Annotated in this window: 41 protein-coding genes and 3 pseudogenes; 14 read left to right on the top strand and 30 right to left on the bottom strand. The window is 72.3% G+C overall.

Going from position 1 to position 47756, the window contains the following annotated elements:
- The 16 genes and pseudogenes from ACFY2B_RS40215 to ACFY2B_RS40290 all read right to left on the bottom strand — a co-directional run.
- Positions 1-141 (bottom strand): annotated as a pseudogene (locus ACFY2B_RS40215) (4-hydroxy-3-methylbut-2-en-1-yl diphosphate synthase); the annotation flags it as partial.
- 5 nt (positions 142-146) lie between these two features.
- Positions 147-1169 carry an adenosyl-hopene transferase HpnH gene (hpnH, locus tag ACFY2B_RS40220; RefSeq protein ID WP_376533890.1) on the bottom strand — a complete coding sequence of 341 codons (1023 nt, stop codon included), beginning with the start codon at positions 1167-1169 and terminating at the stop codon, positions 147-149.
- Positions 1170-1174: 5 nt separating this feature from the next.
- On the bottom strand, positions 1175-1810 hold the full coding sequence (locus ACFY2B_RS40225; RefSeq protein ID WP_390768018.1) for a 1-hydroxy-2-methyl-2-butenyl 4-diphosphate reductase: 636 nt from the start codon (positions 1808-1810) through the stop codon (positions 1175-1177).
- Complete coding sequence (gene shc, locus ACFY2B_RS40230) at positions 1810-3831, bottom strand: squalene--hopene cyclase (protein ID WP_390768019.1); 2022 nt, start codon at positions 3829-3831, stop codon at positions 1810-1812. Before shc ends, ACFY2B_RS40225 begins: the two co-directional genes overlap by 1 nt.
- 116 nt (positions 3832-3947) lie before the next feature.
- Positions 3948-5081, bottom strand: a complete 1134-nt coding sequence (locus ACFY2B_RS40235; RefSeq protein ID WP_390768020.1) for a polyprenyl synthetase family protein — start codon at positions 5079-5081, stop codon at positions 3948-3950.
- Positions 5081-6508, bottom strand: coding sequence for a hydroxysqualene dehydroxylase HpnE (hpnE, locus tag ACFY2B_RS40240; protein ID WP_390768021.1), 1428 nt, complete (start codon positions 6506-6508; stop codon positions 5081-5083). Before hpnE ends, ACFY2B_RS40235 begins: the two co-directional genes overlap by 1 nt.
- The gene (locus tag ACFY2B_RS40245) at positions 6505-6648 is read right to left on the bottom strand and encodes a DUF6380 family protein (RefSeq protein ID WP_390768022.1); all 144 of its coding nucleotides are present in this window, start codon (positions 6646-6648) and stop codon (positions 6505-6507) included. Before ACFY2B_RS40245 ends, hpnE begins: the two co-directional genes overlap by 4 nt.
- Entirely contained in the window at positions 6648-7598 is a 951-nt protein-coding gene (hpnD, locus tag ACFY2B_RS40250; RefSeq protein WP_390768023.1) for a presqualene diphosphate synthase HpnD, read from the bottom strand. The genes ACFY2B_RS40245 and hpnD overlap by 1 nt, the downstream gene beginning before the upstream one ends.
- Entirely contained in the window at positions 7595-8497 is a 903-nt protein-coding gene (hpnC, locus tag ACFY2B_RS40255; protein WP_390768024.1) for a squalene synthase HpnC, read from the bottom strand. The genes hpnD and hpnC overlap by 4 nt, the downstream gene beginning before the upstream one ends.
- Positions 8498-8856: 359 nt before the next feature.
- Complete coding sequence (locus ACFY2B_RS40260; RefSeq protein WP_390768025.1) at positions 8857-9645, bottom strand: ABC transporter ATP-binding protein; 789 nt, start codon at positions 9643-9645, stop codon at positions 8857-8859.
- The gene (locus ACFY2B_RS40265; RefSeq protein WP_376533907.1) at positions 9638-10567 is read right to left on the bottom strand and encodes an ABC transporter permease; all 930 of its coding nucleotides are present in this window, start codon (positions 10565-10567) and stop codon (positions 9638-9640) included. Before ACFY2B_RS40265 ends, ACFY2B_RS40260 begins: the two co-directional genes overlap by 8 nt.
- A 74-nt stretch (positions 10568-10641) precedes the next feature.
- Positions 10642-11514 (bottom strand): glycosyltransferase family 2 protein, encoded by an 873-nt coding sequence (locus tag ACFY2B_RS40270; RefSeq protein WP_390768059.1) that lies wholly within the window; start codon positions 11512-11514, stop codon positions 10642-10644.
- A gap of 23 nt (positions 11515-11537) precedes the next feature.
- Entirely contained in the window at positions 11538-12317 is a 780-nt protein-coding gene (locus tag ACFY2B_RS40275; protein WP_390768026.1) for a CDP-alcohol phosphatidyltransferase family protein, read from the bottom strand.
- Positions 12295-13356: an iron-containing alcohol dehydrogenase family protein gene (locus tag ACFY2B_RS40280; RefSeq protein WP_390768027.1), complete on the bottom strand. Its 1062-nt coding sequence runs from the start codon at positions 13354-13356 to the stop codon at positions 12295-12297. The genes ACFY2B_RS40275 and ACFY2B_RS40280 overlap by 23 nt, the downstream gene beginning before the upstream one ends.
- Positions 13344-14105 carry a sugar phosphate nucleotidyltransferase gene (locus ACFY2B_RS40285; RefSeq protein ID WP_390768028.1) on the bottom strand — a complete coding sequence of 254 codons (762 nt, stop codon included), beginning with the start codon at positions 14103-14105 and terminating at the stop codon, positions 13344-13346. Before ACFY2B_RS40285 ends, ACFY2B_RS40280 begins: the two co-directional genes overlap by 13 nt.
- Positions 14102-15922 carry a DUF5941 domain-containing protein gene (locus ACFY2B_RS40290; protein WP_390768029.1) on the bottom strand — a complete coding sequence of 607 codons (1821 nt, stop codon included), beginning with the start codon at positions 15920-15922 and terminating at the stop codon, positions 14102-14104. The genes ACFY2B_RS40285 and ACFY2B_RS40290 overlap by 4 nt, the downstream gene beginning before the upstream one ends.
- A 396-nt stretch (positions 15923-16318) precedes the next feature.
- Between ACFY2B_RS40290 and ACFY2B_RS40295 the strand changes: the two are divergent.
- Both ACFY2B_RS40295 and idi read left to right on the top strand, forming a co-directional pair.
- Positions 16319-16959 (top strand): annotated as a pseudogene (locus tag ACFY2B_RS40295) (cation diffusion facilitator family transporter); the annotation flags it as partial.
- Positions 16960-17207: 248 nt separating this feature from the next.
- Entirely contained in the window at positions 17208-17801 is a 594-nt protein-coding gene (idi, locus tag ACFY2B_RS40300) for an isopentenyl-diphosphate Delta-isomerase (protein ID WP_390768030.1), read from the top strand.
- Between the two features lie 6 nt (positions 17802-17807).
- On the opposite strand, the gene ACFY2B_RS40305 is transcribed toward idi, so the two are convergent.
- Positions 17808-18302, bottom strand: coding sequence for an ATP-binding protein (locus tag ACFY2B_RS40305; RefSeq protein WP_390768060.1), 495 nt, complete (start codon positions 18300-18302; stop codon positions 17808-17810).
- 223 nt (positions 18303-18525) lie between these two features.
- Between ACFY2B_RS40305 and ACFY2B_RS40310 the strand changes: the two genes are divergently transcribed.
- Entirely contained in the window at positions 18526-19281 is a 756-nt protein-coding gene (locus ACFY2B_RS40310; RefSeq protein WP_390768031.1) for an enoyl-CoA hydratase/isomerase family protein, read from the top strand.
- On the opposite strand, the gene ACFY2B_RS40315 is transcribed toward ACFY2B_RS40310, so the two are convergent.
- Together ACFY2B_RS40315 and ACFY2B_RS40320 are read right to left on the bottom strand one after the other, a co-directional pair.
- Entirely contained in the window at positions 19259-19903 is a 645-nt protein-coding gene (locus ACFY2B_RS40315) for a DJ-1/PfpI family protein (RefSeq protein WP_390768032.1), read from the bottom strand. The two genes, ACFY2B_RS40310 and ACFY2B_RS40315, sit on opposite strands and share 23 nt — an antisense overlap.
- A 228-nt stretch (positions 19904-20131) precedes the next feature.
- Positions 20132-21091 carry a GlxA family transcriptional regulator gene (locus ACFY2B_RS40320; protein WP_390768033.1) on the bottom strand — a complete coding sequence of 320 codons (960 nt, stop codon included), beginning with the start codon at positions 21089-21091 and terminating at the stop codon, positions 20132-20134.
- Between the two features lie 169 nt (positions 21092-21260).
- Here ACFY2B_RS40320 and ACFY2B_RS40325 point away from each other — a divergent pair, with 169 nt between their 5' ends.
- Positions 21261-23669, top strand: coding sequence for a Tex family protein (locus tag ACFY2B_RS40325; protein ID WP_390768034.1), 2409 nt, complete (start codon positions 21261-21263; stop codon positions 23667-23669).
- A 322-nt stretch (positions 23670-23991) separates the two neighbouring features.
- Here ACFY2B_RS40325 and ACFY2B_RS40330 read toward each other — a convergent pair whose 3' ends face one another.
- Positions 23992-25632: an ABC-F family ATP-binding cassette domain-containing protein gene (locus tag ACFY2B_RS40330; protein ID WP_390768035.1), complete on the bottom strand. Its 1641-nt coding sequence runs from the start codon at positions 25630-25632 to the stop codon at positions 23992-23994.
- A 291-nt stretch (positions 25633-25923) separates the two neighbouring features.
- On the opposite strand from ACFY2B_RS40330, the gene ACFY2B_RS40335 reads away from it, so the two are divergent.
- Positions 25924-26838, top strand: a complete 915-nt coding sequence (locus ACFY2B_RS40335; RefSeq protein ID WP_390768061.1) for an NAD(P)/FAD-dependent oxidoreductase — start codon at positions 25924-25926, stop codon at positions 26836-26838.
- A gap of 153 nt (positions 26839-26991) precedes the next feature.
- Here ACFY2B_RS40335 and ACFY2B_RS40340 read toward each other — a convergent pair whose 3' ends face one another.
- On the bottom strand, positions 26992-28950 hold the full coding sequence (locus ACFY2B_RS40340; RefSeq protein ID WP_390768036.1) for a Xaa-Pro dipeptidyl-peptidase: 1959 nt from the start codon (positions 28948-28950) through the stop codon (positions 26992-26994).
- Between the two features lie 198 nt (positions 28951-29148).
- Between ACFY2B_RS40340 and ACFY2B_RS40345 the strand changes: the two genes are divergently transcribed.
- Positions 29149-30636: a M1 family metallopeptidase gene (locus ACFY2B_RS40345; protein ID WP_390768037.1), complete on the top strand. Its 1488-nt coding sequence runs from the start codon at positions 29149-29151 to the stop codon at positions 30634-30636.
- 203 nt (positions 30637-30839) lie between these two features.
- Entirely contained in the window at positions 30840-31592 is a 753-nt protein-coding gene (locus tag ACFY2B_RS40350) for a MerR family transcriptional regulator (protein ID WP_390768038.1), read from the top strand.
- A gap of 45 nt (positions 31593-31637) precedes the next feature.
- On the opposite strand, the gene ACFY2B_RS40355 is transcribed toward ACFY2B_RS40350, so the two are convergent.
- The 4 genes from ACFY2B_RS40355 to mmpA form a co-directional block, all read right to left on the bottom strand.
- Positions 31638-33833: a 3-hydroxyacyl-CoA dehydrogenase NAD-binding domain-containing protein gene (locus ACFY2B_RS40355; RefSeq protein WP_390768039.1), complete on the bottom strand. Its 2196-nt coding sequence runs from the start codon at positions 33831-33833 to the stop codon at positions 31638-31640.
- Positions 33834-33875: 42 nt separating this feature from the next.
- Positions 33876-35090 carry an acetyl-CoA C-acetyltransferase gene (locus ACFY2B_RS40360; RefSeq protein WP_390768040.1) on the bottom strand — a complete coding sequence of 405 codons (1215 nt, stop codon included), beginning with the start codon at positions 35088-35090 and terminating at the stop codon, positions 33876-33878.
- 128 nt (positions 35091-35218) lie between these two features.
- A complete protein-coding gene (locus tag ACFY2B_RS40365; RefSeq protein ID WP_390768041.1) occupies positions 35219-36373 on the bottom strand; it encodes a CaiB/BaiF CoA transferase family protein in 1155 nt (384 codons plus the stop codon).
- 294 nt (positions 36374-36667) lie between these two features.
- Positions 36668-36814, bottom strand: a complete 147-nt coding sequence (gene mmpA / locus ACFY2B_RS40370; RefSeq protein ID WP_390768042.1) for a morphogenic membrane protein MmpA — start codon at positions 36812-36814, stop codon at positions 36668-36670.
- Between the two features lie 265 nt (positions 36815-37079).
- Here mmpA and ACFY2B_RS40375 point away from each other — a divergent pair, with 265 nt between their 5' ends.
- Positions 37080-37268: a hypothetical protein gene (locus ACFY2B_RS40375; RefSeq protein ID WP_390768043.1), complete on the top strand. Its 189-nt coding sequence runs from the start codon at positions 37080-37082 to the stop codon at positions 37266-37268.
- On the opposite strand, the gene ACFY2B_RS40380 is transcribed toward ACFY2B_RS40375, so the two are convergent.
- The 3 genes from ACFY2B_RS40380 to ACFY2B_RS40390 all read right to left on the bottom strand — a co-directional run bounded on the left by ACFY2B_RS40380 (position 37217) and on the right by ACFY2B_RS40390 (position 39475).
- Positions 37217-37939, bottom strand: a complete 723-nt coding sequence (locus ACFY2B_RS40380) for an endonuclease V (RefSeq protein WP_390768044.1) — start codon at positions 37937-37939, stop codon at positions 37217-37219. The two genes, ACFY2B_RS40375 and ACFY2B_RS40380, sit on opposite strands and share 52 nt — an antisense overlap.
- A gap of 31 nt (positions 37940-37970) precedes the next feature.
- Entirely contained in the window at positions 37971-38297 is a 327-nt protein-coding gene (locus tag ACFY2B_RS40385; RefSeq protein WP_390768045.1) for a plasmid stabilization protein, read from the bottom strand.
- A 74-nt stretch (positions 38298-38371) separates the two neighbouring features.
- Positions 38372-39475: a WD40/YVTN/BNR-like repeat-containing protein gene (locus ACFY2B_RS40390; RefSeq protein WP_390768046.1), complete on the bottom strand. Its 1104-nt coding sequence runs from the start codon at positions 39473-39475 to the stop codon at positions 38372-38374.
- Positions 39476-39690: 215 nt separating this feature from the next.
- Here ACFY2B_RS40390 and ACFY2B_RS40395 point away from each other — a divergent pair, with 215 nt between their 5' ends.
- The 4 genes and pseudogenes from ACFY2B_RS40395 (at position 39691) to ACFY2B_RS40410 (ending at position 43928) form a co-directional block, all read left to right on the top strand.
- The gene (locus ACFY2B_RS40395) at positions 39691-40104 is read left to right on the top strand and encodes an SsgA family sporulation/cell division regulator (RefSeq protein WP_390768062.1); all 414 of its coding nucleotides are present in this window, start codon (positions 39691-39693) and stop codon (positions 40102-40104) included.
- A 287-nt stretch (positions 40105-40391) separates the two neighbouring features.
- Positions 40392-42014, top strand: a complete 1623-nt coding sequence (locus ACFY2B_RS40400) for an ABC-F family ATP-binding cassette domain-containing protein (RefSeq protein ID WP_390768047.1) — start codon at positions 40392-40394, stop codon at positions 42012-42014.
- 153 nt (positions 42015-42167) lie between these two features.
- Positions 42168-42706, top strand: a pseudogene (locus ACFY2B_RS40405) (hypothetical protein).
- A gap of 247 nt (positions 42707-42953) precedes the next feature.
- On the top strand, positions 42954-43928 hold the full coding sequence (locus ACFY2B_RS40410; protein WP_390768048.1) for an acyl-ACP desaturase: 975 nt from the start codon (positions 42954-42956) through the stop codon (positions 43926-43928).
- Positions 43929-44125: 197 nt separating this feature from the next.
- Here ACFY2B_RS40410 and ACFY2B_RS40415 read toward each other — a convergent pair whose 3' ends face one another.
- Complete coding sequence (locus ACFY2B_RS40415) at positions 44126-44617, bottom strand: peptidylprolyl isomerase (RefSeq protein ID WP_390768049.1); 492 nt, start codon at positions 44615-44617, stop codon at positions 44126-44128.
- Positions 44618-44823: 206 nt separating this feature from the next.
- Positions 44824-45069 (bottom strand): WhiB family transcriptional regulator, encoded by a 246-nt coding sequence (locus ACFY2B_RS40420; protein WP_390768050.1) that lies wholly within the window; start codon positions 45067-45069, stop codon positions 44824-44826.
- 265 nt (positions 45070-45334) lie between these two features.
- On the opposite strand from ACFY2B_RS40420, the gene ACFY2B_RS40425 reads away from it, so the two are divergent.
- Entirely contained in the window at positions 45335-46126 is a 792-nt protein-coding gene (locus ACFY2B_RS40425; protein ID WP_390768063.1) for a VOC family protein, read from the top strand.
- A 464-nt stretch (positions 46127-46590) separates the two neighbouring features.
- Positions 46591-47604 (top strand): helix-turn-helix domain-containing protein, encoded by a 1014-nt coding sequence (locus tag ACFY2B_RS40430; protein WP_390768051.1) that lies wholly within the window; start codon positions 46591-46593, stop codon positions 47602-47604.
- Positions 47605-47756 lie beyond the last annotated feature (152 nt).

The raw sequence follows: 47756 nt of genomic DNA on the forward strand, positions 1-47756 counted from the left end.
ACGCGTCGTCGTCATCGACTGGACCGAAACCGGCGCGTCCCCACCCACCGCCACCGAACCGACATGGATCTGCCGCGACACGCGGCGCTCGGCGATCGGCCGGGGCGGGATCTCGGGGACACCGAGGGAAATTGCGGTCATACGTGTCACTCCCGGTTCCCGGAGACCGTCTCGCGCATGGCGCGCAGCGACTCCTTGAGCGATCCCATGGTCGCGAGCACGGCGGTGGGCTCGTAGCCGCAGTGCGCCATGCAGTTGGCGCAGCGCGGGTCCTTGCCGCGGCCGTACTTGTCCCAGTCGGTCTTCTCGATCAGTTCGCGGTACGTCGGCACATACCCGTCGCTCATCAGGTAGCAGGGACGCTGCCAGCCGAAGAGCGAGTAGTTCGGGATCGCCCACGCGGTGCACGGGAAGTCGACCTTGCCCTCCAGGAAGTCCAGGAAGAGCGGGGAGTGGTTGAGCCGCCAGCGCCGCCGGTTGCCGCCCGAGAACGCCTTCTTGAACAGTTCGCGGGTCTGCTCGACGCCGAGGAAGTGCTCCTGGTCGGGGGCCTTCTCGTAGGCGTAGGCGGGCGAGATCATCATCTCGTCGACCTGGAGGTCGTCGTTCAGGAAGTTGAGCACCTCGACGATCGTCTGCGGGGTGTCCGTGTTGAAGAAGGTCGAGTTGGTGGTGACCCGGAAACCGCGTCGCTTGGCCTCCTTGATCGCCGCCACGGCCTCGTCGAACACGCCTTCCTTGGCAACGGACTCGTCGTGCCGCTCGCGCAGCCCGTCGATGTGCACGGCGAAGGCGAAGTAGGGCGAGGGCGTGAACTTGTCCATCTTCTTGCGCAGCAGCATGGCGTTGGTGCACAGGAAGACGAATTTCCGCTTGGCCACCAACTGCCGCACGATCTCGTCGATCTGCGGGTGCATGAGGGGCTCGCCGCCGGCGATCGACACCATCGGCGCGCCGGACTCCAGCACCGCGCCGACGGCCTGGGCCACCGGCATGCGCTGCTTGAGCACCCCGGCCGGGTGCTGGATCTTGCCGCAGCCCTCGCACTTGAGGTTGCAGGCGAACAACGGTTCCAGCTCGACGATGAGCGGGAACTTGTCGCGCTTGCGGAATTTCTGTTCAGCCAGGTATGTAGCGACCTTGATGGACTGACGCAGTGGCATGGCCATCTGGCTCACCTCCGAGGGAGCAGCAAAGAACGGTGCCATTCAAAAAATGCAGGAAGGACAGAGCGAAGAACACGGAAAGCGGATATTCCACCGCGCACCGTGCCGATCCGGACGAGTTCATGTTCTGGAGCGTCCACGACCACCCGGACCGCGGCAACGGGTCGCTCGCCCGTCCGCACGGCGCTCAGGAGCGTGGCGGCCGACTCCATGTCGACCGCGATCGCGCCGGTGTCGAGGAGATCCGACCGCTCGTTGCCCCGGACCACGTGGTCGGAGCCGGTGAGCGGGCCGGTGTGGACCGTGCGTCCGGGCACGGTCCGGGTGAGTTCCTTGACGAGCAGGTCGGTCCCCGCGCAGGGGACGTCGCCCCGCGGGTCCCGGGTCTCCTCGGCGACCACCAGGTCGCCGGGGTGCATACCGGGGGCGAGACCCGCGCAGAAGCCGGTGGCCACCACGGCGGCCCCGGCGAGCGCCGGTTCGGCGAGGGCCCGGGCGACGGAGCGTTCCGCCGCCCTCGGCCCCATCCCGGTCCGCAGGACCGTGACCGGCCCGTCGGCCCCGCCACGCTCGCCCGCGCGCAGGGCGAAGTGCTCGATGCCGAGCGCGCAGGCGATCAGCAGCGGGGCGGGCTGGGTACTCATCAGCCCCCCTCTCCGGCGGCGCGGGGCGCTCCGACACCCCGGTCGGTGAAGGGCTCGCCGTGCACGTACCGGCCGAGCGCGGTGAGCGGGAACACCTGCCGGTAGAGGTGGTAGTTGATGGAGAAGTCCCAGGGGAAGCCGGTGCCCGTGAAGTACGGCTCGTCCCAGGAGCCGTCCTCACGCTGGGTCTCGGCCAGCCACTGGACGCCACGCTCGACGGCCTTGGACTCCTTCTCCCCGGCCGCCAGCAGCGCCATCAGCGCCCACCCGGTCTGTGAGGCGGTCGAGGCGCCGCGCCCGCTCCAGTCCTTGTCGTCGTCGTAGGAGCGCAGGTCCTCGCCCCAGCCGCCGTCGTCGTTCTGGGTCGACTCCAGCCAGGAGACGGCGCGCCGGATCGCCGGGTGCGAGGTGGGCAGCCCGGCCGCGACCAGCGCGGGCACCGCGGATCCGGTGCCGTAGACGTAGTTGACGCCCCACCGTCCGAACCACGAGCCGTCCGTTTCCTGTGCGGCCAGCAGCCAGTCGACGCCGCGCCGGGTGCGCGGGTCGTCGGCCAGGCCCTCGACCGCGAGCATCTCGACGACGTGCGCGGTGACGTCGGCCGACGGCGGGTCGATGACCTCGCCGAAGTCGCAGAACGGCAGCCGGTTGGGGAACGGGCTGGTGTTGTCGGCGTCGAACGCGCCCCACGCCCCGTTCTTCGACTGCATGCCGAACAGCCAGCGCACCCCGCGTCCGATGGCCTTCTCGACCCGGTCCGGGTCGTGGTGCCTGACCCGGCGCAGGGCGAGCAGCACCTCGGCGGTGTCGTCGGTGTCGGGGTAGTTGTCGTTGTGGAACTCGAACGCCCAGCCGCTCGGCGGGAGTCCGGGCCGCTTGACCGACCAGTCGCCGGGCCGCACGATCTCCTCGCCGAGCATCCAGTCGGCGGCCTTGACGAGCCGCGGGTGCTCGGCGGGCAGGCCCGCGTCGGCGAGGGCGATCACGGCCAGGCAGGTGTCCCACACCGGGGACTGGCATGCCTCGATCATGCGGGAGCCGTCCTCGCGCCACACGGCGTACCGGTCCAGCGATTCCAGGCCCGCCCGCATCACCGGGTGGTCGAGGTCGTAGCCCAGCAGGTGCAGGGCGATGACCGAGTAGACGGCCGGCGGCTGGATGCCGCCGAAGCAGCCGTCGTTCTCCTGTCGCTCGATGATCCAGCGGGCCGCGGTGTTCATCGCGGCGCCGCGCAGCCGGCGCACGGCGATCGCGCGGTAGCCGCGCACCACCTTGTCCAGCCGCTGGAACAGGCCGTCCCAGCTCAGCGCCGGAGCGAGCGGCTGCGGCGGATTGGGGCGCGCCGGATCGGTGTGCAGCTCGTCCAGCGCGAACGGCGCGGGACGCACCGGGCGCTTCGCCGAGACGATGGTGAGCGGCACGATGGTCTGCCGCGCCCAGGACCCGAAGTTGTAGATGTTCAGCGGGAACCACTTCGGGAAATACATCAGCTCGGGCGGGAGTTCCGGCAGGTCCTCCCACTTCCACCAGCCGAACAGGGCCAGCCAGATCCGCGTGAAGACGCGGGCGGCGGCGATCCCGCCCCGCTCGCGCACCCAGGCGGACGCCTTGGCCATGTGCGGTTCGTCGGGCGCGTCGCCGGCCAGCCGGAGGGCGACGTACGCCTCGATGGTGGTCGAGAGCTCCCCGGGGCCGCCGTAGAAGGTGGCCCAGGAGCCGTCCGCGCGCTGTTCGCCGCGGATGTAGAGAGCCGCGCCGCGGGTCGTCGCCTCGTCGCGGATGCCCAGGAACTGGCGCAGAAGCAGATCCTCGGCGTCCATGGTGACGTTCGTTTCGAGGTCGCCCTTCCACCAGCCCTCGGCGTCCTGCTGCGTGAGCAGGAAGTCGGTGGCGCGCTGTACGGCGCGTGTGGCGGCGTTTTTTACCCCGTCCGCCGCGGGGGTTGTGAGCTGGACTTCGCTGGCCGAGGCAGCGCGGGGCGGCAGAGTGGCCCCGGTACTTCCGTCGGTCGTCGCTGTCATGGCTTCCCCTTCTTGCAGTCGTGCAAGTCGTGCTGCTGTGGGTCCGCCGTCGGCCGATGTCTGTCATCCCTCGACACCGGCCGGCGACTACGCGAGGGTCATTCGACTGATAGTGATCATCTCTTTCGGACTACTACGAAGTCGGCGAGCGCCGTGAACCGGGCCCGAACCTGCTCGGGCATGTCGATGGCGTTCAGGGCTTCGATGGCGATGGTGTACTGGCGGCGCGCCTCTTCGGCGGTCCACTCACGGCCGCCCGCTTCCTCGATGAGGGCCGCACGAGCCGCGAACTCCTCCTCGGAGAAGTTCGCGAAGTCGCTGCTCTTGGCGTCGGCGGCGAGCATCTCGCCGAGCCGCTCCGAGGCGGAGCCGCCCGCCGCGAGCGCGGCCACGACCGGCAGGGATTTCTTGCGCTGGCGCAGGTCGCTCCAGGTCTGCTTGCCGGTGGCCTCCGGGTCGCCCCAGATGCCGAGCAGGTCGTCGACGGCCTGGAAGGCCAGGCCGAGGTGGTAGCCGTACTTCTCCAGCGTGTCGGCGGTGCGGTCGTCCGCGCCGCCGAGCACCGCGCCGATGGAGGAGGCGCAGGCGAGCAGGGCTCCGGTCTTGTTTCCCTCCATCTCCAGGCACTCCGCGACGCTGACGCGGTCGCGGTGCTCGTAGGAGATGTCCTGTGCCTGACCGTCGATCAGGGCCCGGGTGGCGGTGGTCAGCCGGCGGGTGGCACGGCCCGCCTCGACCGTGGCCAGTTCCAGCAGGATCTCGTTGGCGAGGGCGAACAGGGCGTCGCCGACCAGGATGGCCTGGGCGGGGCCGTGCACCTTCCAGACGGTGTCGCGGTGCCGGCGCTGTTCGTCGCCGTCCATCAGGTCGTCGTGCAGCAACGAGAAGTTGTGGACCAGTTCGACGGCGACCGCACCGGGGATACCGGTCTCCGGCGCACCGCCGGTGACCTCGGCGGACAGCACGGCGAGCGCGGGGCGCACGGCCTTGCCGCCGTCCGAGTCGGCGGGGTTGCCCAGGGCATCGATCCAGCCGAAGTGATAGGCGGCCACGGTGTCCATGGGCGGGGCCAGGCGGTCGACGGCCGCCCGCAGTACCGGTGTGGCCAGGGTCCGGCCACGCTCCAGGAGCGCGGTCACGTCGACCGCGGTCGCTTGAGCGGCCGTCGCGGCCTCGGGCACAGTGGGCACGGTCTCTCCTCTTCTTGCAGTACGGGGGGTGCGGGGGCCTGCCGCATGCCGATCGGGCATCAGGCCGCCTCCTCGAACGCGAAGAGGTGACTCGGGCGGGGCCTGCCCAGGGCGCTGAGCGCCGCGTCCGCGGCACTCACACCGCTGCGGACCGCACTCTCCATGGTCGCGGGCCACCCGGTGGCGGTCCACGCTCCGGCCAGCCAGAGGCCGGGGGCATTGGTGCGGGCGCCGGGCCGCAGCCGTCCGACGCCCGGGGTGGGGGCGAACGTCGCCGTGCGCTCCCGGGTCACGAAGAAGTCCTTCACTTCCGCCTGGCGCGCGCCGGGGAGCAGCCGCTCCAGTTCGGGCAGGTAGCGCTCGCGCAGCACGGCCACGGGGGTGTCGATCTCGTCCTGCACGGCCGACTGGGACACGGCCAGATACTGGCCGGTGCGCAGCCCGGAGGCGTGGGTGCGGTCGAAGACCCACTGCACCGGGGTGCCCAGGGCCGCGAAGAACGGCCTGTTCAGCACCGTACGGTCGTAGATCACATGGACGTTGAGGATGGGCGCTGTGCCGATCCGCAGCAGCCGGTCGGGGTCGTCGAGGGCGCCGGGCGGGAGCAGACCGTGGGCCTCGCGCTGAGGCACGGCGAGCACGACCGCGTCGGAACGCAGCGTCTCACCGGGAACCTGAACGCTCCATCCGCCGTTCTCATCAGTGGAGACGGAGGTGACACGTGTACGGATCTCGGTACGGACACCCGCAGAGTCGAGCGCCTTGCGGGCCAGACGGTCGTGCAGTTCACCCAGGGGCACATGAGCCCAGCCGATATCGGCGGCGCCCGGGTCGGACAGCAGACCGGTCTTGAACACCATCGCGGCGAGCCCCAGCGAGGCGTCGCCCGCGACCGCGTTGAGGGTGGCGACCCCGACCAGGTCCCAGAGGGCCTCGACGGCGCGCGCCGACTGGCCATGAGCGGCCAGCCAGCCGCCGAAGTCCTGTGTGTCCAGGGTCGGATCGGCGAGGTCGAGTCCCTTGAGCGCGAGCGCGGCACGCCCCACCTTGGCCCGCTCGGCGAGTGACAGGTGCGGATACGAGGCCAGGCTCCGGCCCAGGTGCAGGGGTACGGGCAGCGGATCGCGCCGCAGTCTGCCGAGTCGCCGTCCCTCGGGTCTGGCGAGGTCGAGGACGGGTACGTCGAGGCGGTTCTGCACCGGCGCCAGCTCCGTTCCCCCGATCCGGTCGAGGAACCAGCGGTAGGCGGTGCAGCAGCGCAGGTACACGTGCTGGCCGTTGTCCACGGTCAGGTCGCCGCGTTGGAAGGAGAAGGCGAGGCCGCCCAGTCTGGGCCTGCTCTCCAGGAGCGTGACGCGGACGCCTGCGTCGGCGAGCGCGAGCGCGGCCGTGACACCGGCGAGACCGCCGCCGACCACGACGGCGCTGCGTCCGGTGTGCCCCGGGATGTCCGCCTGTGGCCCCTCGGACCGCTTGCCGTCGGTCATCGTGCGTCCTCCCGTGCCCGCCCGCCACGCCGGTGGCACGGCACGCGGCAGGTCATCTCAGTCAGGGACGCCGCGCCGCACCGGAGGGTTGCTCGTTCCCCGGCGGAGTCGCCGGGGTCTTCCTGTCCTCTCGCGTCCATCAGGCACGCCTCCTGACGGTCTGCCGGGCCACGTGCCGGGCGTCGAGTCCGGACAGCCCGCGCACGGCGACGTACGCCTTCTCGTGCCCGGGCAGCGAGACCCGGCCGCGCAGCACGGCCTCGGGCTCGCGCTCGATGCGGTCGAGCAGCCGGCGGTAGATCCCGGCCATGGCGGCGACGCACGCGCCGCTGCGCCGGTCGAGCATGGGCAGCAGCTGGTAGCCCTCGGCGAAAAGGGCCCGGGCCCGCCGCACCTCGAAGTGCACGAGACCCGCGAAGTCGGAACCCTCCGGCGGCGTCGGTCCGTTGAACCCGGCCGAGCAGCCGAACTTGGCGAGGTCGTCGGCCGGCAGATAGGTACGGCCGCCCTCGGCGTCCTCCCGGACGTCCCGGAGGATGTTGGTCAGCTGCAGGGCGAGGCCCAGCGTGTCGGCGTACTCGGAGGCGCGCTCGGCGCCGCGGGCCCCCGGTTCCGTGCCGAACACGCCGAGCGAGAGCCGGCCGATGGCCCCGGCCACGCAGCGGCAGTACACCTTCAGGTCGTCCCAGGTCTCGTACGCCTCACCGCGGACGTCCATCTGCACGCCGTCGATGAGTTCGTCCAGGCCCCCGAGCGGAATCGGGAACACCCGCGCGGCATGGGCGAGGGCAACGGCGACCGGGTCGGTGTCGTCCTCGGCGACCGCACCCGCACGGACCCGGGCGAGCAGCGCCCGGGTCTCGTCGAGCCGCGTGGCCTTGACGTCGTCCGCCAGCCCACCGTCGCCGATGTCGTCGACACGCCGGGACAAGGCGTACAGCGCCGACATCGCGCGCCGCTTGGGCGTCGGCAGCAGCCTGATGCCGTACGCGAAGTTACGGGCCTGCTGCCCGGTCACGGCCTCGCAGTAGCTATAGGCGGCGAGTACCGGTGCGGACACGTTCACTTCCGACTCCACAGCCCGGATCACCCCTCTCCTCGCAGAGTCACGCCCACCTCGCGCAGCAACTGGACCTTGCCGGGCTTGGGCGGGCCGGGAAGTACGTCGTATTCGGCAGCGGCGATCGCCCGGATCGCCGCCCTCCCCCCCGCCACGAATCCCGCGAGCAGCAGCTTCAACCTGCCGTGGACGCTACCCACCAGGGGGGCGCCTTCATTCAGGAGGTCGCGGGCGCGTTGAGCTTCGTACGCAACCAGGGCGCGCGCTGATGCGCCCGTGGTTTTCGCGGCGAGATCCGCCTCCTGGACACGAAAACGCTTCATGTCCTCGGCCGGCAGATAGATCCGGTCGCGGCCGAGGTCCTCGGCCACGTCCTGGAGGTGTTCGACGATCTGCAGCGCGGTGCAGATCGAGTCGGAGAGACGGATCCGCTCGGGGGTCGAGGTGCCGGTGACGGCGAGGACGAGGCGGCCGACGGGGTTGGCGGACAGTTCGCAGTACGCGAGGAGGTCGTCGTAGGTCTCGTACCGCTTGACGAGCTGGTCCTGGCGGTTGGCCGCGATCAGGCCGAGGAAGGGTTCGGGGGTCAGGGAGCGGCGGCGCACCGTGGGCTGGAGGCGCAGCAGCAGCGGGTGGCGTGGGGTGGCGTCGAAGACGCGGCGCAGATCGGCCTCGAAGGCGTCGAGGAGCACGAGCCGGTCCTCCGCGTCCGCGGGCGGCACACCGAGCAGCCGCGCGTCGGCACCGCCCGGGGCGAGGTCTCCGTCGCCGATGTCGTCGACGAGGCGGGCGAAGCCGTAGACCGCCATCAGGTCGTCGCGCCAGGGTCTGGGCAGGAAGAACGGAGCCACGGGGAAGTTCTCGCCCGCGGCCTTGTCGAGCGTGCCGCGCTCCGGGCTTCCCAGGCGCGCCGTGTCGATTCCCGTCACCGGGCACTGCCCGCGGCGGGGACGGCACATGCTGCGCTGAGCTGGGGAGTTTCCGTAGCCATTGCCGTCACATCTCCCGTTCTACACTGCCAAACCAATACACACTATTTCGGACACGCCGCCCAGCCGCCCGCGACGGCGCCCGGCGGAGGGTGTCGCGCATTATCGCCCCACTTGCCACTTTCCGGGACCGATACAGTTTACGTTGTACAACGCAGCGAGGTCCGTGGGGGTGTCCTGCACATCACAACAACACACCGATTGCCTCCAAGATTCCTTGACGGACCCCGAGTTGACGTTTCTTTTGCACACGAAGGGCCCCGCCGGAAAGGTTCCGGCGGGGCCCCGGGCGTGTCGGGCTACTTGCCCGTGAACTTCTCGTACTCCTTGAGCACCTCGTCGGTCGGTCCGTCCATCCGCAGTTCACCGCGCTCCAGCCACAGGACCCGGTCGCAGGTGTCCCGGATGGACTTGTTGTTGTGGCTGACCAGAAACACGGTGCCGGCTTCCTTGCGCAGCGCCCGGATGCGGTCCTCGGAGCGCCGCTGGAACTTGCGGTCACCGGTGGCCAGCGCCTCGTCGATCATGAGGACGTCGTGGTCCTTGGCCGCGGCGATGGAGAACCGCAGCCGGGCCGCCATGCCGGAGGAGTAGGTGCGCATGGGCAGGGTGATGAAGTCGCCCTTCTCGTTGATGCCGGAGAAGTCGACGATGTCCTGGTAGCGCTCCCTGACCTCCTCGCGCGACATGCCCATGGCCAGACCGCCCAGGATGACGTTGCGCTCGCCGGTGAGGTCGTTCATCAGGGCCGCGTTCACCCCGAGCAGCGAGGGCTGGCCGTTGGTGTAGACCTTGCCGCTCTCGGCGGGCAGCAGCCCTGCGATGGCCCGCAGCAGGGTGGACTTGCCGGACCCGTTGGAGCCGATCAGACCGACGGCCTCGCCCCGGTGGGCGATGAACGACACGCCGCGCACGGCGTGCACCTTGCGCACGCCCCGTGCCGCGTCGTCGGAGCCCCGCCCGAGGATGCGGCTGAGGGCGGCGGTGGCGCTGCCCCTGCCGGTACGGGCGCCGTTGACGCGGTAGACGATGTGCAGGTCCTCCGCGATGACGGTCGGGACGGGCTGTCCGGTGTTCTGCTCAGCCACGGCCGTACCTCTCCTCCGCCTTCCAGAAGTACACGAACCCCCCGGCGAAGGCGGCCACGGCCCAGAAGAGGGCGATGCCCCAGACGTGCGGCGGCAGGTTCGCGGAGCCGTAGCCGTCGATGAGCGCGAAGCGCATCAGGTCCATGTAGACCGCGGCCGGGTTGACCTGGAGCACGCGCACGATCCACTCGGGACGGCCTTCGAGCATCTTGTTGATCGAGAACATGACGCCGGAGGTGTACATCCAGGTCCGCAGCACGAACGGCATCAGCTGGGCCAGGTCCGGCGTCCCGGCTCCCAGGCGGGCGATGACCAGCGCGAGCCCGGTGTTGAAGAGGAACTGCAGCGCGAGCGCCGGCACGATCAGCAGCCAGGACAGACCGGGATAGCTGCCGAAGCCGACCGCCACCACGAACAGCACGATCATCGAGAAGAGCAGCTGCTGGAGCTGCTGGAGCGCGAAGGAGATCGGCAGCGAGGCCCGCGGGAAGTGCAGGGCCCGCACCAGACCCAGGTTGCCGGAGATCGCGCGCACGCCCGACATGATCGAACTCTGCGTGAAGGTGAACACGAACACACCGGTCACCAGGAACGGGATGTACACGTCGTGCGACATGCCCCGGCTGGCGTGGAGGATCAGGCCGAAGATGAAGTAGTAGACGGCCGCGTTCAGCAGCGGGGTGGCCACCTGCCACACCTGGCCGAGTTTGGCCTGGCTGTACTGGGCCGTCAGTTTCGCCTGGGAGAAGGCGAGGATGAAGTGCCGCCGCCCCCAGAGCTGCCGGACGTACTCACCGAGCGAAGGCCGGGCGCCGCTCACGGTCAGCCCGTACTTGACGGCGAGCTGCCCCGGCGTCAGTCCCTCGTCGGACGACCGGGCCGCGGTCGTCGCGATCCCGCCGTCGTGCGCTGTCTCACTCACGCGTGGAAACTTTCCTCTTCGAATGCGTCATCGAGTTCGTCCAGGCGCCGCGCGGCCCCCTTGGACCGAGCTTGTCAGATCACCGGGGGCCGGCCCAGTCGGGTCAGCCGCCACACCGTACGCCACTTCATGGGCCGGCGCGGCCCGCACGCGGTGGCCCAGCCCTCCCGGAACCCGCCGAACCAGGCTTGCAGGGCCGAGCGGGAGGGGCGGCGCAGCAGGGTGAGCAGCAGCCAGACCCCCAGGTACACCGGGACCAGGAGCGCGGGGAGGTTGCGGCGGGCCAGCCAGACCCGGTTGCGGGCGACCATGCGGTGGTACACCGCGTGCCGGGAGGGGGCGGTCGTCGGGTGGTACAGCACCATGTCGGAGCGGTAGTCGATCATCCAGCCCGCGTCCAGGGCGCGCCAGGCCAGGTCGGTCTCCTCGTGGGCGTAGAAGAACGCGTCCGGCAGGCCGCCGACCTCGGCGAAGACCCTGGTGCGGACGGCGTTGGCACCGCCGAGGAAGGTGGTGACCCGGGAGGAGCGCATCGGGTCGGCGGCGCGCAGCCGCGGCACGTGCCGGCGCTGGGTCTCGCCGGTCTCCGGATCGGCGATGCGGAAGCTGACGATGCCGAGCCGCGGGTCCGCGGCGAAGGCCGTGCGGCACAGCTCGGCGGTGTCGTGGCGGGCGAGCAGTCCGTCGTCGTCGAGGAAGAGGAGTATGTCGACGTCGCGGCCGCCGGGTCCGAAGGCTTCCGTGCCCACGTTGCGACCGCCCGGTATGCCCAGGTTCTCGGGCAGTTCCATGGTGCGTACGCCCTCGGGGACGTCCGGCACGGGCGAGCCGTTGCCGACGACGACCACCTCGACCGGGTCGCCGTCCTGTTTGGCGACCGAGTCGAGCAGGGCGCGCAGTTCGTCGGGGCGGTTTCCCATGGTGATGATCACCGCGCCGACCCGCAGCGGTGGGGAGGTGTCCACGGCGCTCACCGCAGCCGGCTGGAGACGAGGACGGACACCAGGTGCAGCAGGGTCTGCAGCAGCGCGATGCCGGCCAGCACCGCGGTGCCCAGCCGGGTGAAGAACAGATCGCCCCTGATCGCGTCCGCCACGGCCAGGACCAGGATCAGCAGGGTGGCCTCGATCCCGAGGATCAGCCGGTGGAACTTGAGGGCCGCGGCGGCCCTGCGGGCCAGCGCCATCCCGGACGAGCGCGGCTCGGCGGCGGATTCCGCGACCGGCGGCAGCCCGCCCTGGTGACGGGCCACGCCCACGAGGTCCGTCTCGGCCTTGACGAGGATCGCGCCGAGCGCGGCGAGCGTCCCGAGGAAGGCCCACAGCCAGTCGATCCGGCCGGGCCCCCACAGGTCGGCGGCACGCAGCCCCAGGCCGACCAGGACCGCGGCATCGGTCAGATAGGCACCGACCCGGTCCAGGTAGACCCCGCCGAGCGAGTACTGCTGCTTCCAGCGGGCGACCTCGCCGTCGACGCAGTCCAGCAGCAGGTACAGCTGGACCGCCAGCAGGCCGAGCACGGCGCCCGCGATCCCCGGCACCAGCAGCGCCGGGGCGGCGAGGACGCCGAAGACGGTCATCAGGTAGGTGAGCTGGTTGGGCGTGACCCGCGTGGTGACCAGATAGCGGTCCACGCGCAGGGACACCTCGCGCATGTAGAGGCGCCCCATCCAGTGCTCGCCGCTGCGCCGGTCCTTGACCCCGGGGGGATGGACGACCGTACGCAGTTCAGCTACCGATGGCCTTGACATAGTCGACGTAGATGTCCTTGATCTGATGGGTTTTGAGGTCGAGGTGTTCGAGGATCGTGTAGCGGCCCGGCCGGGTCTCCGGAGCGAACTCCACGACCCGGACGAATTCGTCCGCCGTGAAGCCGATCTCGTGCGGCAGGACCGGCAGGCCGTGCCTGCGCAGCACCTCGGCCATGTACGCCGCTTCCTCGTGCGCCCCCCGCAGGTACATCGCGAAGGCCGCGCCCAGCCCGCACTGCTCGCCGTGGCTCGCCGCGCGCTGGGGGAACAGCAGGTCGAAGGCGTGGTTGATCTCGTGGCAGGAGCCGGAGGACGGGCGGGAGTCGCCCGACACGGACATCGCGACACCGCTGAGGACCAGCGCTTCGGCGAGCACCTGGAGGAAGTCGTTGTCGCCGATGCCGCCCGGGTGCCGCAGCACGGCCTCGCCGGCCTGCCGGGCCATCGCCGCGGCCAGGCCGTCGATCTTCTCGCCGGTGACACGGTTCGCCAGCTCCCAGTCGGCGATCGCGTTGACGTTGGAGACCGCGTCGCCGATGCCCGAGCGGACGAAACGGACGGGGGCCTCGTGGATCACGTCCAGGTCGATGACGACCGCGATCGGGTTGGGCACGCCGTAGGAGCCGCGGCCCGCGTCGTTGTCGAGGGTGGCGACGGGCGAGCAGAGGCCGTCGTGCGCGAGGTTCGTCGGGACGGCGACCAGCGGCAGGCCGACCCGGGCCGCGGCGAACTTGGCGCAGTCGATGATCTTGCCGCCGCCGAGGCCCACCACCGCGTCGTAGCGGCCGGCCTTTATGGCCCCGGCCAGCCGGACCGCGTCGTCGAGGGTGCCCCCGCCGACCTCGTACCAGGAGGCGCCCGGCAGAGAGGGGGCGACCCGCTCGCGCAGCAGCGCGCCGGAGCCGCCGCTGACGGCGACGGCCAGCCGCCCGGAGTGCGAGATGCGTTCGTCGGCCAGCACACCGGCCAGGTCGTCGAGGGCACCCGGGCGGATGTCCACCACGACCGGCGAGGGGATGAGCCGGGTCAGTACTGGCACGCGATCTCCCGTCCCCGGGCGAGATCGTCGTGGTTGTCGATCTCGACCCAGCGCACGTCGCCGATCGGAGCCACGTCGATCCGGAAGCCGTGGTCGACGAGTTCCTGGTAGCCGTGCTCGTAGAACTGCTGCGGATCGGCCTCCCACACGGTCCTGAGCGCGGCGGCCAGTTCGGGGGCGGCGTCGCCCTCGATGAGGGTGACGCCGATGTACTCGCCGGTGGCCTCGGCCGGGTCCATCAGCTTGGTGATCCGCCGCATGCCCCTGCCGGGCTCGGCAACGACCTTCATCTCCTCGTCGGCCAGCGACTTCACCGTGTCCACGGCGAGGATGATCTTCTTGTCGCCGCCGCGGGCGTCCAGCAGGGTCCGTTCGACGGAGACCGGGTGGACGGTGTCGCCGTTGGCGAGGATCGCGCCGTCCTTGAGGGCGTCACGGCCGCACCACAGGGAGTAGGCGTTGTTCCACTCCTCGGCCTTGTCGTTGTCGATGAGAGTGAGCTTCAGGCCGTACGTCCGCTCCAGGGCCGCCTTGCGCTCGTACACGGCCTCCTTGCGGTACCCGACGATGATCGCGGCCTCGGTCAGGCCGATCTCGGCGAAGTTGCCGAGGGTGAGGTCGAGCACCGTGGCCTGGTCCTCTATCCCCGACTGCCCCGCGTCACGCACCGGCACCAGAGCCTTGGGGAGGCTGTCCGTGTAGGGCCGCAGGCGCCGTCCGGCGCCGGCCGCAAGCACGAGGCCGATCATGCGGGTTCTCCTTCGTCGTGTACGGCGGGCGCGCCACCCAGGTGGGAGGCCACCCAGAAGCGGATGCTCTCGGCGAGCACCAGCAGGGCGACGACCACGGCGAGGACCGTGAGCGCGACCTTGAACTGCGCGGCGGTGAGCACCGCGGCCAGAACGGTGACGAGCAGCGTCCGCCCCTCGTGCCCCCCGATGGCGCGCACCAGCCAGGCCGGCGGCGCTCCGGCGCCACCGCGGATCCGGTACACCGTGTCGTAGTGATGGTAGGCGACGGCGGCCACCAGGCCGAAAGCCGCAGGAAGGGTTCCGTTCACCCCGGATATGGCCGCGAGGGCGAGCACGGTGCCGTACTCGGCGGCCCGGAAGAAGGGCGGTACCAGCCAGTCGAGGGTGCCCTTGAGGGGGCGGGCGACGGCGAGGCCCGAGGTCACGGCGTAGACGACGGCCCCGGCCACGGGCAGTGGGCTGCCGGGGTCGGACAGCGCGGCGGCGCAGACGACGACGGCTCCGCCGACGAGCGCGGCGGCGGGGACGGCGAAACCGGGCAGTCCCCGAGGAACAGCGCGGGCGAGCACCTGCGCGAGCGGACCGGAGTCCGCGAGGTCCGCCAGCGCCCGCGCGGCCCGGTCCGTGCGGTGCGCCCTGCGGGTCAGCGAGCGCAGCACCCGGCCGGCGGTGGTGTAGGCCGCAGCGCAGGCGCAGCCGACGAGCAGCACCCAGAAGGTGATGCGGGGGGTGGCGACGGCCGTGAGGACGGCGATCATGGCCCATCGTTCGCCGATGGGCAGGACTATCATCCGGCGCAGCCACACCGTCCAGCCGACGCTGTCGAGCCGGTCGGAGAGGGCGGCGGTGGGGCTGGTGTTGGCGGTGGCGTCGTGGTTGGCCTCGTTGAACGAGAAGTCGACGACATGCCGGCAGGTCTGCAGGACCATCGCGCCGAGGGCGAGGGCCCAGACGTCGTCGCCGCCGCGGGCCGCGCCGAGGGCGAGGCCCGCGTAGTACGCGTACTCCTTGGCCCGGTCGAAGGTGGCGTCCAGCCAGGCGCCGAGCGTGGAGTACTGCAGCGAGTAGCGGGCGAGCTGGCCGTCGGTGCAGTCCAGCACGAAGGAGAAGATCAGCAGGAGGCCGGCGGCGACGAAGCCGCCGCGGGTACCGGTGGCCGCGCAGCCCGCCGCGATCAGCGCGGTGATCAGCGAGGCGGTGGTGACCTGGTTGGGGGTCAGGCCGCGACGGGCGCACCAGCGGGCGAGGTAGCGCGAGTACGGGCTGACGCAGAACGTGGTGAAGAAACCGTCGCGGGCCTTCACGGCCGACTTCAGGCGTACGGCCTCGTCGTCGACGGCGGCGACGGCCTGCCGGGCCTCGTTGCGCGCCTGCGGGTCACCGGGGACGACGGCGACCAGGCTGCCCAGCTCGGGGCGGTGCACCTCGGCGCCGTCGGCGTCCAGGACGGTGACGATCCGGTCGGCGAGGCTGTCCACGGCCAGCGCCGTGCCGTGAGCCGTGCCGCCGCCAGCCGTGGTCGGCCGCGCCAGCGCGCGGGTCAGGGCCTCACGGCCGGCCGGCCGGGCGGTGACGGCGCCCGCGATGGCGGCGAGCGGGAAGCGGGGGTCGGTGAGGCCGAGGCGCAGCGCGTGCGGGTGGCCGACGAAACGGGCATCGACGAGGGCCACGCGGCGGTCGGCCGGTACGGCGGCGAGGAGTGCCGCGGCGTCGGCGGCGTCCGCGGCCGACCGCACCTCGAAGCCGAGGGACCGCAGATCGTTCTCCAGTGACGATCCGGGCACCGGCTGACCGGTGACGATGGCGGTCGACAACCGAACTCACTCCCTGGGTGCCGACGCGTCCGCGCCGGTCGTCTGCTGGGTCGGGGCGCCGCTCGTCCATGGCTCCCGGGCGGCATGTCGGCAGAGGTTATCGGATACCTGGGGGACCTTGTTCACCGGCCGTTAACGGGACGGTCGACACGGTCTGACCCGGCCTTTGCCGAGATCATCATCAGCGATCAGGGCCCGACCGCCAAACCACGCCCCACGGTTGCGCCCGCAGAACAGGCAGGAGCGGACACAGCAGATGTTCCGTATGTATCTGTACATGGGGCGCGTCCGTATCTGTATGTGAAGGGCGTCCGGACAGCGCCACGGGACACCCGGTGCGTCCGGCCCCGCCGCCGGCCGGCCGGCCGGTCGGCGCCCCGGACGGGGCGGTGGCGCGCCAACTGCCTGCTGCTGCTCGGTGTCGGCGGCTACGTCCTTACGGAGGCCGTCCAGCGGTTCATGACGCCGACCGCCACCGAGGGCGGGCTGACCATCGCGTTCGGCACGATCGGCCTGCTGGCGAACATGATCTCGCTCACGCTGCTGCGAGGCCGGCAGGAGAGCCTGAACGTGCGCGGCGCGTTCCTGGAGGTGGCCGCGGACGCCCTGGGCTCGCTCGCGGTGCTCGTCTCGGCCGCGCTGATCCTGACCACCGGCTGGCAGCCCGCGGACCCGATCGCCTCGCTGGTCATCGGCCTGATGATCGTCCCGCGTACGGTGAAGCTGCTGCGCGAGACCCTGGACGTACTGCTGGAGGCGGCGCCGAAGGGCGTCGACATGGCGCAGGTGCGTGCGCACATCCTGGCGCTGGACGGCGTGGAGGACGTCCACGACCTGCACGCCTGGAGATCACCTCCGGTCTTCCGGTGCTCTCCGCACACGTGGTCGTGCGCTCGGACACGCTCAACGCCGTCGGGCACGAGAAGACACTGCACGACCTGCGGGGCTGTCTCGGACACCACTTCGACGTGGCACACTGCACCTTCCAGTTGGAGCCGGGCGGACACGTGGCGCACGAGGCGAATGTGTGCCTGTGACGCATGCCCCGGGACGCACCCCGCCGGAGCCCGGCGGTCCGGCGCACCCTTCGATCGGGTGTTCGGGGGCCCCGGGCGGTTCCCGGGCGGACGCGTCGGGCACGATCGTCTACCGGGTCCCCCTTCCGGCGGCCGGAGCGGCCGCGGTCCGTCCCGCGCGCGGGACATGCGGACGTGCCGGGGAAGTGCCGGGAGTGCCGGATTCGTACGGCAGACTTGGGGTGCGAAGACCGAGGCGAAGGATGGTTATGCCGATCACACCTGCCAGCACGACGCACAGTTCGTCGAACGGCACCGCAGAGGCGATTTTGCTGGAACTGGTCGACGAGAAGGGTGTGACGATCGGCACCGCGGAGAAGCTCGCCGCCCATCAACCGCCGGGACGGTTGCACCGCGCCTTCTCGGTGTTCCTCTTCGACGAGCACGGCCGGCTGCTGCTCCAGCAGCGGGCGCTCGGCAAGTACCACTCCCCCGGTGTGTGGTCCAACACCTGCTGCGGCCATCCCTACCCGGGCGAGGCGCCGTTCGCGGCGGCGGCCCGGCGCACCCACGAGGAGCTGGGGGTGTCGCCCTCGTTGCTCGCGGAGGCGGGCACAGTGCGCTACAACCATCCGGATCCCGCCTCGGGCCTGGTCGAGCAGGAGTACAACCACCTGTTCGTCGGTCTGGTGCAGGCCACCGCGGCGCCGGACCCCGAGGAGGTCGCGGCGACCGTCTTCGTCACCCCGGCCCAACTGGCGGAGCGGCACGCGCGGGACACCTTCTCCACCTGGTTCATGACCGTCCTGAACGCGGCCCGGCCCGCGATCAGGGAGCTGACCGGGGATTCCGCAGGCTGGTGAGACACCTCACCGCGGCCGAGCGGGTTTGAGCGGCAGGGCGGCCCAGATCACCTTGCCGCCACTCGCCGTGTGCGCCACGTCGAGCGTGCCGCCCGCCTCCCGGGCCACCTCGCGCACCAGGAGCAGTCCCCGCCCGCCGGTCCGGCCGTGGTCGGCCTCCAGGGCGGTCGGGCGGTAGGGGTGGCTGTCCTCCACCGACACGCGCACCCACTCGGCGCCGACGGCGACCTCCACGGCGAGCATCGGCGACAGCAGCGCCGCGTGTTTGACCGCGTTGGTGACCAGTTCGGACACGATCAGCAGCAGCCCGTGGACCAGGTCCTCCGAGACCGGCACGCCCTGGCGCGCGAGCAGGTCCCGGACGGCGTGTCGCGCCTGCGGCACCGACGCGTCGACGGCGGGGGCGGTGAACCGCCAGACTCCTTCGTACGGCAGTGGATCCGGCGTTCGCCGGTCGTCCCGCCCGGGGCGCGGGCCGTACCTGCGCCCATCGTCGTCCATGGTCCGGTCGCCACCCTCGCACTCGATTGTCACCACACGTGGAATGGTGGCAACGCTCCGCTCCGGTCCACCGGAGTGAACACAAATCAGCTGCGATCGAGCGTTTCTGACCGTTGGCGTATGACCTGGTCAGGTGCGGGACTGCTCCTGTCGCCCGCGGGCCGTCTTCGCGAACTCTTCTGTTTGTACGGCTCGTCCGACCACGCCCGATAGCATCCGGCTCATGGAGCCCCAGCTGTTGCACTCGGTCACCGACTCGGTCGCCACCGTCGTGGTCCACCACCCGGCCAAACGCAACGCCATGACGGCCGCCATGTGGCGCTCGCTGCCGCCGCTGCTCGACGCCCTGGCCGCCGATCCGGGCGTGCGGGCACTGGTGCTCACCGGTGAGGGCGGCACCTTCTGCGCCGGGGCCGACATCTCGACCCTCAAGGACTCGCCCGAGGAGGCGCAGCGGCTCGCCGTGGCCGCCGAGGAGGCGCTCGCCGCGTTCCCGAAGCCGGCGCTCGCGGCCGTGCAGGGTCACTGCGTGGGCGGCGGGGCGCAGCTCGCGGCAGCCTGCGACCTGCGGTTCGCCGAGGCCGGGGCGCAGTTCGGGGTGACTCCGGCGAAGCTCGGGATCGTCTATCCGGCGTCCGCGACCCGGCGGCTGGTCTCGCTCGTGGGTCCCGCCACCGCCAAGTACCTGCTGTTCTCGGGCGAGCTGATCGACGCGGACCGGGCGCTGCGCACGGGGCTCGTCGACGAGGTGCTGCCGGAGGGCGAACTGGACAAGCGGGTGGCGGAGTTCGGCCGGATCCTGGCCTCCCGGTCGCAGCTGACGCAGGCCGCGGCCAAGGAGTTCGCGAACGGCCGCACGGACCGGGACGGCCACTGGGCGCGGCAGGCGGGCGGCAGCGGCGACACCGCGGAGGGCGTCGCCGCATTCCTGGAGCGCCGCCCGCCGCGCTTCACCTTCAGCGTGTCTGCGCCTCGCTGAAGCGGCTACGGGTGCGGAACCTCTCGACGAGGTGGGCGGGCGCCTTCTCAGGGGAACCCGCGTCGTAGGGCGGCTGGGGGTCGTACTCCGTCAGCAGCTGCACCGCCTGCGCCTGTTCGTCGCCGGCGATCCGGCCCAGCAGGGCGAGACCCATGTCGATGCCGGAGGAGACACCGGCCGCGGTGACGTACGTGCCGTCGAAGACGACCCGCTCCCCCGTCGGCCGCGCGCCGAACCCCTTCAGGATGTCGAGCGCCAGCCAGTGCGAGGTGGCACGCCGGCCGTCGAGCAGTCCGGCGGCGGCGAGCAGCAGCGAGCCGGTGCACACCGAGGTCGTCCAGGTACTGGTGGCGTCGGCAGCCCGCAGCCAGTCCAGGAGGACCGGGTTGTCCATCTGCGGGGTCTGGCCGGGGCCGCCGGGGACGACCACGATGTCGGGGCCCGGCACGTCGGCGAGCGTCCGGTCGGCCGTGAGCGCGAGGTTTCCCGACTCGTTGCGCACGGGTCCGGTGTGCTCGGCGACGAACACGGTCTCGGCGCCGGGGAGACGGCCGAGCGTCTCGTAGGGCCCCACGGCGTCCAGGGCGGTGAAGCGGTCGAAGAGGACGATGGCGATCTGCATGGGTTTCCTTTCCGGGCGGCACGACGACGCGGCGCCTGGCCCGCGGTGCGCGGGCACGGGTGTGCGCGGCGCGCGCTCGCCTCCGGGACGTGTCCAGGTGCGGTGCTCGGCTGGTCGGGGCCAGGTCGGTCGGGGCTCAGGCGGTCGGGACGGCTGGTGCCGGACGGGCGGCACGGTCGGGGGCCGGACGGCCGGCACGGTCGGTGTCGATGGCCGGCACGGCCGGGGTCAGCCGATCGGGGCGGGGCGGAAACGACGGCGGTATTCGGCCGGGGGCGCGCCCAGCGCCCTGGTGAAGGCGCGGCGCATCGCCTCGGGCGTGCCGTAGCCGCTGGCCCGGGCTACCGCCTCGATGCCGTCGCCGGTGTCCTCCAGCAGACGACGGGCGTGTTCCAGGCGTACCCGGTCGACGTAACGGCCGGGCGTCATGCCCGTCTCGGCCTGGAAGGCGCGCGCGAAGTGGCGCGGGGAGAGCGCGGCCCGGGCGGCCAGCGCCTCAACGGTCAGGTCCGCTGCCGGATGCTCGGTGATCCACCGCTGCACCTCCTGGAGGGGTTCACGCCGGGCGGTCTGCGCCGCGAGCTGGGCGCTGAACTGGGCCTGGTTGCCGGGCCTGCGCAGGAAGACCACGAGACGGCGGGCGACCGTGAGCGCGACGTCCCGGCCCAGGTCCTCCTCGACGAGGGCGAGCGCGAGGTCGATGCCCGCGGTGACCCCGGCCGAGGTGGCGACCCGCCCGTCGCGTACGTAGATGGGGTCCGCGTCGACCCGCACGGCCGGGTGGTCGCGGGCCAGCCGGTCGCAGTACGCCCAGTGCGTGGTGGCCCGCAGTCCGTCCAGGAGGCCGGCCTCGGCGAGCCGGAGCGCGCCCGTGCAGACGGAGACCAGACGCTCGGCACGCGGGCCGTGGACGCGCAGCCACGCGGTCAGCCGGGGATCGGACCGTCGGGTGCCGGGCCCGCCGGTGACGAGCAGCGTGTGTGGATCGGACACCTCGTCGAGTGCTTCGTCCGGCACCAGGGTGAGACCGCTGGACGTACGCACCGCGGCCCCGTCCAGGGACGCGGTACGGATCCGGTACGTCCCCGGGGAACACAGCTCGGCCCCGGCGAAGACCTCCACCGGGCCGGTGACGTCGATGCTCTGCACCTCGTCGAAGAGAACGACGAGGACGGTTCGCTGCGCCATACCGTCGATTCTTCGCGACCCCGGCGACGGCCGCAATGACGCATTTCCCACCTTTCCTGCCATCGGACGGGCCGACGCGCCCGTGCGTCGGGTGCGCCCTGATCCCGGGTTGTCGGTGCCACCTGCCACAATTGCCGCGCAACCTCAGTGGAGAAGGCGGTACGGGATCGTGACGACACCCGGGTCCCTCGAAGTAGGGTCCATCGAAGGCAGGATCGCCGAGGAACTCGGCGTACGGGAGCGGCAGGTGAAGGCCGCGGTGGAGCTGCTCGACGGCGGTTCGACGGTGCCCTTCATCGCCCGCTACCGCAAGGAAGCGACCGAGATGCTCGACGACGCGCAGCTGCGCACACTCGAAGAGCGGCTGCGCTACCTGCGGGAGCTGGAGGAGCGACGGACGGCGATCCTGGAGTCGGTGCGCGAGCAGGGCAAGCTCACCGAGGAGCTGGAGGCGCAGATCCGGGGCGCCGAGACCAAGGCGCGTCTGGAGGACATCTACCTGCCGTACAAGCCGAAGCGGCGGACCAAGGCGCAGATCGCGCGCGAGGCGGGTCTTGAGCCGCTTGCGGAGGGCCTGCTCGGCGACCCGACGGTCGAACCGACCGCCGCTGCCGCCGCCTTCGTCGACGCCGACAAGGGCGTCGCCGATCCGCAGGCCGCCCTGGACGGCGCGCGGGCCATCCTCACCGAGCGGTTCTCGGAGGACGCCGACCTGATCGGCGAGTTGCGCGAGCGCATGTGGACGCGGGGGCGGCTGGCCGCCAAGGTGCGCGAGGGCAAGGAGGAGGCGGGCGCCAAGTTCGCCGACTACTTCGACTTCGCCGAGCCGTTCACCGAACTGCCCTCGCACCGCGTCCTCGCGATGCTGCGCGGTGAGAAGGAGGAGGTCCTGGACCTCGTCCTGGAGCCGGAGGAGCCGGCCGAGTCGCCGACGTCCGCGTCGTCGTACGAGGGGATGGTGGCGCACCGCTTCGACATCGTCGACCGTGGCCGTCCGGCCGACAAGTGGCTGCGGGACACGGTGCGCTGGGCGTGGCGCACCCGGATCCTCGTCCACCTCGGCATCGACCTGCGCCTGCGACTGCGCACGGCCGCCGAGGACGAGGCGGTCGACGTGTTCGCCGCCAACCTGCGGGACCTGCTGCTCGCCGCGCCGGCGGGCACCCGTGCCACGCTGGGCCTGGACCCCGGCTTCCGTACGGGCGTGAAGGTGGCCGTGGTCGACGCGACCGGCAAGGTGGCGGCGACGGACGTCATCCATCCGCACGTGCCGGCCAACCGGTGGGACGAGGCGATCGCCGCCCTGGCCCGGCTGGCGAAGGAGCACGCGGTCGAACTCGTCGCGATCGGCAACGGCACGGCGTCCCGGGAGACCGACAAGCTCGCCGGCGAACTCATCACCAAACACCCGGAGTTGAAGCTCACCAAGGTGATGGTGTCGGAGGCCGGCGCCTCGGTGTACTCGGCCTCCGCCTACGCCTCGCAGGAACTGCCGGACATGGACGTGTCGCTGCGCGGCGCGGTCTCGATCGCCCGGCGGCTGCAGGACCCGCTGGCCGAACTGGTGAAAATCGACCCGAAGTCGATCGGCGTGGGTCAGTACCAGCACGACCTGTCCGAGGTGAAGCTGTCCCGCTCGCTGGACGCGGTGGTCGAGGACTGTGTGAACGGCGTGGGCGTGGACGTCAACACGGCGTCCGTGCCGCTGCTCGCGCGGGTGTCCGGCATCTCCTCCGGCCTGGCCGAGAACATCGTGACGCACCGGGACACGAACGGACCGTTCACGTCCCGCTCCGAACTGAAGAACGTGGCCCGGCTGGGCCCGAAGGCGTTCGAGCAGTGCGCGGGCTTCCTGCGCATCCGCGGCGGCACCGACCCGTTGGACGCCTCCAGCGTGCACCCGGAGGCGTATCCGGTGGTGCGGCGGATGGTGAAGACCAGCGGTCAGGAGGTGGCCGCCCTGGTGGGCAACACGGGGCTGCTGCGTTCGCTGAAGCCGTCCGAGTTCGTCGACGACACGTTCGGACTGCCGACCGTGAGCGACATCCTCAAGGAGCTGGAGAAGCCCGGCCGCGACCCGCGGCCCGCGTTCAAGACGGCCACCTTCAAGGAGGGCGTGGAGAAGATCTCCGACCTCGCGTCCGGGATGGTCCTGGAGGGCGTGGTCACGAACGTGGCGGCCTTCGGGGCGTTCGTGGACGTCGGTGTCCACCAGGACGGTCTCGTCCATGTCTCGGCGATGTCGCGGACGTTCGTCAAGGACCCGCGGGACGTCGTGAAGCCCGGGGACATCGTCAAGGTGAAGGTCCTCGACGTGGACATCCCGCGCAAGCGGATCTCGCTGACGCTGCGGCTGGACGACGAGGCCGCGCCGCAGGGGCAGCAGCAGCGCGGCGGTGGCGGCCGCCCGCCGCAGCAGCGTCAGGGCCAGCGGCAGGGACAGGGCCAGCGCCAGCGGCAGGGGCAGGGCCGCGGCGGCGACCGGGGCGGACGTCAGGCACCGCCGCCCGCCAACAGCGCGATGGCGGACGCGCTGCGGCGCGCGGGTCTCCTCGACTCGAAGAACGACCGCCGCTGAACCGACACGCTCGAACGGACCGGGCCCGGCTCCTCCGGTACGACGGGAGGAACCGGGCCCGGTCCCCGTCCGGTTCGGCAGCGGCATGATGGTTGTGTACGGCTGTGCTCCGGTGCCGGGGCCGCCGGGCGGCTCGCTCCGCGTTCGCTTCCACCTTCGCCTCCGGCGCCCGGTCGGCTGCGCGCCTCGCGCCGCCGGCCGGGAGGCGCGGGCGTCGCCCCGCGGGTACCTCAGCTGTCTTCCGCGGCGGCCCGGAGCCGGACGCGAGCGGTGCCCCGGCCGGCCGGCCGGCCGGGCCGTGTCGGGCCGTCGGCCCGGTCGGTCAGCGCTCGCCGACCTTGCCGTCGGCCACCTCCAGGCGGCGGGTGACCCGGACGGCGTCCAGCATGCGGCGGTCGTGGGTGACCAGGAGCAGCGTGCCCTCGTAGGCGTCGAGGGCCGATTCGAGCTGTTCGATGGCGGGCAGGTCGAGATGGTTGGTCGGCTCGTCGAGGACCAGGAGGTTCACACCCCGGCCCTGGAGGAGTGCCAGGGCGGCCCGGGTGCGCTCGCCCGGCGAGAGGGTCGCGGCGGGGCGCAGCACATGGTCCGCTTTCAGGCCGAACTTGGCGAGCAGGGTGCGGACATCGGCGGGCTCGGTGTCCGGGACCGCGGCGCGGAACGCGTCCAGCAGGGACTCCGCGCCGTGGAACAGCGCGCGGGCCTGGTCCACCTCACCGACCAGGACGCCCGAGCCGAGCGCGGCGTGCCCGGCGGCCGGCGGGACCCGGCCGAGCAGCACGCCGAGCAAGGTCGACTTGCCCGCGCCGTTCGCGCCGGTCACGGCGATCCGGTCCGCCCAGTCGATCTGGAGTGACACCGGGCCGAGGACGAAGTCCCCACGGCGCACCTCCGCGTCCCTGAGCGTGGCGACGACGGCGCCGGAGCGGGGCGCGGAGGCGATCTCCATGCGCAGTTCCCACTCCTTGCGCGGCTCCTCGACGACGTCCAGCCGTTCGATCATGCGCTGGGTCTGCCGGGCCTTCGCGGCCTGCTTCTCGCTGGCCTCGCTGCGGAACTTACGGCCGGCCTTGTCGTTGTCGTTGCCCGCCTTGCGGCGCGCGTTGCGTACGCCCTTGTCCGTCCAGGCACGCTGCATCTGCGCCCGGTCCTGAAGGGCGGCCTTCTTGTCGGCGTACTCCTCGTAGTCGTCCCGGGCGTGCCGCCGGGCGACCTCCCGCTCCTCCAGATAGGCCGCGTAGCCACCGCCGTAGAGGTTGATCTGCCGCTGGGCGAGGTCGAGTTCGAGGACCTTGGTGACGGTGCGGGTGAGGAATTCACGGTCGTGGCTGACGACGACGGTGCCCGCCCGCAGGCCGGTCACGAAGCATTCGAGGCGGTCCAGGCCGTCCAGGTCGAGGTCGTTGGTGGGTTCGTCGAGCAGGAAGACGTCGTAGCGGGACAGCAGCAGCGAGGCGAGTCCGGCGCGGGCCGCCTGGCCGCCGGACAGCGAGGTCATCGGCTGGTCGGGGCCGACGGCCAGCCCGAGCGTGTCGATGACCTCCTCGGTCCGCTCCTCCAGGTCCGCGCCGCCCAGGCCGAGCCAGCGCTCCAGGGCGGCGGCGTAGGCGTCGTCGGCGCCGGGCGCGCCGTCGACGAGTGCCTGGGTGGCCTCGTCCATCCGGCGCTGGGCGCGGGCGACGCCGGTGCGGCGGGCCAGGAACTCGCGCACGCTCTCGTCCGGCCTGCGCTCGGGCTCCTGCGGCAGGTGGCCGACGGTCGCGGTCGGCGGGGAGAGCCGCAGTTCGCCCTGCTCGGGCGGGACGAGACCGGCGAGCAGCCGCAGGAGCGTGGACTTGCCGGCGCCGTTGGCGCCGACCAGACCGATCACGTCCGCGGGCGCGACGACGAGGTCGAGGCCGGAGAAGAGCGAGCGGTCGCCGTGCCCGGCGGCGAGGTTCTTGGCGACGAGGGTGGCAGTCATCAGAGCGCCGATCCTAGTCGTCCGGCGCCCCGGTGCTCAGCCGGGATCGCCGCGCGTCACCGGCGCCACCAGCGCTCCCCCGGCGGTGCGGGCCACGACGAAAGAGCCGCCCGCGCCGCCGGCCGAAAGTCGCCTGTGCGCCGGACGCGGTGTGAGTACCCCCAGAGCGGCGCGGATGTGCGCATGGCGGGACGAAATCCTCCGCACGCGCGGCGTGATCCGCGCGCGGGTCCTGCCGTCCGGGCGCCGAGGTTCTAATCTCCCCGCGTGGAGCATGAGCCGAGTGACGAAGTGATCGTGGTCGGTGGCGGGGTCGTCGGGCTGACGACGGCCGTGGTGCTGGCCGAGGGCGGCCGGCGGGTGCGGGTGTGGACGCGGGAACCCGTCGAGCGGACCACCTCGGCGGTGGCCGGCGCGCTGTGGTGGCCGTACCGCATCGAACCGGAGCGGCTGGTCGGCGACTGGGCGCTCACCTCCCTCGTCGTGTACGAGGAGTTGGCGCGGCGGCCCGAGCGGACGGGCGTACGCATGGTGGACGGCGTGCATCTCGGGATCCGCCCGGCGGACCTGGGGCCGTGGGCGGCGCGGGTGCCGGAGCTGCGGGCCACGGACGACGGCGACGGGGTGCGGGCGCGGCTGCCGTTGGTCGACATGCCGGTCCATCTGGTGTGGCTGCGGGAGCGGCTGACGGCGGCCGGCGGGGTGGTCGAGGAGCGAACGGTGGCGGACCTGGCCGCGGTGCCGGCCGCCGTCGTGGTCAACTGCACCGGTCTCGGCGCCCGTGCGCTGGTGCCCGATCCGGCGGTGCGGCCGGTCCGGGGGCAGTTGGTCGTCGTGGAGAACCCGGGGATCACCACCTGGTTCACCTCGGTCGACGACTCCGCGGGCGATTCGGCCTACTTCTTCCCGCAGCCGGGCGGGCTGATCCTGGGCGGCACGGCACGGCCGGACGAGTGGTCCCTGGAACCCGATCCGCGCATCGCCGAGGAGATCGTCGCCCGGTGCGCGGCCGTCCGGCCGGAGATCGCCGGGGCGCGGGTGCTGGGGCACCGGGTGGGCCTGCGTCCGACGCGGCCCGCGGTACGGCTGGAGCACGGGACGCTCCCGGGCGGGCGGACGTTGGTGCACAACTACGGGCACGGCGGGGCCGGGGTGACCGTGGCCTGGGGATGTGCCCGGGAGGCGGCCGGCCTGGCCGACACCTGAGCGCCGGTGCCGTGGCCCCGGCACCGTCCGGGGACGGTGCCGGGGCGACTCGCCGCGCGACCGGGCGACGGCGGGCAGGCGAGCCCGGTGGGACGGCGGGGCAGCCGGGCGACGGTGGGGCGGCCGGGCCGGACCCGGCCGCCCCTCCCCCGGTCAGCTCGCCGGGACGCGCTGTACGGCGTGCGGCGCCCGGACGCCGGGCAGGGCCGTGGTCCCGGGTGCGGTGGAGGGCGCGCCCGAGGTGGCGCGGGCGAACGCGGCCGTGCCGCCGACCAGCGGTACCCGGGCGGACGTACGGGCCAGGTCCAGGGTGAGCGTGGGCGTGTCGGCCGGCGGATCGATGAGGCCCCTGTCGGTGCCCGCGACGATCAGCGCCAGGCGGTGGCCCGCGGGGACGACATGGTCGGTCGCGGCCAGGTCGAGCGTGATCGTGTACGCCCTGCCCGGAGTGAGCGGGACGCCCTTGCCGCTGTCGGCGTAGGTGCCGAGGTCGGCCCAGCCGCGGCTGAGGACCGTGTAGCCGACGGAGGTCGTCTTCGCCCGGGTCTGCTTGAAGCAGGCGCTGTCGCCCGGTGTGCTCTCGCCCCAGCAGTCCCGGTCGGTGCCGGTGGTGATGCCCTCGCCCGAATCGGCGTAGTCCCGGACGGTGTCGGGGCCGAGGTCGACGAGGACGGCGGACAGATGGGCCGTCGGGGTGGTCGGGGTGGCGGTCACGGTCACCGCGGAGGACCCGGACAGACGCAGGTCGCGGACGAGCGGACCGGTGACGAACCCGGCCTTGTCGGCGGTGGACCTGCCGATCGCCGCGGCCCAGTCGGTCTCGCTCAGCCCCGGGTCGTCGGTGAAGCTCTCGGTGCCGTGGCCGGGGCGCAGGCCGAGTGTGCCGACGCCCGGCAGGTCGCCCGCGGCGGGCCGCAGGGTGGTGGTGCCGGTGTCGCGCGGCGGCCAGAGCGCGGAGGTGACCCACTGGTCGGGCCGGCGTTCGATGTCGGCCATCGGCTCGCGGTCGATCCCGTTGTCGTAGCCGAGGAGTTCGTGGTCGAACCAGCGGTGCAGGGTGTCCGCCCAGGCTCCGCGCCGGAAGTCGAAGGGGTCGACGTGGCCGGTCTGGGAGAGCCAGATCTTGCGCTCGACGCCGTGCGCGGCGAGGGCGTCCCACCACTGGCCGAAGTTCTTGGTGCGGACGTTCAGGTCCTGCATGCCGTGCACGAGGAAGACGCTGGCCCGGACCTTGCCGGCGTCCTTGACGTAGTCCCGTTCGCTCCACAGCCCGGTCCAGTCGCCGGTGCGCGGGGCGCCGTCGACGAGGGCGCGCTGCACGGCGGCGCACCGGCCGAGGGCGTCGTCGCTCTCGACGGCGCCGGCCAGCCAGTCGGGTCCGGAGTCGTACAGCGGCGCGCCCTGGGCGAAGTAGTAGTCGTACCAGGAGGAGATCGCGCTGATCGGGACGATCGTCCGAAGTCCCTCGACGCCGGTGGCGGCCACGCCGTTGGCGATGGTGCCGTCCCAGCTCTTGCCGATCATGCCGGTTCTGCCGTTGCTCCAGTCCGCGGTGACGGTGGTGGTGCCGGTGCGGCTGGTGTAGGCCCTGGCGCGGCCGTTCAGCCAGTCGATCACGGCCTTGGCGGACCGGATGTCGGAGCGTCCGCCGACGTCGACGCATCCGTCGGAGCGGTTGGTGCCGGCGAGGTCGACGCCCACGACGGCGTAGCCGCGCGGCACGAAGTAGTTGTCGTAGAAGAGCGGCATCTGGACGACGCGGCCCTGGGCGTCGTACGTCTTCAGCTGGCTCTCGTTACCGCGCCCGCAGCACGAGTAGTAGGGGCTCGCGTCCATGATGACGGGGATCCTGCGGCCTTGCTGGGCGGGTTCGCGGGGCCGGACGATGTCGGCGGCGACCCGGTCGGTGTGTCCGTCTCCGTCGGCGTCGAGGCCGGTGTCCACCCAGACGGCCTCGCGGACGGCGTTCGCGTAGGAGTAGGCCGGCCGGCTCTCCCGGGCTGCCGGGCCGGTGGCGGCCTGGGCCGTCGGAGTGAGGAAGGCGGCCGTCAGGGCGACGACGGCGGCTGCCGCGAGCGGTCTCCAGATCGTGAAGCGCATACGTTTCGGCATGCGCGGACGGTACCCCGGCCAACTCCCGTGAAGAAGAGGACACGTGGGGCACGGCCGGCCGGAACGCACGCGTGGCACGGGCCGGGTCATGACGGCCGAATGGCGATCGTGTGACAGCGGGGGCCGTGGACACGTCAGGGGGCGGCGGGACTGAATAGGCTTCGAACAGACTTGGTGCCCCTACGACTTGGAGTTCTCGTGCACCGCAGAATCTTCGCGCCGGGCGCGCTCGCAGCGGCCTCCCTCCTGCTGGCGGTACCGGCGTCGGCCGCGAGCTACACCCCCGGCGCTCCGGGCATCGGCGACCCCTACTACCCGTACTACGGCAACGGCGGTTACGACGTCTCCCACTACGACCTGCGGCTGCAGTACCAGCCCGCGACGGACGAACTCGACGGCACGGCGACGATCCTGGCCCGGACCACGCAGGACCTGTCCCGCTTCGACCTGGACTTCCTGCTGGACGTGAGCGAGGTCCGGGTCAACGGCGCCAAGGCCGCCTTCGCGACCTCCGGCGAGCACGAGTTGCAGATCACCCCGAAGACGCCGCTGGCGAAGGGCACGCCGATCACGGTCGTGGTCCGCTACAGCGGAGTGCCGTCCACGAAGACCGCGTACGGGTTCTCGACCTGGCACCGCACCCCGGACGGCGCCGTCGCCGCGGACGAGCCCGAGGCCGCCTGGTGGTGGTACCCGAGCAACGACCATCCGCTCGACAAGGCCACCTACGACGTGTCGGTGGCCGTGCCGGACGGCACCCAGGCCATCTCCAACGGCACGCTCCAGTCGACCAGTTCCAGACTCGGCTGGACCCGCTACACCTGGCGCCAGAACAAGCCGCAGGCCACCTATCTGACCACGCTCGCGGTCGGCAGGTTCGACATCACGACCAGCACCTCCGAGGGCGGGGTCCCGGTCGTCAACGCCTACAGCAAGGACCTCGGGGACAACGACGGGGCGGCCCGGGCGAGCGTGGAGCGGACCGGGGAGGTCGTCGACTGGCTGAGCGGGTACTTCGGCCCGTACCCGTTCGCCTCGGCCGGCGGCTATGTGCCCAACACGACCACCAGCTACGCACTGGAGACGCAGACCCGGGTGTTCTACAGCCCGAAGCAGTTCGCGAACGGCTCCAACACCTCGGTGGTCGTGCACGAGCTGGCCCACCAGTGGTACGGCGACTCGGTGTCGCTGAAGGACTGGAAGGACATCTGGATCAACGAGGGCTTCGCCCGGTACGCGCAGTGGCTGTGGTCCGAGCACGAGGGCGAGGGCACCGCGCAGGAACTGGCGGACTACACGTACGCCTCGCACCCGGCCGACGACCCGTTCTGGACGGTGGCGCCCGGCGACCCCGGCCCGGACAACCAGTTCGACACCGCCGTGTACGACCGGGGCGCGCTGGCCATCCAGGCGCTGCGCAACGAGATCGGCGACGACGCGTTCTTCGCCGTCCTGAAGGGCTGGCCGAAGGAGCACGCGTACGGCAACGCGTCCGTGGCGGACTTCCAGAAGTACGCCGAGCAGGTGTCCGGGAAGCCGCTGGCCGCGCTGTTCGACACCTGGCTGTTCCAGCCGGTCAGGCCGGCCGCGCCCGCGGCGCGCGCCGCGGCCGTCGCCGAGACCAAGGCCGCTCCCGTCCGGCCGAGGTCGTGGAAGAAGATCGCGGCGACGAACGACGCGCGCTGAGCGCTCCACGGGGGGCGTGATCCGCCGATCCCCGTCCGCGGGTGCGCCGTGGCTGGTCACCGCCCTTCTCGTCTCGCTCGAACAGGGGGACCCGCAGTCCCCCGCGCCCCTTGAGCAGGGGTGTTGCGATGACCACTGGAACGAAAGCAGCCGAGGCCCCCACGCGGTTTCACCGTGGTGGTGGGACAGCGATACTGCTGCACATGACGACCGACGCCGAGGAGCCGCCCCTCACCATCGACGAGCTGGCCGCGCGGGCCGGCGTCACGGTCCGCACGGTCCGCTTCTACAGCACCAAGGGCCTGCTGCCGCCCCCGGTGATCGGGCCGCGCAGGGTGGGTCACTACGGGCCGGGTCACCTCGCGCGGCTCGCGCTGATCGAGGAGTTGCAGCGCCAGGGCATGACGCTGGCCGCGATCGAGCGCTATATGCACCGGCTGCCGCCTGATCTGACCGCGCGCGACCTGGCCGTGCACCGCGCGGTGGTGTCCTCGTGGGCCCCGGACGCGGCGCGGACCCTCACCCGCGCGGAACTGGAGCGCCGGGCGGGGCGTCCGCTGGACGAGGGTGATCTGGACCGGCTGACGGCGATGGACGTCGTCGAGCGGGCCGGGGACGCGTTCCGGGTCGACCTCGGGCTGCTCAGGCTCGGTGTCGAACTGCTCGACGTGCCGCTGTCGCAGGAGTCGATCCTCGCCGCCCGCGGCGTCCTGCTGGAGCACGCCCGCGCGGCGGCGCACGAGATGTCGCGGCTGCTGCGCGACGAGGTGGCGGAGCGCGACGCCCGCGACGTGCGCTCGCTGTCCGCCCATATGCAGCCGCTGGTCGTCCAGGCCCTGCTGACGGCCTTCCAGCGGTCCCTGAAGGAGGAGCTGCGGGTCTGGCTGGGGGACGAACAGGCGCCGGGGCCGTCCCGGCCGGCGAACGGACCGTCCGGGCCGTCCGGATCCTCCTGACGGGCGGCCCCCGGGGAGAGCCGCCCCACCGCGGTGCCGCCGCCCTCAGCGGGCGTCGGTGAAGACCTCCCCCTTCTCGGCCTTCTCGACCAGCAGGGCGGGCGGGGTGAACCGCTCGCCGTAGCGCGCGGCGAGTTCACGCGCGCGGGCGACGAAGCCGGCCGGCCCGGTGCCCGTCCCGGCGCCGCCCTCGTAGCCGTTGATGTACTGGAGGACACCGCCGGTCCAGCCGGGGAAGCCGATGCCGAAGATCGAGCCGATGTTGGCGTCGGCGACCGATGTCAGCACGCCCTCCTCGAGCAGCCGTACGGTGTCCAGCGCCTCGGCGAACAGCATGCGCTCCTGCATGTCACCGAAGGGGATCCGATGGCCGGGCCGGGTGAAGTGCTCGCGCAGCCCCGGCCACAGTCCGGTGCGCCGGCCGTCCGCGTCGTAGTCGTAGAACCCGGCGCCGCCGCTGCGGCCGGTGCGGCCGAACTCGTCGACCATGCGGTCGATGACGGCCTCGGCGGGGTGCGGCGTCCAGGTGCCGCCCGCCTCCTCGACGGCCCGCCTCGACTCAGTGCGGATCTTGCGGGGCAGGGTGAGGGTCAGCTCGTCCATCAGGGAGAGCACCTTCGCCGGGTAGCCCGCCTGCGCCGCCGCCTGCTCGACGGAGGCGGGCTCGATGCCCTCGGCGACCATCGCCACGCCCTCATTGATGAAGTGGCCGATGACGCGGGAGGTGAAGAAGCCGCGTGAGTCGTTCACGACGATCGGCGTCTTGTTGATCTGCCGGACCAGGTCGAAGGCGCGGGCAAGGGCCTCCTCGCCGGTGCGCTCGCCCTTGATGATCTCGACGAGCGGCATCTTGTCGACCGGCGAGAAGAAGTGCAGCCCGATGAAGTCGGCCTGCCGCTGGACGCCCTCGGCGAGCGCGGTGATGGGCAGGGTGGAGGTGTTGGAGCACAGCAGCGCGTCGGGCGCGACGACGCTCTCGATCTCCTGGAAGACCTTGTGCTTGAGCGCGGTGTCCTCGAAGACGGCCTCGATCACCGCGTCACAGCCCGCGAGGTCGGCCACTTCGGCGGTGGGCGTGATGCGGGCGAGCAGTGCGTCGGCCTTCTCCTGGGTGCTACGGCCCTTGGCGACGGCCTTGGCGCACAGTTTCTCGGAGTAGCCCTTGCCGTTGGCGGCCGCCTCGGGGGAGACGTCCTTCAGGACGACGTCGATGCCCGCGCGGGCGCACGCGTAGGCGATGCCCGCGCCCATCATCCCGGCACCGAGCACGGCCGCCCTGCGGACCCGGCGGGGCTCGATGTCCCGGGGCCGGTTGGCGCCGGAGTTGACGGCCTGGAGGTCGAAGAAGAACGCCTGGATCATGTTCTTCGCCGTCTGCCCGGCGGCCAGTTCCACGAAGTAGCGGGCCTCGACGACCTCGGCGGTGGCGAAGTCCACCTGGGAGGACTCGACCGCGGCGGCGAGGATGCCCCGCGGGGCCGGGTAGGGGGCGCCGTTCGTCTGCTTGCGCAGGCTGGCCGGGAAGGCGGGCAGGTTGGCCGCGAACTTCGGGTTGGCCGGGGTGCCGCCCGGGATGCGGTAGCCGGGCCTGTCCCAGGGCTGCTGTGACTCGGGGTGGGCGTCGATAAACGCGCGCGCCTTGGCCAGCATCTCCTCGGGGGTGCCCGCGACGTCGTCGATCAAACCGTTCTCCAGCGCGCGCCGCGGGTTGTACTGGGTGCCCTGGAGGAGCACCTTCAGCAGTGCGTCGGTAATGCCGAGCAGCCGTACGGTGCGGACGACGCCGCCGCCTCCGGGCAGCAGGCCGAGGGTGACCTCGGGGCAGCCGATCTTCGAACCGGGTGTGTCGAGGGCGATGCGGTGGTGGCAGGCGAGAGCGATCTCGTAACCGCCGCCGAGGGCGGCGCCGCCCAGCGCCGCGACGACCGGCTTGCCGAGGGTCTCGATGCGGCGCAGGTTGCGCTTGATCGCCATGCCGCCGTCGAAGAGTTCCTGGGCGGTCCCGGGCGTGACCCGGATCAGGTCGCGCAGGTCGCCGCCCGCGAAGAAGGTCTTCTTGGCGGAGGTGAGGATGACGCCGCGGATCGAGTCGCGCTCGGCCTCCAGACGGTCGGTGATCGCGGCCAGCGACTCCCGGAACGCCTGGTTCATGGTGTTGGCGGACTGGTCGGGGTCGTCGAGGACGAGCGTGACGACGCCGGTGTCGTCCTGTTCCCAGCGGATGGTGGTGCTCGTGGTCATGAGGGGTCTCCGTAGAAGTCGGGAAGTCTGCCGCTGGGGAGGTCAGATGCGTTCGACGATCGTGGCGATGCCCATGCCGCCGCCCACGCACAGCGTGGCGAGGCCGTAGCGCTTGTCCTGGCGTTCCAGTTCGTCGACGAGGGTGCCGAGGATCATCGCTCCGGTGGCGCCGAGCGGATGGCCCAGGGCGATGGCGCCGCCGTTGACGTTGACCTTGTCCAGGGTGAGGCCCATGTCCTTCACGAAGCGCAGGACGACGGCCGCGAACGCCTCGTTGATCTCGACGAGGTCGATGTCGTCGATGGTCAGCCCGGCCCGGGCGAGCGCCTTGCGGGTGGCGGGCGCGGGTCCGGTGAGCATGATGGTGGGCTCGGAGCCGGAGACGGCCGCGGAGACGATCCGGGCGCGCGGGGTGAGTCCGTTGTGCTCACCGGCCTCCTTGGAGCCGATGGCGACGAGCGCGGCGCCGTCGACGATGCCGGAGGAGTTGCCCGCGTGGTGGACGTGGTCGATCTTCTCGACCCAGTGGTACCGCTGGAGCGCCACGGCGTCGAAGCCGGCGAGGTCGCCGATGTCCGCGAAGGACGGCTTCAGCTTGGCGAGCGAGTCGGCGGTGGTGCCGGGCCGCGGGTGCTCGTCGTGGTCGAGGACGACCAGGCCGCTGCGGTCCCTGACCGGGACCACGGAACGCTCGAAGCGGCCCTCCTTCCAGGCGGTGGCCGCGCGTTCCTGGGAGAGCGCGGCGTACTCGTCGACGTCGCGCCGGGAGAAGCCCTCGATGGTGGCGATCAGGTCGGCGCTGATGCCCTGCGGGACGAAGTTGACGGCGAGGTTGGTCATCGGGTCGTTGAACCAGGCGCCGCCGTCCGAGGCCATCGGCACCCGGGACATCGACTCGACGCCGCCCGCGAGCACCAGGTCCTCCCAGCCGGAACGGATCTTGGCGGCGGCCATGTTCACCGCCTCAAGACCGGAGGCACAGAAGCGGTTCTCCTGCACGCCCGCCACCGTGTCCGGCAGTCCGGCCGCTACGGCGGCGATCCGGGCGATGTCCGAGCCCTGGTCGCCGACCGGGCCGACGACGCCGAGCACGATGTCGTCGATCGCCGCCGGGTCGAGGCCGGGGAAGCGGGCGCGGATCTCGTGGATGAGGCCGACGACCAGGTCGATGGGCTTCGTGCCGTGCAGGGCGCCGTTCGCCTTGCCGCGTCCGCGCGGGGTGCGGATCGCGTCGTACACGTACGCTTCGGTGCTCACTGAGGGGCCTTTCCACGAGGGTTGCGGAGCGAGGGGAGTTCGGGCTGCGCGGGGGGAGTCAGGGCCGGTCCGCTGTGGTCCGGTGCGCGATGGGTCCGCCGGGCACGGCTAGGGGGAAGGCGGTTCCATCATGCGTCGTCCCCGCCGGGGGCGCAGAGCAAGCCGGGCACGTTCCAGTCGTGCGCCACGTCCGCGGTGTCCGCCCCGGGCCGGGCGGGGCCGGAGCGGACCGCGGTCGGGGTCGCGGAGAACCTGGGCGCCGGGGCCGGCTGGGTGATGCCGGCGTGGTCGGTGAAGGTGCCGCGGGCGGCGAGGTGCGGGTGGTGCGGGGCCTCGCGCAGCGACAGGACGGGCGCCACGCACGCGTCGGAGCCCGCGAAGACGGCCGTCCACTCGTCGCGGGTACGGGACTTGAAACGGGCGGCGATCCGCTCGCGCAGTTCACCCCATCGGGTCCGGTCCTTGCGGGCCGGGATCAGCTCGTCCAGGCCGAGCAGCCGCAGGAACTCCTCGTAGAACTGCTGTTCAAGGGCGCCGACCGCCAGGTACCCGCCGTCGGCGGTCTCGTAGGTGCCGTAGTACGGGCAGCCGCCGTCCAGCAGGTTGGCGGCCCGCCGGTCCTGCCAGCCGCCGGCGGCCAGCATGCCGTGGATCATCGCGGTGAGATGCGCGGTGCCGTCGACGATGGCGGCGTCGACGACCTGGCCCGCGCCGGTCTCGCGTACGTGGTGGAGGGCGGCGAGCACGCCGACGACCAGGTAGAGGGAGCCGCCCGCGTAGTCCCCGACCAGGTTGGCGGGGACCGGGGGCGGCTCGTCCGGGGCGCCGATCATGCCGAGGGCGCCGGTGACGGCGATGTACGCCACGTCGTGGCCGGCGCGGTCGGCGAGCGGACCGTCCTGTCCCCAGCCGGTCATCCGCCCGTAGACCAGTCGTGGGTTGCGGGCGTGGCAGTCCTCGGGCCCGACGCCGAGCCGTTCGGCCACGCCCGGCCGGAAGCCCTCGATCAGGATGTCCGCCCGTTCGGCCAGGTCGAGGACGCGGGCCGGGCCGTCGGCGGACTTCAGGTCGACGACCACGGAGCGCTTGTTGCGGTTGGTGACGTCGTGGGCCGGATCGACGGCGAGCCCGGGAGTCCCGGGCCGGTCCACGCGGACGACGTCGGCGCCCAGGTCGGCGAGGAGCATGGCGGCGAACGGGCCGGGTCCGATACCGGCCAGTTCGACCACGCGCAGCCCCGTGAGCGGGCCGTGTCCCTTCGTCGGCGTCTTTGCCGTCGTCATGCGGCCCCCAGTCGATGTGACACAAACGATGTAACACCATCGATGCTAGGAACACGTTCCACCGCGCACAAGGCCGGAGGGCCAAGCGCTCGGCCAAGTTACCCATAGTCACCCGTGCGTCGCCACGACCGGCCGCACACGAGGGCGGTGCGCCGGGATCGGCGTGGGCGCCGGGTTCGGCCAAGGGCCGGCGGGGTGCGGTCGGCCCTGCCGCGGCGACGAAGGACGGCAGGCCCGGGGAACGCCGGCGCCGGGATCACCCTCCGGCTGACTCCCGCCGTCCAGGACGGGTCGTCATCGGACCCAGCCGGCCAGGGTGTAGATCATTCCGGCCGTCCAGGCGAGGCCCGCCAGGACGGCGAGGGCCAGCGCGAGGGCCGCGGCACGTCCGGCGGGACGGGGACGCCGCGGCACCGGCCGCGGGCAGGGAGGTGTCGTCATGGGGCCCAGCCTGCCGGTCGAAAGGCGGAGCCACATCCGTACAGGTACTCAGACGGCGCATCCGCGGCACGGCCGCGACCGCGGATGCGGACCGTGCGTACGGACGGCGGCGCAACCACCGTCCCCGTCGCGCCCATCCTCTCCCTCCGTTTGAGACTTTCCGGAGGGCGGCGACGCTGCTACCGGGGTTCCGTTCGGAAAAGTGCCAACAACCACTTGAATGAAACAATGGAAGCCCAAGGTTTGAGGTCCAAGGAGGGGAAACGTGAAGTTCGTTCTGGAGGTCACGGTCGACGACACGGCGGCCGCCGTCGACCGGGCGGCGGAGCTGGGCCGGATCCTGCGCTACTGGGGCGGAAACCTCGGTCACTACGCGCTCGAACCCGGAGACGGCTCGGCTGTCTACGACTCCGGGTACCGCGAGGTCGGGGAGTGGCGGATCGTCGCCTCCTGAAGCGCCCGGCGGCACAGCGCGTCCGCCCGGCGGGTCGTCTCCGGGAGCCGGAAACCCGCGGTGAGCGCGAGCGTATGGGCGCAGGCGTTGTCCAGGCTCATCCGGTGGCCGACGGAGACGAAGACCGGCTTGACGGCGTCCCGCGTGCGCAGGGCGCGGCCGACCTCGTCGTCGCCCGCGCGCAGCGGGGTGGCGCTGCCGCGGCCCGGTGCCGGGTCGTCGTGGGCGAAGGTGAACGGGTTCTTGGCGACGCCGATCGTGGGCAGGCCGGTGAGCACGCCGAGGTGGCTCGCGAGCCCGAAGCGGCGCGGATGGGCCAGCCCGTAGCCGTCGCAGACGACCGTGCCGGGCGGGCCGGGCAGCGCGTCGAGCGCGGCCAGCACGGCGGGGATCTCACGGAAGGCCAGCAGCCCCGGCACGTACGGAAAGGCCACCGGGCCGACGGCGGTCGCCTCGGCGACCACCTCCAGGGTGGCCGCGTCCAGCGTGACGGCCGCGGCCGCGACGAGGTCGCGCCCGTCGTCGTAGGCGACGTCGACCCCGGTCACCCGGCCCGTCCCGGGCGGCGGGCCGGGCTCGTCCAGCACCACCCGGCCCCGCAGCGCGTCCTGCACCGCGCGCGCCTGTTCCTCGGTCACGGGCCAGTTCTCGGGCAGCGCTACGGTCGTCATGGTGCGGACGAGCCTACGGGGCGGCCCGGGATCACAGGTCGCCGAGGGCCCGTCGCAGCTGGTCCTTGTTCATGTCCGAGCGGCCGTGGATGCCGCGCCGCCTGGCCTCCTCGTAGAGCTGGTCGTAGGTGGGCCCCTGCGGGCCCTTGCCCGAGCGCAGGCCGCCGCGCCGGCCGGAGGACATGTCCTGGAGCGAGACGCGGCTCGCGGTCCTCGACTCGCCCGTGCGGGCACGCTCCTTGTTCACGGTCCTGGCGGCGATCTCCTCGGCGCGTCGCCTGCTCGCACCGCGGTCCAGCTCGCTCTGCCTGATGTGCTCGTACTGCCGCTCCCGCTTGGGACTCGAACCCCGTGGCACGACCGCTCACTTCCTCTCACGCTCGGCATCGTGTCGGGTGCCGTCGCCGAGTACCCGGGATCCGCGCTCCGGCGTCAGCTCTCCAGGCGTGCCACCCGCCCCTGCTCCCCCGCCGCCCAGCAGCTCAGGTCAGGGGTGCAGGTCACCGTGTCGTACGAGCCGGTGTCGATGGTCCGCCAGGTACGGCCGGCGTCGGTCGTCAGGTCGGTGCCGGTCGGGCCGACGGCGAGGGCCGCGGTGCGGCTGTGCGGGAGCCAGGCGACGCCGGAGCGGTAGGCGGGCGGAGCCGTGGCGGCGGGCCGCCAGGTCCGTCCGGCGTCGTAAGTGCCGGCCGCCGCCCGGGGCGAGGGCCGGTCCGGGCGGTAGTCGCCGCCGACGGCGAGGCCGTGGGTGCGGTCCCGGAAGGCGAGGGCGAAGACCCCGCGGGCCGGGTCGCCCGCCGGCAGCGGTGTGCCGGCGGCGGTCCAGGTCAGTCCGCGGTCGGCGGAGTGCAGCACGCGCGCTCGGGCGCCGCCGCCCGTGGCCAGCCAGACGTCCGCGGACCCGGACGTCACCAGGCACTGCCCACTGGCCGCGAAGCCCGCCTCGCCGTCCAGGGCGGGCGGCATGCCGGCGGCCGGCAGCACCCGCCAGCTGTGCCCGCCGTCGGAGGTGGAGAGGATGCGGAACCTGCCGTCCACCGGGTCGCTCATCGCGAGGCCGTGGCGGCGGTCGAAGAAGGCGAGGCAGTCGTAGAAGGACTTCGGGTCGGTGTTGCGGAAGGACTCCGTCCAGGTGACGCCGCCGTCGTCGGTGCGGTAGACGCGGGACGCCTCGCCCTCGCCGATGGCCAGCACCACGGCGCGGTGCGCGTCGAACGCCTCGACGTCGCGGAACTCCAGGCCGTCCGCGCCCGGCGGAGAGACGTTCCGCCAGCTCGCCCCGCCGTCCGTGGTGCGCAGCACGGTGCCGCCGGTGCCGGCCAGCCAGGCCGTGCGGCGGTTCACGGCCGACAGACCGCGGAAGCGGACCGCGGGGGTGCCGGTGTCCTTGAGTTCCCAGTGAGGGGCGCCGTGATCGAGCGGCCGGGCCTCGGCGGGTCCGACGGTGAGCGCGGCCAGCGCCGCCCCGCAGGCCACCCCCGCGGCCACCACTCGACTCGTACGTCCCCTGCGTCGCGTGCTCCCCAAGCGCCTCATGGCGGGCGAAGCTAGCCCACTCCCCCGCCCCCGTCCAGGGCCCGGGACACTCCCGCGCACAGGTCCGGACCGGCGCGCCACCGAAGGCGCAGGCATGGATGCGGTGACAGAGGTCACTCGAAACGCGTGTGCACGGAAGCGGCCGTTTCGTCGTCTCTTCCAGTGCCAGGGTGACCACCCGCACGTTGGTCCAGCCGTCACGAGGGAGCAAGGCGTTGTCCATCGTCATCGAGCAGCCCGTAGAGGCCCGCCTCGTCGCCGCCGCCCCGCGCATGCAGAGCTTTCCCGCCACGCTGCGCTACGACCGGCGCGATCCGTTCGCCGTGTGCATGACCTTCCCGGGCCCGGCGACCCTGGAGGGCGTGGAGGTCTGCTGGACCTTCGCCCGGGACCTCCTCGTGGCCGGCCTGCACGGCAGCGAGGGCAGCGGCGACGTGCGGGTGCGGCCGTACGGGTACGACCGCACCGTCCTGGAGTTCCACGCCAGCGAGGGCACGGCGATCGTGCACGTCCGCTCGGGTGAGATCCGCCGGTTCCTCCGGGCCACCAGCGATCTGGTGCCGCTCGGCCTGGAACACCTCCAACTCGACCTCGACCGCGATCTGGCCGAGCTGATGCGCCGCCCCTGACGGCCGCCGCCGCACAGCCTCGCGGCGGTCCGAAATCGCGTTGACAGCCGCCGGACCCCCTCGTACGGTGCTGAGTGGTCCTGTTGCCGTCGATGGGAGAAGGACGTTGCTCGTCTGAGGTCCTGAGACACCGCGTCACACCCGTGAGGTGTGCGTCTGCGTGCGACCTCGGCGTCCGAGCCGTCCTTGGGCACAGGCGATTTTTCATGGCCCCGGTCCCCGGTTGCCGCCCAGCGGTGCCTCGACACGCGTTTGCCCTGACCGCACCAAGCAACCGCGAGGCCCCCATGTCACCTTCCCTCACCTGCACCTCCCTGTCCTTCGCCTGGCCCGACGGCACCCCCGTCCTCGACGGTCTCGACGCCGCCTTCGCCGCAGGCCGCACCGGGCTCGTGGGCGTCAACGGATCAGGGAAGTCGACCCTGCTGAAGCTGCTCGCCGGCGACCTCACCCCCTCCGCCGGCACCGTCCGGGTGACCGGCGAGATCGGCTACCTCCCGCAGAACGTCACGCTCGACACCGCGCTGCGCGTCGACGAGGCCCTGGGGATCGCCGCCCGGCGGGCCGCCCTGCACGCCATCGAGGCGGGCGACGCCTCCGAGGAGCACTTCGAGGCGGTCGGCGACGACTGGGACGTCGAGGAGCGCGCGGTCGCCACCCTGGGCGAACTCGGCCTGGGCCGCATCGGTCTGGACCGTACCGTCGGCGAGGTCTCCGGCGGCGAGTCGGTGCTGCTGCGGCTGGCCGCGCTGCTGCTGCGCCGGCCGGACGCGCTGCTGCTCGACGAGCCCACCAACAATCTCGACCTGTACGCGCGCAGGCGGCTGTACGCGGCCGTCGCCTCCTGGCCGGGTGTGCTGGTCGTGGTCAGCCACGACCGGGAACTCCTCGGCCTGGTCGACCAGATCGCCGATCTGCGCGCCGGACGGATCACCTGGTACGGCGGTGACTTCACGGCGTACGAGGCGGCGCTCGCCGCCGAACAGGAGGCCGCCGAGCGCATGGTGCGCGTGGCCGAGGCCGACGTCCGCAAGCAGCGGCGCGAACTGGCCGACGCCCAGGTCAAACTGGCCCGCCGCAAGCGGTACGGGCAGAAGATGTTCGAGCAGAAACGCGAACCGAAGATTGTCATGGGGGCGCGCAGACGCGCGGCGCAGGAGTCCGCGGGCAAGCACCGCATCCTGCACGAGGAACGGCTGTCCGAGGCCAGGGAGCGGCTCGACGAGGCCGCGGAGGCCGTACGGGACGACGACGAGATCCGCGTCGACCTGCCGTACACGGCCGTGCCGCCGGGCCGTGACGTCCTCACCCTGCGGAATCTGGAGCTGAGGTACGGAGCGCGCATCGGCGGCCTCGACGTGCGCGGGGCGGAGCGGATCGCGCTGGTCGGACGCAACGGCGCGGGCAAGACGACGCTGCTGCGCACCGTCGCCGGTGAACTGGCTCCGGTGGCGGGCGAGGCGACGGCGCACGTACCGCTGCGCTTCCTGCCGCAGCGGCTGGACGTCCTCGCCGGCGGGCTGACCGTCGCCGAGAACGTGGCCCGGTTCGCGCCGGACGCCACCGGCAACCGGATCCGCGCCCGGCTGGCCCGGTTCCTGTTCCGCGGCGCCCGGGCCGACCGGAAGGCGGCGACCCTGTCCGGCGGGGAACGCTTCCGGGCCGCCCTGGCCGCGCTGATGCTCGCGGAGCCCGCGCCGCAGCTCCTCATGCTCGACGAGCCGACGAACAACCTGGACATGGCGAGCGTGCGGCAGCTGACCACGGCCCTGGAGTCGTACGAGGGGGCCCTGCTGGTGGCCAGTCACGACCTGCCGTTCCTGAAGTCGGCCGGCATCACCCGCTGGCTGCTCCTGGAGGACGGCGAACTGAAGGAGACCACGCCGGAAGCGGTCGGGGACCCCGTCTAGCGCCACGGCATGCGGCCCGCAGGCCGGGGCGGCACGCGGCGCACCCCACGGCCCTGCGCCGGGGGATGTTCCGGGTGTCGCCCCGCCCCGCATGATGGCGGACCGGCGCCGCGTGAAGGGCACCGACGCCGCCCGCCGCCACGGAGATCAGCCGTGCCCGGCAAGAAGGCTCTCGTCCGCCGCCCCGGCCCGCGCCTCGCCGACGGTCCGGTGACCCATGCCGAACGGCGGGAGGTGGACGTGGACCTGGCCGTCGAGCAGGAGGAGGCATACGTGGGGACGCTGCGCGCGCACGGTTGGGCCGGGGCGGACGCACCGACGCGGCCGGTGTGCGGCAATTGCGGGCGGTCCTCGAACCCTTGGGCGCCCGTGTGGCCGCCGTGCCGGTGGGCAAGGTGCTGCACCTGAAGTCCGCGGTCACCGCCCTGCCCGACGGCACGGTGCTCGGGCACGTCCCGCACGTGGACCGGCCCGCCCTCTTCCCCCGCTTCCTGTCGGTGCCCGAGGAGTCCGGCGCGCACGTCGTGCTGCTCGGCGGCGACAAACTGCCGATGGGCGCCGGCGCGCCGAGGACACGGGAGTTGCTCACCGAGCCGGGCCACGAAGTGGTGCCGGTGGACATCGGCGAGTACGAGAAGCCGGAGGGCTGTGTGACGTGCCTCTCGGTGCGGTTGCGGGATTTGTACACCTGACGGCGGCTCCTGCCGTCGCCGGCTCAGGACCACGGGCCGCGGACCAGCGCCGGTGCCGGGAACCGCACCCGCGCCGTATGCTCGCTCCTACCGCTGAGACGCCGCTGAACAGCACTTGTTTACGCCACACTTAACCTACGGCTTCGTAACCTACGGTCTCGTAGCCTACGATCGCGTAGGTTTCCGGCACCGCTCGCCGGTTCTCGTTGTTCTTCCCCCATGCGCCCGTCGTCCCCCTGGAGTTCCTGTGACGATCACCCCTCCCCACCTCGGCAGCCCGTCCGTGTGGACCGATGCACGGCTGCTGTACGCCCTGGAGGAAGTGGTCGAAAAGGAACTCGATCGCCATCTGAAGGTCACCCGGGACTGGATGCCGCACGAGTACGTACCGTGGAGCGACGGACGCAACTTCCCCGGTTTCTTCCCGGACGGCGAGGTCTGGAGCAAGGAGCAGTCCAAGGTCACCGAGATCGGCCGGACCGCGCTCGTGGTGAACCTGCTGACCGAGGACAACCTGCCGAGCTACCACCACGAGATCGCCACGCTGTTCGGCCGGGACGGCGCCTGGGGCACCTGGGTGCACCGCTGGACGGCCGAAGAGGGCCGGCACGGCATCGTGATGCGCGACTACCTGCTCGCCTCCCGCGCGGTCGACCCGGACAAGCTGGAGCAGTTCCGGATGACCCACATGAGCGAGGGCTTCCAGTCGGACAACCGGCACTCCATGCTGCACTCGATCGCGTACGTCGCCTTCCAGGAGCTGGCAACCCGCATCTCGCACCGCAACACCGGTCACCAGTCGGGTGATCCGGTCTGCGACCGGATGCTGGCCCGGATCGCGACCGACGAGAACCTCCACATGGTCTTCTACCGCAACCTGCTGAAGGCGGCCTTCGAACTCGCGCCCGACCTGACCATGCAGTCGGTCCGGGACGTCGTGGTGGACTTCCGCATGCCCGGTCACGGCATCCCCGGCTTCGAACGCGCCGCCGCCCAGATGGCCATCGGCGAGGTCTACAACCTGCGTATCCACCACGACGACGTGCTCCAGCCCGTGCTGCGCTTCCTGAAGGTCCTGGAGCTGGACGGGCTCGGTCCGAAGGGGCGTCAGGCGCAGGAGGAGATCGGGATGTTCATGGGCGGGCTGGACGCGGAGGCCGCGAAGTTCGACGAGCGGCTGGCCGCGCGCAAGGCCCGCATGGCGGCACGCGCCGTCGTCTGAGCCGCGGCACCCGAGGCAGAGCGGACCCCCCGAGGCGCACCGGACTCACGGTGCGCCCCTGCCCGTGCGAGGTCACCCGGCTGTGTGCCGGGACCCGTGCGGAGTTTCCCCCACCACGCGCCCGGGCTCGTCACGGTGGGGCGGGCGCCGTCGGCCGGCCGACGGCGCCGCCAGGAATCCGGCCGGCCGGCGCCGGCTCAGCAGACCCCGCTGTCGGCGATCTTGACCGTCGCCGTGGTCCGGCCGTTCTGGGTGCCGAGGCTCTCGATCTTGTCCACGATCTGCTGCCCCTCGGCCACCTCGCCGAAGACGACGTGCTTGCCATCGAGCCAGTCGGTGACGATCGTGGTGACGAAGAACTGCGAGCCGTTGGTGTTCGGCCCCCTGTTCGCCATGCTCAGCAGGTAGGGACGGTCGTGCTTGAGGGTGAAGTTCTCGTCCTCGAAGGTACCGCCGTAGATGCTCTTGCCGCCGGTTCCGTTGCCCTCGGTGAAGTCGCCGCCCTGCAGCATGAAGCTGGGGATCACCCGGTGGAACACCGATCCGGCGTAGCCGAAGCCGGGCTTGCCGGTGGCGAGCTGCCGGAAGTTCTCAGCGGTGCGGGGCACCACGTCGTCGAAGAGCCGGAACACGATCCGGCCGGCGGGCTGCTCGTCGATCGTGATGTCGAAGTACACGTTCTCACTCATGGCCGCCAATCTATCGTCCGCCGGTGACCGCCTTGCGACTACGGTCGGCCGGCCCGCTCCGCCTCGTACGACGGCGCCCCGTGCACGCGGTCGTACGAGGTGGAGCGGGCGACGAGCGGAATCCCCGGCCCGCCCGGCGGGGAGGGAGCCGGGGCCGGGGCGTGGACGGGGCCAAAAGCGCGCCGGTCTGTCCGCGTCCCCACCGTTCAGTGGGGTGTGCGCCGCAGCTCCAGCCGTTCCTTCTCCGACAGGCCGCCCCAGACGCCGAACCGCTCGTCGTGGTCCAGCGCGTACTCCAGGCACGCGGAGCGGATCGGGCACAGGCCGCAGATCCGCTTCGCCTCGCGCACGGAACTGCCGGGCTCGGGGAAGAAGAAGTCGGCCCCGGTCTGTGCGCACAACGCCCCCTCCTGCCAGGCGAGGTCGGGCGAAGTGATCGAATCGAAGTGCATGGCCAGGATCGTGCCGTCCGGCGAAAAACGTTCGCTCAATGCCGGCTCAACGCCATGCCCGGGGCCTCCGGTCGTCCCGATGATGCTCCGCGGGCGGACCATGGCGCACGGCGGCGCGCGGGAGTCGCGGCACACCGACGCGATCTGGCCGGTCACCCCGAGTGGCCGCGGGACCGCCCGGCGGGCCGGGACCGGCGGGCGATCGTCAGTGGGCGGTGCGAGACTCGGCTGTGCACAGGACGGGACCCTTCCGAGGAGGGCGATGATGCTCACCACCCGTTTCGTCGACGGCGCCCCCAACTGGATCGACGTCGGCACGGCCGACCTCGACGGCACCGCGGCCTTCTACGGCGGTCTCTTCGGCTGGCGTTTCCGGCCCGCGGGACCCGGTGCCGGCGGCTACGGCTTCTTCGAGCTGGACGGCAGAACCGTCGCGGGGGGTGCGCCGATCGCCCCGGAGCAGGGCCCTCCTGCCTGGACCGTGTATTTCCGGAGCGAGGACGCCGAAGCCACGGCCGACGCCGCCGAACGCGCGCACGGACAGGTGTTCTGCCGGCCGATGGACGTGGGGGCGCAGGGCCGGCTGGCGATGCTGGTCGACCGGGCGGGCGTACCGTTCGGGGTCTGGCAACCCGGCCATCTCAAGGGCATGGACATGGCGAGCGAGACCGGCGCCCTGTGCTGGGTCGAGCTGTACACACCGGACATCGCCGCGGCTGCCGCGTTCTACCACCGGACGCTCGGTCTGGAGACGTCGGCCGTGCCCTTCCCCGGCGGCACGTACACCTGCGTCAATCCGGCCGACGGCGGGGAGGAGGCGATGTTCGGCGGGATGGTCGCGCTGGCCGACGACCCGACGGAGGCGGCGGCCGGCGCGTACTGGCTGCCGTACTTCGGGGTCGCGGATCCCGATGCCGCGGTCGCCCGGGCGCTGGAGCTGGGCGGCACGGTCCGGGTGCCCGCCACCACGGTGGAGGGCGTCGGCCGGATGGCCCGGCTCGCCGATCCGCAGGGCGCCCGCTTCGCGGTGCTCAGGGGCGAGCCCCCGCAGGAGTGAGGGACCGTCCGCCGCACCGGAGCCGGGCAGCCGCTCCGGAGTCGTCGGACCCGTGGGAAGACGGCGGCGTGCGGACGGCGATGCCGAGCATCCGGCCCGCCCGGACGCCCAGGACCCGCGCCGGGCGAAGCGGCGGGCGGACCGGCTCCGGGTACCCGACCTGTCCGGCCGCCCGCCGAGCAAGCCGGACATCGCTCTGACCAGCCCGGACACCGTTCGGGTCGATGGGACAGGGGGAACCCCTTGCTGCCGGGATTTCCGTACTGCGAGCATTCCGACAACGCGCACACCGGCCGGCTGTGACGACAAGGCGTCCGTCGCCGGCGCACGGACGTCGGACGGCGCGCCACCGGCGATCAGCCGCGCCGTCGTGGCCCTCGGCCGTTCAGCACCCGAGGACGCGGCCATCAGCACCTGCACGGGGCGGCCACGACACCTGCACGAGTTGAGGGGCAGACTTGCACGTGACCGAGTTCAGTACGGAGATCGTTCCGGCGCCGGAGCGGTTCGCGCTGTGGGAGGACACCACGGCACGCACCCACATGCCCAACCGACTGCACAGCCGGGAACTGGACGACTTCCGGGCCCGGATGCGGATCGTCGACCTGCGGGAGTTGCAGGCGTCCGCGATGGTGTACCCGCACCTGAGGATCGCGCGGACGACGAAGACGATCCGGCAGTCCGACCCGGAGATGTACCAGGTCAACTACTTCGCCAACGGAACGGGCGTCCTCTCCACGGCCGGGGGCGACACGGTGCTGCGGCGCGGCGACCTGGTGCTCATGGACAGCAGCCGCCCCTACCACGGCGATGTCCACCACTGCCCGGGCAGTTGGTCGCACATGACCGTGCAATGCCCTCGCGACCTGCTGCCCCTGCCGGAGAAGACGGTACGGAAGCTGCTCACCGTCCCGATCAGCGGGCGCCACGGCATGGGCGGGGTGTTCGCCCGCTGGCTGGCCGATCTCACCGCGCACGCCGCCGAGCACACCCCGGCCGCCGGCCCGGCCCTGGCCTCGGTCACCATGGACCTGTTCGCCTCCGTCCTCGCCCGCCGGCTGGAAGCCGACGCGGAGCTGGACCCCCGGTCCGGTCAGGGAGCCCTCCAGGTGCGCGTCCGGGACTTCATCCAGCGGCACCTGGCCGACCCGCGCCTCAGCCCCGAGACCGTCGCAGCCGCCCACGGGATCTCGGTCCGCCGTCTGTACCAGCTCTTTCGCGACGAGGACGTCGGCGTCGCCGCGTGGATCCGTGCGCGCCGCCTGGAACGCTGCCGCCGTGACCTCGCCGACTCCGCCCAGCTCTCCCGCTCCATCCAGACCATCGCGTCCCGCTGGGGCTTTCCTGACCCGGCCCATTTCAGCCGCACGTTCCGCGCCGCCTACGGGATGTCCCCCCGCGACTACCGGCACGCGGCCGCGTCGCGGGTCCCGGTCACAGCGCCGGCCCAGGACCGCGTGGGACGGGCGGACCGCTAGTGCCCCAGCGCCGGGGGGGGGGCCCCGGGGCCCCGGGGCCCCGGGGCCCCCCCCCCCCGGGGGGGGGGGCCCCCCGCCCCGGGGGGGGGGGGGGGGACGCCGCGGGGGGGGGGGGGGCCCCGGGTGTCCCCCGGGGGGGGGGGGGGGCGCCG

Source organism: Streptomyces sp. NPDC001270, assembly GCF_042896695.1.
Lineage (GTDB): Bacteria > Actinomycetota > Actinomycetes > Streptomycetales > Streptomycetaceae > Streptomyces.

Coding starts and splice junctions, on each gene's coding strand:
- ACFY2B_RS40235 (WP_390768020.1), bottom strand. CDS start 5,081: ATGCCCGATCGGCATGCGGCAGGCCCCCGCACCCCCCGTACTGCAAGA.
- ACFY2B_RS40340 (WP_390768036.1), bottom strand. CDS start 28,950: ATGCCGAAACGTATGCGCTTCACGATCTGGAGACCGCTCGCGGCAGCC.
- ACFY2B_RS40350 (WP_390768038.1), top strand. CDS start 30,840: ATGACGACCGACGCCGAGGAGCCGCCCCTCACCATCGACGAGCTGGCC.
- ACFY2B_RS40245 (WP_390768022.1), bottom strand. CDS start 6,648: ATGGACGCGAGAGGACAGGAAGACCCCGGCGACTCCGCCGGGGAACGA.
- ACFY2B_RS40310 (WP_390768031.1), top strand. CDS start 18,526: ATGGAGCCCCAGCTGTTGCACTCGGTCACCGACTCGGTCGCCACCGTC.
- ACFY2B_RS40420 (WP_390768050.1), bottom strand. CDS start 45,069: ATGCACTTCGATTCGATCACTTCGCCCGACCTCGCCTGGCAGGAGGGG.
- ACFY2B_RS40320 (WP_390768033.1), bottom strand. CDS start 21,091: ATGGCGCAGCGAACCGTCCTCGTCGTTCTCTTCGACGAGGTGCAGAGC.
- ACFY2B_RS40365 (WP_390768041.1), bottom strand. CDS start 36,373: ATGACGACGGCAAAGACGCCGACGAAGGGACACGGCCCGCTCACGGGG.
- ACFY2B_RS40415 (WP_390768049.1), bottom strand. CDS start 44,617: ATGAGTGAGAACGTGTACTTCGACATCACGATCGACGAGCAGCCCGCC.
- ACFY2B_RS40380 (WP_390768044.1), bottom strand. CDS start 37,939: ATGACGACCGTAGCGCTGCCCGAGAACTGGCCCGTGACCGAGGAACAG.
- ACFY2B_RS40400 (WP_390768047.1), top strand. CDS start 40,392: ATGTCACCTTCCCTCACCTGCACCTCCCTGTCCTTCGCCTGGCCCGAC.
- ACFY2B_RS40285 (WP_390768028.1), bottom strand. CDS start 14,105: ATGATCGGCCTCGTGCTTGCGGCCGGCGCCGGACGGCGCCTGCGGCCC.
- ACFY2B_RS40425 (WP_390768063.1), top strand. CDS start 45,335: ATGCTCACCACCCGTTTCGTCGACGGCGCCCCCAACTGGATCGACGTC.
- ACFY2B_RS40305 (WP_390768060.1), bottom strand. CDS start 18,302: ATGGACGACGATGGGCGCAGGTACGGCCCGCGCCCCGGGCGGGACGAC.
- ACFY2B_RS40390 (WP_390768046.1), bottom strand. CDS start 39,475: ATGAGGCGCTTGGGGAGCACGCGACGCAGGGGACGTACGAGTCGAGTG.
- ACFY2B_RS40330 (WP_390768035.1), bottom strand. CDS start 25,632: ATGACTGCCACCCTCGTCGCCAAGAACCTCGCCGCCGGGCACGGCGAC.
- hpnH (WP_376533890.1), bottom strand. CDS start 1,169: ATGGCCATGCCACTGCGTCAGTCCATCAAGGTCGCTACATACCTGGCT.
- ACFY2B_RS40275 (WP_390768026.1), bottom strand. CDS start 12,317: ATGTCAAGGCCATCGGTAGCTGAACTGCGTACGGTCGTCCATCCCCCC.
- ACFY2B_RS40315 (WP_390768032.1), bottom strand. CDS start 19,903: ATGCAGATCGCCATCGTCCTCTTCGACCGCTTCACCGCCCTGGACGCC.
- shc (WP_390768019.1), bottom strand. CDS start 3,831: ATGACAGCGACGACCGACGGAAGTACCGGGGCCACTCTGCCGCCCCGC.
- ACFY2B_RS40355 (WP_390768039.1), bottom strand. CDS start 33,833: ATGACCACGAGCACCACCATCCGCTGGGAACAGGACGACACCGGCGTC.
- mmpA (WP_390768042.1), bottom strand. CDS start 36,814: ATGACGACACCTCCCTGCCCGCGGCCGGTGCCGCGGCGTCCCCGTCCC.
- idi (WP_390768030.1), top strand. CDS start 17,208: ATGCCGATCACACCTGCCAGCACGACGCACAGTTCGTCGAACGGCACC.
- hpnE (WP_390768021.1), bottom strand. CDS start 6,508: ATGACCGACGGCAAGCGGTCCGAGGGGCCACAGGCGGACATCCCGGGG.
- ACFY2B_RS40225 (WP_390768018.1), bottom strand. CDS start 1,810: ATGAGTACCCAGCCCGCCCCGCTGCTGATCGCCTGCGCGCTCGGCATC.